General features: G+C 66.2%; 40 protein-coding genes, 12 tRNA genes, 1 other RNA gene and 1 pseudogene. 38 read left to right on the forward strand and 16 right to left on the reverse strand.

All coding sequences use genetic code 11. The features are described from left to right. The 5 genes and pseudogenes from AB839_RS14700 to AB839_RS14720 form a co-directional block, all read left to right on the forward strand. Positions 1-446, forward strand: a pseudogene (locus AB839_RS14700) (bifunctional folylpolyglutamate synthase/dihydrofolate synthase); the annotation flags it as partial. An 80-nt stretch (positions 447-526) separates the two neighbouring features. Then, positions 527-1,573, forward strand: coding sequence for an SPOR domain-containing protein (locus AB839_RS14705; protein ID WP_061479935.1), 1,047 nt, complete (start codon positions 527-529; stop codon positions 1,571-1,573). A gap of 46 nt (positions 1,574-1,619) precedes the next feature. Beyond that, on the forward strand, positions 1,620-2,399 hold the full coding sequence (locus AB839_RS14710) for a CvpA family protein (RefSeq protein ID WP_061479936.1): 780 nt from the start codon (positions 1,620-1,622) through the stop codon (positions 2,397-2,399). A gap of 30 nt (positions 2,400-2,429) precedes the next feature. Further along, positions 2,430-3,896: an amidophosphoribosyltransferase gene (gene purF / locus AB839_RS14715; RefSeq protein ID WP_049414284.1), complete on the forward strand. Its 1,467-nt coding sequence runs from the start codon at positions 2,430-2,432 to the stop codon at positions 3,894-3,896. A gap of 9 nt (positions 3,897-3,905) precedes the next feature. After that, positions 3,906-4,730, forward strand: coding sequence for a ferritin-like domain-containing protein (locus AB839_RS14720; RefSeq protein WP_061479937.1), 825 nt, complete (start codon positions 3,906-3,908; stop codon positions 4,728-4,730). Between the two features lie 64 nt (positions 4,731-4,794). On the opposite strand, the gene AB839_RS14725 is transcribed toward AB839_RS14720, so the two are convergent. Beyond that, positions 4,795-6,252, reverse strand: coding sequence for a DUF2235 domain-containing protein (locus tag AB839_RS14725; RefSeq protein WP_061479938.1), 1,458 nt, complete (start codon positions 6,250-6,252; stop codon positions 4,795-4,797). Positions 6,253-6,477: 225 nt separating this feature from the next. Between AB839_RS14725 and AB839_RS14730 the strand changes: the two genes are divergently transcribed. After that, positions 6,478-7,731: a M12 family metallo-peptidase gene (locus AB839_RS14730; protein ID WP_061479939.1), complete on the forward strand. Its 1,254-nt coding sequence runs from the start codon at positions 6,478-6,480 to the stop codon at positions 7,729-7,731. A 54-nt stretch (positions 7,732-7,785) separates the two neighbouring features. On the opposite strand, the gene lpxH is transcribed toward AB839_RS14730, so the two are convergent. From lpxH to AB839_RS14775, 9 genes are all read right to left on the reverse strand, one after another. Next, positions 7,786-8,532 (reverse strand): UDP-2,3-diacylglucosamine diphosphatase, encoded by a 747-nt coding sequence (gene lpxH / locus AB839_RS14735; protein ID WP_061479940.1) that lies wholly within the window; start codon positions 8,530-8,532, stop codon positions 7,786-7,788. Between the two features lie 92 nt (positions 8,533-8,624). Continuing rightward, a complete protein-coding gene (locus AB839_RS14740) occupies positions 8,625-9,164 on the reverse strand; it encodes a phosphatase PAP2 family protein (RefSeq protein WP_061479941.1) in 540 nt (179 codons plus the stop codon). Next, complete coding sequence (locus tag AB839_RS14745) at positions 9,145-10,290, reverse strand: glycosyltransferase family 1 protein (protein ID WP_053500127.1); 1,146 nt, start codon at positions 10,288-10,290, stop codon at positions 9,145-9,147. The genes AB839_RS14740 and AB839_RS14745 overlap by 20 nt, the downstream gene beginning before the upstream one ends. A gap of 170 nt (positions 10,291-10,460) precedes the next feature. Next, a complete protein-coding gene (locus AB839_RS14750; protein ID WP_061479942.1) occupies positions 10,461-13,385 on the reverse strand; it encodes a TonB-dependent receptor in 2,925 nt (974 codons plus the stop codon). Between the two features lie 319 nt (positions 13,386-13,704). Then, on the reverse strand, positions 13,705-15,231 hold the full coding sequence (gene ppx / locus AB839_RS14755; RefSeq protein WP_005415458.1) for an exopolyphosphatase: 1,527 nt from the start codon (positions 15,229-15,231) through the stop codon (positions 13,705-13,707). Between the two features lie 138 nt (positions 15,232-15,369). Beyond that, positions 15,370-17,457 (reverse strand): polyphosphate kinase 1, encoded by a 2,088-nt coding sequence (gene ppk1 / locus AB839_RS14760; protein WP_061479943.1) that lies wholly within the window; start codon positions 17,455-17,457, stop codon positions 15,370-15,372. Between the two features lie 4 nt (positions 17,458-17,461). Further along, complete coding sequence (gene phoR / locus AB839_RS14765; RefSeq protein WP_061479944.1) at positions 17,462-18,793, reverse strand: phosphate regulon sensor histidine kinase PhoR; 1,332 nt, start codon at positions 18,791-18,793, stop codon at positions 17,462-17,464. Positions 18,794-18,899: 106 nt separating this feature from the next. Then, the gene (phoB, locus tag AB839_RS14770; RefSeq protein WP_005408258.1) at positions 18,900-19,589 is read right to left on the reverse strand and encodes a phosphate regulon transcriptional regulator PhoB; all 690 of its coding nucleotides are present in this window, start codon (positions 19,587-19,589) and stop codon (positions 18,900-18,902) included. Positions 19,590-19,705: 116 nt separating this feature from the next. Next, on the reverse strand, positions 19,706-21,406 hold the full coding sequence (locus tag AB839_RS14775; protein ID WP_185807381.1) for a M48 family metalloprotease: 1,701 nt from the start codon (positions 21,404-21,406) through the stop codon (positions 19,706-19,708). Positions 21,407-21,494: 88 nt separating this feature from the next. Between AB839_RS14775 and grxC the strand changes: the two genes are divergently transcribed. The 5 genes from grxC to AB839_RS14800 all read left to right on the forward strand — a co-directional run bounded on the left by grxC (position 21,495) and on the right by AB839_RS14800 (position 25,409). Then, positions 21,495-21,785 carry a glutaredoxin 3 gene (gene grxC, locus AB839_RS14780; protein ID WP_004154541.1) on the forward strand — a complete coding sequence of 97 codons (291 nt, stop codon included), beginning with the start codon at positions 21,495-21,497 and terminating at the stop codon, positions 21,783-21,785. Next, on the forward strand, positions 21,782-22,174 hold the full coding sequence (locus tag AB839_RS14785; RefSeq protein ID WP_004154542.1) for a carboxymuconolactone decarboxylase family protein: 393 nt from the start codon (positions 21,782-21,784) through the stop codon (positions 22,172-22,174). Before grxC ends, AB839_RS14785 begins: the two co-directional genes overlap by 4 nt. 318 nt (positions 22,175-22,492) lie before the next feature. After that, on the forward strand, positions 22,493-23,497 hold the full coding sequence (locus AB839_RS14790; protein WP_012479261.1) for an isocitrate dehydrogenase: 1,005 nt from the start codon (positions 22,493-22,495) through the stop codon (positions 23,495-23,497). A gap of 206 nt (positions 23,498-23,703) precedes the next feature. Next, entirely contained in the window at positions 23,704-24,447 is a 744-nt protein-coding gene (locus tag AB839_RS14795) for a cysteine hydrolase (protein WP_061479946.1), read from the forward strand. 53 nt (positions 24,448-24,500) lie between these two features. Then, positions 24,501-25,409: a LysR family transcriptional regulator gene (locus AB839_RS14800; protein WP_061479947.1), complete on the forward strand. Its 909-nt coding sequence runs from the start codon at positions 24,501-24,503 to the stop codon at positions 25,407-25,409. An 81-nt stretch (positions 25,410-25,490) separates the two neighbouring features. Here AB839_RS14800 and AB839_RS14805 read toward each other — a convergent pair whose 3' ends face one another. Then, positions 25,491-26,249, reverse strand: a complete 759-nt coding sequence (locus AB839_RS14805) for a Bax inhibitor-1/YccA family protein (protein WP_061479948.1) — start codon at positions 26,247-26,249, stop codon at positions 25,491-25,493. A 180-nt stretch (positions 26,250-26,429) separates the two neighbouring features. Here AB839_RS14805 and AB839_RS14810 point away from each other — a divergent pair. The 18 genes from AB839_RS14810 to AB839_RS14895 all read left to right on the forward strand — a co-directional run bounded on the left by AB839_RS14810 (position 26,430) and on the right by AB839_RS14895 (position 37,777). After that, positions 26,430-26,506: transfer RNA gene (locus AB839_RS14810), tRNA-Pro, on the forward strand. Between the two features lie 39 nt (positions 26,507-26,545). After that, positions 26,546-26,622: transfer RNA gene (locus AB839_RS14815), tRNA-Arg, on the forward strand. A gap of 172 nt (positions 26,623-26,794) precedes the next feature. Then, positions 26,795-26,871, forward strand: a tRNA-His gene (locus AB839_RS14820). A 79-nt stretch (positions 26,872-26,950) separates the two neighbouring features. Beyond that, positions 26,951-27,026, forward strand: a tRNA-Lys gene (locus tag AB839_RS14825). Between the two features lie 198 nt (positions 27,027-27,224). After that, positions 27,225-27,300: transfer RNA gene (locus AB839_RS14830), tRNA-Lys, on the forward strand. 421 nt (positions 27,301-27,721) lie between these two features. Then, a complete protein-coding gene (locus AB839_RS14835) occupies positions 27,722-28,030 on the forward strand; it encodes a hypothetical protein (RefSeq protein WP_061479949.1) in 309 nt (102 codons plus the stop codon). Between the two features lie 140 nt (positions 28,031-28,170). Then, positions 28,171-28,255: transfer RNA gene (locus tag AB839_RS14840), tRNA-Leu, on the forward strand. 189 nt (positions 28,256-28,444) lie between these two features. Continuing rightward, a complete protein-coding gene (tig, locus tag AB839_RS14845; protein WP_061479950.1) occupies positions 28,445-29,740 on the forward strand; it encodes a trigger factor in 1,296 nt (431 codons plus the stop codon). Positions 29,741-29,816: 76 nt separating this feature from the next. Next, positions 29,817-30,443: an ATP-dependent Clp endopeptidase proteolytic subunit ClpP gene (gene clpP / locus AB839_RS14850; RefSeq protein ID WP_004146318.1), complete on the forward strand. Its 627-nt coding sequence runs from the start codon at positions 29,817-29,819 to the stop codon at positions 30,441-30,443. A 126-nt stretch (positions 30,444-30,569) separates the two neighbouring features. Further along, a complete protein-coding gene (gene clpX, locus AB839_RS14855) occupies positions 30,570-31,859 on the forward strand; it encodes an ATP-dependent Clp protease ATP-binding subunit ClpX (protein ID WP_004154600.1) in 1,290 nt (429 codons plus the stop codon). Positions 31,860-32,002: 143 nt separating this feature from the next. After that, positions 32,003-34,453: an endopeptidase La gene (gene lon, locus AB839_RS14860; RefSeq protein ID WP_061479951.1), complete on the forward strand. Its 2,451-nt coding sequence runs from the start codon at positions 32,003-32,005 to the stop codon at positions 34,451-34,453. 219 nt (positions 34,454-34,672) lie between these two features. Beyond that, complete coding sequence (locus tag AB839_RS14865) at positions 34,673-34,945, forward strand: HU family DNA-binding protein (protein ID WP_005408270.1); 273 nt, start codon at positions 34,673-34,675, stop codon at positions 34,943-34,945. Positions 34,946-34,956: 11 nt separating this feature from the next. After that, positions 34,957-35,031: transfer RNA gene (locus AB839_RS14870), tRNA-Val, on the forward strand. A gap of 26 nt (positions 35,032-35,057) precedes the next feature. Next, positions 35,058-35,134: transfer RNA gene (locus AB839_RS14875), tRNA-Asp, on the forward strand. Positions 35,135-35,216: 82 nt separating this feature from the next. Next, positions 35,217-35,293, forward strand: a tRNA-Asp gene (locus tag AB839_RS14880). An 86-nt stretch (positions 35,294-35,379) separates the two neighbouring features. Further along, positions 35,380-35,456, forward strand: a tRNA-Asp gene (locus tag AB839_RS14885). Between the two features lie 105 nt (positions 35,457-35,561). After that, positions 35,562-35,638 (forward strand) — tRNA-Asp (locus AB839_RS14890). Between the two features lie 183 nt (positions 35,639-35,821). After that, positions 35,822-37,777, forward strand: a complete 1,956-nt coding sequence (locus AB839_RS14895) for a peptidyl-prolyl cis-trans isomerase (protein ID WP_061479952.1) — start codon at positions 35,822-35,824, stop codon at positions 37,775-37,777. Positions 37,778-37,957: 180 nt separating this feature from the next. Here the strand turns inward: AB839_RS14895 and AB839_RS14900 are convergent, their stop codons facing one another. Beyond that, a complete protein-coding gene (locus AB839_RS14900; RefSeq protein ID WP_061479953.1) occupies positions 37,958-39,160 on the reverse strand; it encodes a lytic transglycosylase domain-containing protein in 1,203 nt (400 codons plus the stop codon). Beyond that, a complete protein-coding gene (gene gloB, locus AB839_RS14905) occupies positions 39,157-39,921 on the reverse strand; it encodes a hydroxyacylglutathione hydrolase (protein ID WP_061479954.1) in 765 nt (254 codons plus the stop codon). Before gloB ends, AB839_RS14900 begins: the two co-directional genes overlap by 4 nt. 11 nt (positions 39,922-39,932) lie before the next feature. Between gloB and AB839_RS14910 the strand changes: the two genes are divergently transcribed. From AB839_RS14910 to dnaQ, 3 genes are read left to right on the forward strand one after another with little or no spacing between them, the layout of a single operon-like run. Beyond that, positions 39,933-40,577, forward strand: coding sequence for a methyltransferase domain-containing protein (locus AB839_RS14910; RefSeq protein ID WP_061479955.1), 645 nt, complete (start codon positions 39,933-39,935; stop codon positions 40,575-40,577). A 12-nt stretch (positions 40,578-40,589) separates the two neighbouring features. Further along, positions 40,590-41,042, forward strand: coding sequence for a ribonuclease HI (gene rnhA, locus AB839_RS14915; protein WP_005408275.1), 453 nt, complete (start codon positions 40,590-40,592; stop codon positions 41,040-41,042). Between the two features lie 4 nt (positions 41,043-41,046). After that, positions 41,047-41,778, forward strand: a complete 732-nt coding sequence (gene dnaQ, locus AB839_RS14920; RefSeq protein WP_014036152.1) for a DNA polymerase III subunit epsilon — start codon at positions 41,047-41,049, stop codon at positions 41,776-41,778. A gap of 62 nt (positions 41,779-41,840) precedes the next feature. Here dnaQ and AB839_RS14925 read toward each other — a convergent pair whose 3' ends face one another. Next, a complete protein-coding gene (locus AB839_RS14925) occupies positions 41,841-42,545 on the reverse strand; it encodes a PP2C family serine/threonine-protein phosphatase (protein WP_061479956.1) in 705 nt (234 codons plus the stop codon). 165 nt (positions 42,546-42,710) lie between these two features. Here AB839_RS14925 and AB839_RS14930 point away from each other — a divergent pair. Next, positions 42,711-42,801: transfer RNA gene (locus AB839_RS14930), tRNA-Ser, on the forward strand. A 313-nt stretch (positions 42,802-43,114) separates the two neighbouring features. Next, positions 43,115-43,519 carry a DUF6165 family protein gene (locus tag AB839_RS14935; RefSeq protein ID WP_061479957.1) on the forward strand — a complete coding sequence of 135 codons (405 nt, stop codon included), beginning with the start codon at positions 43,115-43,117 and terminating at the stop codon, positions 43,517-43,519. Between the two features lie 18 nt (positions 43,520-43,537). Here AB839_RS14935 and AB839_RS14940 read toward each other — a convergent pair whose 3' ends face one another. Beyond that, positions 43,538-44,584: a glycosyltransferase family 9 protein gene (locus AB839_RS14940; RefSeq protein ID WP_061479958.1), complete on the reverse strand. Its 1,047-nt coding sequence runs from the start codon at positions 44,582-44,584 to the stop codon at positions 43,538-43,540. A gap of 20 nt (positions 44,585-44,604) precedes the next feature. Here AB839_RS14940 and AB839_RS14945 point away from each other — a divergent pair, with 20 nt between their 5' ends. Both AB839_RS14945 and AB839_RS14950 read left to right on the forward strand, forming a co-directional pair. After that, on the forward strand, positions 44,605-45,354 hold the full coding sequence (locus tag AB839_RS14945; protein ID WP_061479959.1) for a 3-deoxy-D-manno-octulosonic acid kinase: 750 nt from the start codon (positions 44,605-44,607) through the stop codon (positions 45,352-45,354). Beyond that, on the forward strand, positions 45,354-46,121 hold the full coding sequence (locus AB839_RS14950) for an MBL fold metallo-hydrolase (RefSeq protein ID WP_061479960.1): 768 nt from the start codon (positions 45,354-45,356) through the stop codon (positions 46,119-46,121). Before AB839_RS14945 ends, AB839_RS14950 begins: the two co-directional genes overlap by 1 nt. Positions 46,122-46,277: 156 nt before the next feature. On the opposite strand, the gene ffs is transcribed toward AB839_RS14950, so the two are convergent. Further along, an RNA gene (gene ffs, locus AB839_RS14955) (signal recognition particle sRNA small type) lies at positions 46,278-46,368 on the reverse strand. 300 nt (positions 46,369-46,668) lie between these two features. On the opposite strand from ffs, the gene sugE reads away from it, so the two are divergent. Together sugE and AB839_RS14965 are read left to right on the forward strand one after the other, a co-directional pair. Then, positions 46,669-46,986, forward strand: a complete 318-nt coding sequence (gene sugE / locus AB839_RS14960; protein WP_005415486.1) for a quaternary ammonium compound efflux SMR transporter SugE — start codon at positions 46,669-46,671, stop codon at positions 46,984-46,986. Between the two features lie 359 nt (positions 46,987-47,345). Next, positions 47,346-51,986, forward strand: a 4,641-nt coding sequence (locus AB839_RS14965) for an autotransporter-associated beta strand repeat-containing protein (protein WP_197467687.1), incomplete at its 3' end; no start/stop codon positions are given.

Here is a 51,986-nt window from a genome sequence, read left to right on the forward strand (position 1 = left end):
GGGCCGCCGGTATCGCGGCGGCGCGCATTCCGGGCCGCCTGCAGGCGTTCGAGCGTGGCGGTGTGCAGATCCGCGTCGACGTCGGGCATAACCCGCAGGCGGCGGGCCAGCTGGCGCGCGCGCTGAAGGCCGAGGCGTCGGCCGGGCGCACCTTGGCGGTGTATGCCGCATTGCAGGACAAGGACGCGGTGGGTGTGGTGCAGGCATTGCAGGGCGTGGTTGCCGAGTGGACCCTTGCCGGCGTGGACGGCCCGCGTGGCCAGAGTGCCGACCAGTTGCAGGCGCGCCTGGCCGAGACCGCTGCTGGCAGCGCGCAGCTGGCCGCTTCGGTCGAACAGGCGCTGGCGCAGGTACTGGCCCGGGCCGAGCGCGGTGACCGCGTACTGGTGTTTGGCTCCTTCCATACCGCTGCCGCCGCATTGCAGTGGTTGCAGGGCAGCGCCTGAGCCACGTTCAGCCAATCCCGACGCCGTCCGGTCCGGCACCCGTATAATCGACCGCAACCTCCGGACAGTTGCCGCCTCACGTGGATACGCCTCTGAAACAGCGTCTGATTGGTGCCATCGTGCTGGTTGCACTGGCCGTGATTTTCCTGCCGATGCTGGTCAAGGGGCCTGCACCGGACAGCGGCGTGGCCTCGGTGCCGATCGCCGCGCCGGATGCACCGGCCGAGGGCCAGTTCGAAACCCGTGAACTGCCGCTGGTGGCCCCGGCCGGTGGGGCTACCGGCCTGCAGACCGGGCAGGCCAAGCCGCTGCAGGAAGCCGCCACGCCGGCCACGCCACCGACCGTGGACACGTCCCCGGCGGTTGCCGCCGGCAACTACGCCGTCACTTTCGGCGCATACGGCAGCAAGGCCGACGCCGATGCCGTGATCGCCTACCTGCAGCGCTCGCAGCTGCCGGGCTTCGCAGAAGCGACTACCATCAACGGCCGTCAGGCATGGCGTGTGCGCGTGGGGCCGTATGCCGACCGTGCACAGGCCGAGGCGGCCCGGCTGCAGGCGGTGAAGATCCGCGCCGATGTGAAGGCCGAAGTGATCACCCTGGATGCCGCAACGGGCAGCAGCGCCCCTGTGGCAGCTACCCCGGCACCGGCACCGGCACCGGCTACGCCAAGTGCCAGTACCCCGTCCGCAGCCACCTCGCCGTCCGCCAGCAGCAACCCGGTGCGCAGCGAAAGCCTGCCGCCGACTGCGACGGCCACTCCGGCGGCCAAGCCCGAGCCGCCGAAGCCGGCGCCGAAGCCCGAAGCCCCGAAGCCCGAGCCTAAGCCGGAGGCCACCGCCAGCAAGCCGGCGACGGCACCGACCACGCCGGCTGCACCGGCGGCCAGCGGCGTCGGCTTCGCCGTGCAGCTGGGCGCGTTCGGTCAGGCCAGCGATGCCAATGCGCTGCGTGACAAGGTCCGTGCTGCCGGCTTCAGCGCCTTCGTCGAGCAGGTGCGTACCGAAAAGGGCACCCTGCATCGCGTCCGTGTCGGACCGGTGGCCAACCGGGCTGACGCCGAACAGCTGAAGGCGCAGGTCGCCGCCAAGGTTGGCGTCGCCGGCATGGTCCGACCGCACCCATGACCGACGCGCAGGCCCGTTGCCAGCGCCGCCGAAGGAGCGGGGCGCCATGATCGACGTGGTGCTGCTGATCGTGATCGCCGCCTCGACCCTGCTCGGGATGCTGCGTGGCTTCGTGGGAATCGTCATCGGCACGTTGTCGTGGCTGCTGGCCGCGTGGGCGGCCTTCGCCTTCGGCAACGATGCCGCGCGCTGGTGGGCGGCGCCCGCCGCACCTGGCGGCGAACATTTCGTCGGCGGCTACCTGGGCGTGGGCATCGGCGTGATGATCGTGGTCGCGGTGATCGGCATGGTCATCAAGGCGATGATCCACCGCAGCATGCTGACCAGCCTGGACCGGTTGCTGGGCGGTGTACTGGGGGCCGTGCGAGGTGGCCTGATCGCGGCGATCCTGGTGCTGCTGGCCGGCTTCACCCCGCTGACCGCCGAGCCCTCCTGGAAGCGCTCGGCGGTTCGCCCGGTGCTGAATCCGGCCGTGACCTGGATGAACGGGAAGCTGCCGCGCTGGCAGGTACCGGGCGCCGATATGCTGCCCAAGGCCTTGCCGACCGACATGCTGTCCCCATCTGCATTGATGGAATTGGGGAAGAACGCAGGCGCCGGGTTGGGAAAGCCGGGCGCGGCAGGCGATAATGGCATCCTCAACCAGGTAGTGGCAGGCAGCGGATGGCTGCGGCCTGCGAAAGCGGAACAGGGCGATGCATACGATCCGGCCGAAGTGCGCCCGGACGCCCCAGCACTGCCGGACAGTATCGAGCCGGACGATCCGGCCAATGTCGACCGCAGGCGCGGCGACCACCGCGGCCAGGTACGGCCACCTTCCTTGTAACTGGGCACAGCCCAGCGGAGACCTCGCACCATGTGTGGCATCGTCGGAATCGTCGGCAACCAGAACGTCGCCGGGCAGTTGTATGACGGCTTGACCGTTCTCCAGCACCGCGGCCAGGACGCGGCAGGTATCGCCACCGCCAATGGCAGCCGCCTGCGGGTGCAGAAGGCCACCGGCCTGGTCCGCGATGTGTTCGACGCCCGTACCATGTCCACGCTGGAAGGCAGCGTCGGCATCGCGCACGTGCGCTATCCGACGGCAGGTTCGGAAGGCATGGACGAGGCACAGCCGTTCTACGTGAATTCGCCTTACGGCATCGCGCTGGCCCACAACGGCAACCTGATCAACACCGAGGCGCTGCGCCAGCAGGTGTTCGAACAGGACCGGCGCAACGTCAACACCGATTCGGACAGCGAAGTGCTGTTGAACGTGTTCGCCTACGAACTGGAGCAGCAGCGCCAGCTCAGCCCGGAAGCCGCGATCCGCGCGGTGGCCGGCGTGCATCGCCGCTGCAAGGGCGGCTATGCAGTGGTCAGCGTGGTGCTGGGCCTGGGCCTGGTGGCCTTCCGCGACCCGCATGGCATCCGCCCGCTGGTGCTGGGCAAGCGCAGCCACGCAGAAGGCGACGAGTACATCGTGGCGTCCGAATCGGCCGCACTGGACGTGCTGGGTTTCCAGCGCGTGCGTGACGTGCAGCCGGGCGAAGCGCTGGTGATCACCGCGCGCGGCGAGCTGTTCTCGGAAATCTGCGCCGAGCCGGCCGAGCACACACCATGCATCTTCGAATACGTGTACTTCGCACGCCCGGATTCGATGATCGACAACGTCTCGGTGCACAAGGCACGCATGCGCATGGGCATCAAGCTGGGCGAGAAGATCCTGCGCCTGCGCCCGGACCATGACATCGACACCATCATCCCGATCCCGGATACCTCGCGCGATGCCGCGCTGGAGATCTCCAATGTGCTCGGGGTGAAGTACCGCGAAGGCTTCATCAAGAACCGCTACATCGGCCGCACCTTCATCATGCCGGGGCAGGGTGAACGCGTGAAGTCGGTGCGCCGCAAGCTCAACCCGATCCACCTGGAGTTCCGCAACCGCGTGGTGCTGCTGGTGGACGATTCGATCGTGCGTGGCACCACCAGCCAGCAGATCGTGCAGATGGCCCGTGATGCCGGCGCGCGCAAGGTCTACCTGGCCAGCGCCGCGCCGCCGGTGCGTTACCCGAACATCTACGGCATCGACATGCCGGCGGCCGAAGAGCTGGTCGCGCACAACCGCACGGTGGAAGAGATCGAGGCCCACCTGGGCTGCGACTGGCTGATCTACCAGGACCTGGAAGACATGGAAGCGGCGGTGAGCGAAGGCAACCCGGCGCTGCGCAGCTTCGATTCGTCCTGCTTCAACGGCCACTACCCGACCGGTATCGAGCCGGGCTACTTCGAGCGCATCCAGCAGTTGCGTTCGGACGATGCCAAGCACAAGCGTCGCGCCTGAGGATCAGGCGTGGTGGATGTGCCCGACGTTGGTGGCGACCTGCTGCGCGCTGCGCAGCAGTGCCTGGCTGAAGCCGATCCGCTGCGCAAGGTCGCATTGACCCGGGCGTATGCGGCCGCGTTCCGTGCCGGTCGCCTGAAGGTGGCCGCGGATGCGCCGCCGCCGGATCCGATCTGCATGCCGGGTCGTCCGGGACGACTGGTGCTGGTGCATCCGCGCGAGGTGCCACGGCGTGGACTGGGCGGCGTGGAAGGGCGGGCTGCCTTCATCCACGCGATTGCCCATATCGAGCTCAACGCGATCGACCTGGCCTGGGACGCGGTGTACCGGTTCCGGGGCCTGCCGTCGGCGTTCCATGCTGATTGGGTCAGCTGTGCCGATGACGAATCGCGGCATTTCATGCTGCTGCGCGAGCGCCTGCAGGTGCATGGCCACGACTATGCGGATTTCCCCGCACACAACGGTCTGTGGGAAATGTGCGAAAAGACCGCGCATGACGGCCTGGCGCGCATGGCGCTGGTGCCGCGCGTGCTGGAAGCGCGTGGCCTTGACGTCACCCCGGGCATGATCGAGAAGCTGCGCAATGTCGGCGATGGCGAAACCGCCGATGTGCTGGAGGTGATCCTGCGTGAGGAAGTAGCGCATGTTGCCGCCGGTTCGCGCTGGTATCGCTGGTACTGCGACCGCGCCGGTGTCGAGCCGCGCGCGCGTTTCAAGGAGCTGCTGGTGGAGTACGCCGGCGGCTACCTGCATGGGCCGTTCAACATGGAAGCGCGCCTGCTGGCCGGCTTCGACGCCGATGAGCTGGCCAACCTGGTCGAACAGGCCGGTTGAAGAAAAGGGGACGGAGGGATCAAGTCGTTTGTGCCAAAACGACTTGATCCCTCCGTCCCCTCTTTCATGCGTTCGGCAGCACCACGCGCTTGCCATCCACGGTGGGCCGGTTGATGTAGAACAGGCCGGGGCCGGGCCGATACGGCAGCTCGCTGACGCCGGCGTCGGCAGCGTAGGTCAGTGCGGTGTCGCCCAGCGCGTCGAAGTTCCAGTGCGCCGACTGCATCAGGTAACGCCGCCGCAACAGCGCCTCCTGGGTTTGCGTCAGTGGCTGTCCGGCCACCAGTCGTCGTGCGATGGGCTGCAGGGCGGACGGCAGCTCCCAGCCGGGGACTGCGTTGGCATTGGCCGTCCATTGCACGCCGGCATCGATGGCATGCTGCTGCATCACCTGAAGCGCGATCAGCTGGTAGCGCCAGTCGATGCGCCGGCGCAACACCACGGCGGCCGTCACGTACAGCACCGGTGACAGCAGTACGCTGCGGCTGCCGGCGCGACGCTGTTGCTGCCACTGGTGCCAGACATCCACCCAGACTTCCTTTTCGTCCAGGCCCAACTGCTGCCGCCAGCGCTCGGCGTCGGCCTGTGCCTCGGCGTAGGCCGTGGTCGCCTGCAGGATCGCCAGCGGTGGCGTCTGGTACTCGGCCACGCTCGCGCGGCGCAGCAGCTGCCGGCGCGGGCGACTGAGCAGCTTGGGCCCTTCTTCGAGCTGGTTGTAGCCGCCGCCGATGTTGGCGTGTACGCCGGGCAGGGCGATCTCGGTGAACGCTGGCGCCACGCTGGTCAATGGATAGTGCTGGCGATGCTCGTCACGCGCGCTCAGTTGCAGCACCTGCCTGGCAACGCCTGCATGCAGCGCGAGATGAGGTTGTTCGTCGGCACGGCCACCGCTGACCGCAACCACCGTGTCGAACAGGCCGATGAAGCGCAGCGGCGGATCGGCCGGGGCGAAGTCCGTTGTGCAGGACAGGCCAGCGGCCTGCAACAGCTGCCGCCAGCGGGTGCGATCCCAGGCCTGCAACTGGTTGGCCACATCGCGCGCGGCGGCCGCACCCCGTGAAAAGCCGAACAGATCCAGCTGCACGCCACGCAGTGGTCGCTGCCAGCGCGTAGCGAGTGCACTCAGTGCCGCCGGCAGCAGCACCTGCAGCGCCCGCTGCACTTTGGCGCGCACACCGCTGGCGCCAATGCCGAACGCCAGTCCGATCAGGTCGTCGTCGGCGTCATCGCGGGTACCGACACCTTCCACGTAGATCGACAGGGAGGGGCGCGCCGATGTCCCGCTGCGGCTGTCCGGGTACAGCTGCTGCAGGCGGGCGATGTTGGTCAGGCCATTGTCGTAGCTGCTGGTCAACCGGCTCTGGTAGGTCGAATCGTCATCCGCACGCAGCTGCGCCGGGCGCGGCTGCGGCGGCTGGGGCCTGCCACGGGCCAGGTTGTGTGCGTTGTTGCGGGTGCCATCGAAGAACAGCCCGATCCGCAGCAAGCCGACATCTTCGTCCGTGTCCAGCGATGGTGCCATGTGCATTCCCCGTCGTGGCTGCGTCACGGTAGCGCGAAAGCGGTGTATTGGCGACGTGTAGTGACGCTTTTGACCTTACTTAACCCAGATGCGGTCGATCACAAATCCTGATTTTCACTTCTCTCGCCTATTGAATTCACACGCCCCGCGCAGGCCATATGGCCAGACCCGGCAAACCGGGTCGTGCTGCATCAACGCTGTTCACATCATTCAAGGAGCGACGCAATGTTGTCCAGATCGATTGGCAAAGCGGCAGGTGGCCTGGTGTTGGGTTTGTCGGTGGCAGCGGCCGCGCATGCGGCACCGTTGTTCGAGCCGGTGACGGTCATCAGCCGCGCATCGGCAAACAGCGAGCCCGCACTGGGCAAGCTGCTGGCCACCCCGTCCACGGCGACGGTACAGGAAGTGCGTGTCGATGCAGCCGCCACTGCACAACCGCAGCTGGAATTCGAACTGCTCGGCCAGCGGGTGCAGGCGGTGCGCAGCAGGGTCGAAGCACTGCCCGATGGGGGCAGCATCTGGTACGGCCAGTTCCGTTCGCCCTCGGACAAGCTGACCGCGGCCACCTCCAACGGCCAGGACGACCCCGGCAATTCGCTGATCCTGGTGCGCTCGGGCGACACCATCACCGGCTCGATCCGCAAGGAGGGAAAGCTGTATCGCCTGCGCCCGTTGGGCAACCGCCACGTGCTGGTGGAAGTGGATGAATCGCGGATGCCGGCCGACCATCCGGCCGACTACAACCAGCTGCCGAAGATCCCGATGGGCAACAACGATCGCATCGGCATCGCGCAGGCTTCGTCCGGTACGCCGGCGACCATCCGTGTGCTGGTGGTGGCGACCAATGCCGCCGTCGCCGCCTATGGTGGCAACATGCAGTCGCTGGTGCAGCTGGCGGTAGCCGAGTCCAACCAGGGCTACGGCAACAGCAATGTCGGCCTGACGCTGCAACTGGCCGGTTACGAGACCACCAACTACAGCGAGTCCGGCAACTTCACCACCGACCTGTCGCGTTTCCGTGGCACCAGCGACGGCTACATGGACAGCATCCACACCAGCCGCAACACCACCGCGGCCGATGTCGGCGTGCTGCTGATCAACAACAGTGCCTACTGCGGCCTGGCCTCGGGGATCGGCTCGACCGCGTCGACGGCGTTCGCGGCGGTGTACTGGGATTGCGCGACCGGCTACTACTCATTCGCGCATGAGATCGGCCACCTGCAGAGCGCGCGGCATGACATCGCCACCGACCCGAGCACATCGCCCTACGCCTATGGCCACGGCTACCGCTATGAGCCGTCCAGCGGCACCGGCTGGCGCACGATCATGGCCTACAACTGCACCCGCAGCTGCCCGCGCCTGAACTATTGGTCCAACCCGAACATCAGCTACAACGGCATCCCGATGGGCAACGCCAGTACCGCCGACAACCAGCGCGTGCTGGTCAACACCAAGGCCACCATCGCGGCCTTCCGCTGAGTCTGTACTGTCCGCGGCCGCCTTGTGCGGCCGCGGATTTCCTGCCGGCGGGAATTACCCGCGGGGCAGGGTATCCAGCGACCAGCCACTGGCATCCACGCGCAGCACCGAGCCCTGTTCGTACCAGTCGCCCAGCACGATGCGGGTGCAGGCGCGCCCGCCGGCCTGCAGCGTGTGGATCGCCGGGCGGTGCGTGTGACCGTGGATCATGGTGTCCACGCCGTGGCGGACGAAGGTTGCATCGACTTCGGACGGGGCCACGTCGGTGACGGTCTCGAACTGCGCGCGATCGCCCTGCTTCATTTCCGACTGGCGGGCCTGGCTGGCCTCGCGCGCCTTCTGCGCGAAGGCGATGCGTGCGGCCAGCGGCTGCGACAGGAACTGCGCCTGGAACACCGGGTCGCGGGTCTGCGCACGGAACTGCTGGTAGGGGATGTCATCGGTGCACAGCAGGTCACCATGCTGCAGCAGCACCGGGCGGCCGTACAGCTCGATCACGCACGGGTCGGGCAGGATGCGCAGGCCGGCACGGCGCGCGTAATCCTCGCCAAGCAGGAAATCGCGGTTGCCGCGGATGAAGTACACGGGCACGCCGCTGTCGGACAGCACCTTCAACGCATCGGCCACCGCATCGGCGGCCGGAGAGGGCGTGTCGTCGCCGATCCAGGCCTCGAACAGGTCGCCGAGAATGTACAGCGCATCGGCGCCGGGCGCCTGCTCGCGCAGGAAGCGCAGGAACAGGTCGGTGATCTCCGGACGGCTGGGGTCCAGGTGCAGGTCGGAAATGAACAACGTGGTCATGCCTGCATTCTAGGCCATCAATGATGATGGTAGCGCCGCGGGAGCGGCGGGGTCGGATCCCTTTCCGGCGGAAAAGCGATCTGATCCCTGGGCTACACCGGCAGCGGCAGCCAGGTCAGGCTGGCCGAAGCCAGCAGGACGGCGATGCCCGTGGCAGCGAGCACATCGGAAGGATAGTGCAGGCCCAGGACCACCCGCGACAGCGCAACGCCACAGGTGAACGGCACCAGCAGCGGTGCCAGCCACGGGTAGTAGGCCAGTGCCACGATGGTGAACGACACCGCGTGCAGGGTGTGCCCGGAGGGGAAACTGAACTCGTCCAGCGGCGCCACCCAGGCGCGGATGCGCAGGTCGGCCGCGTAAGGCCGCGGGCGCCGCGTCCAGCGCTTGAGGCCCTTGTACAGCAGCAATGCGGCCAGGCCGGTGGCGGCCATGTGCACCGAGGCGCGCAGGCCATCGAAGCCATCCAGCACCACCAGCGCGGCCATCAGCACATACCAGAACACGCCATCGCCGAGACGGCTGATGACCGAGAACAGGCGGCGCACGCGGCGGCGCCGGCAGTAATGGTTCGCCCGCCGGCACAAGCGCGCCTCGCGCCCTGCCAGCAGTTCAAGCGGCGTGGTGCGCATGGCCGCTCCTCCGCGACTGCGCAAGCTCGGCCAGCAACGCATCGAACTCGGCCACCACCTGCTGTGGATGCAATCGCTTCATCGCGCGTGCAGCATTGCCGCCCAGTTCGTGGCGTTTCGCGTCATCGGCGGCCAGTTGCACGGCGGCCTCGATGAACTGCTCGTCGCTGTCCACCGCTGCGCCGTTCTCGCCGTTGCGCAGGTACTCACGCGCGGCGCCGTAGTCGAAGGCCACGGTGGCCACACCGCTGGCCATGCTTTCCAGAGTCACGTTGCCGAATGTCTCGCTGCGGCTGGGGAACAGGAACAGATCGCCGCTGGCGAAGTGGCGGGCCAGCGCATCGCCGCGCTGGATGCCACAGAAGATGAAATCGGGATTTTCATGTGCCAGCTTCTCGCGGGCCGGGCCGTCACCCACCCATACAAAGCGTGCCTTGGGCCGGATCTGCTGCAGGCGGCGGAATGCCTTCACCGCCAGGCCGAGGTTCTTCTCGGCAGCAATGCGGCCGACATAGATCGCCACCAGGCCGTTGCCATCCACGCCCCATTCCTCGCGTAGTGCAGGGTCGCGCCGGCCCGGATCGAACTGCTGGCTGTCCACCGCACGGGCCAGCAGGCGCACGCGTTCGAAGCCCTGTTCGCCGAGGAACTGCTGTAGTTCGCGGGTCGGCACCAGGGTAGCGTCCGCCTGGTTGTGGAAGCGGCGCATCCAGCGCATGGCCGCGGCCTGCAGCCATGCCACGCCATAGTCGGGCAGGTACTCGTCGAAGCGGGTGTGGAAGCCGCTGGCGACCGGAATGCCGAGGCGGCGTGCGGTACGCAGTGCCGACCAGCCGAGTGGACCTTCTGTGGCGATGTAGACCGCATCAGGGCGCTGATTCTGCCAATGGCGGCCCAGCCGGATCGGGGCTGGCAGGCCGAAGCGCAGGCCGGGGTAGCGGGGCAGGGCAGCGCCGGGAACCAGCAAGGTGCCGGGTGCCGAATCCAGCGCTTCGGTGGACTGGCGGGGGCGGACGAGGTCGATCTCGTGTCCGGCTGCACGCAGACCCTGCTCCAGGCCCTGTACGGTGAGGGCGACGCCGTTGACTTCCGGCGGATAGGTCTCGGTGACGATGGCATAGCGCATGGCGGGCCTCCCGGTTTCCGGCATGCTCGGGCCTGGCGATGTAGCCGACATGACCGCTTTGCGACCGTCAGATGACGGGGGCGCCGGCCACCGCAGGGGCGCTGCGGCCAACAAAAAACCACGGCCCCGAAGGGCCGTGGTCCTGGTGCTTCATGTCACAGCGCGATGGATCAGAAGCGCTGCTGGTACTTCATGTAGACGAAGCGGCCGATGTCGTAGCCACCGTAGTACGAGAAGGCCGAGTTCGGCTTGCTGTACATGATCGGGCCGGTCTTTTCGAACACGTTGTTGGCACCGACCGACACGGTGGCATCCCACGGCAGCGAGTAACGCACCTGCACGTCGTGGAAGGTGACCGCACCACGCTCGTTGTAGTTGCGGGCGCCCTTGTACCACGGTGCATACACACCCGGATCCGAGCATTCGTCCGGGTACAGCGCGATGTTCGAGCAGGTTTCCTTCACGCCCGAGTAGTAACGCGCGGTCCAGCTCGCGCCGAAGTTGCCCCGCTCGTAGCCCAGCACCAGGTTGGAACGGACGCGGAAGGCGCTGCCGATGCCGTTGGTGACGATCGGAACGATCGAGTTGTCGTTGGAGGTGCGGTAGGTCGCACTGGACACGTAGGTGGTGGCCGAGTTCACGTTGAACTTGCCGAACCGGGTGTCCAGACGGTAGCTCACGTCCAGGTCGTAGCCTTCGGTTTCCATGAAGCCCGCGTTGCGGTTGCCGAACTTCAGGTTGGTCACGATGCCGGTCACCGGGTCACGCTGGAAGCGCGAGCAGCGCGCTTCGATGCCCGACTCGTAGCAGTCCTGCAGGATCTGGGTCGGCGTGTCGGCGATGATCGTGTTGTCGATGCGGATCTTCCACCAGTCCAGCGAGGCGTTGAAGCCCTGGATGAAGCTCGGGCTCCAGACCAGGCCCAGGGTCTTGCTGGTCGAGGTTTCCGGCGTCAGCAGCGGGTTGGACCCGGAGGTGAACGGCACCGGCGTCGCGTCCGTCGACGTGTTCACCGGGGTGCCGCCCTGGCGCAGCTGGCGGAAGGTATTCGCATTGGCGATGTCGCGTGCGCAACGTGCACGGACTTCGGCGCTGGAGGCCGAGGAACCGAAACGGGTGTCGCACGGATCGCTGAACTGCGCGAAGGTCTCCGAGCCACCACCGAACAGGTCGCTGATGGTCGGTGCACGGAAGCCCTCGGCCCAGGTGCCACGCACCATCAGCGAGTCGATCGGCTTCCACTTGAAGCCGAACTTGCTGTTGAGCGTGTTGCCGAAGGTGTTGTAGTCCGAGAAGCGGGTTGCGCCATTGAAGGTCAGTTCCTTCGCGCCCGGCAGGTCGGCCAGCACCGGAACGTTCACTTCCAGGTAGGCCTCGTTGACGGTGTAGTCACCGCCGGTCGGGCCTGCGGCCAGGTTGGTGGTAGCGCCGGTCTGGGCCAGGGCATCCGGGGTGTACTTGCCTTCTTCCTTGCGGCTTTCCACGCCGAAGGCGAAGCCGAGATCGCCAGCCGGCAGGGTCACGATGCTGCCAGCGATGTTGGCAAAGAAGTTCTTGGAGGTGGTGCGGCCCTTGGTGATCTCTTCCGGGAACAGCCACGCCTGCAGCTCTTCGTTGCCGTACAGGCCATCGGCAGCCGTCGTGCCGTACGGAACCAACGGGTTCCACGGCTTGCACACGTCATAGGAGATCGGTGCAGCGGCGGTACCGCACTGCACCTTGCCGGTAGCGGCGTTGTAGAACGACGGGCCGACGCCGCCGGCGACGCGACCCTTGTGCAGGTTGCCGGTGGCCACCGATTCCAGTTCATTGCGGTTGTACTGGTAGCCCACTTCCCAGTCGAAGTAGCGGCTGCCGATCTCGAACGAACCGTCGAACGACGCCACCGCGCGGTAGGTCTTCAGCTCGCTGGTGGTCACGCGCGGCACTTCCCAGGTGCGGCGGTTCCAGGCCACGGCGGTCGGGTTGGCGTAACCGTGCTGGCGGCCGAACGGGTTGAAGTAGCTGTTGATCGACATCGAGCCGACACCGGCGGTGCTCGACTGCAGCGGATAGCCCGCGATCTGGCGGGTGGACTCACGCTTGTTGTAGCCCAGCTCGGTGCGGAAGTTGACGTTGTCGGTGATCTTGAAGCGGCCGTCGAAATAGACCGAGTCGCGCTTGACCGGATACATCACATGCATCTGGTCGTTGGCGTTGCTCACGTCACCGGTGAAAGGCGTGGTATCGGTGAGGTGGTAATTGGCCGGGTTGGTGGGATCCGCGCCGCGGTTGAGGGAATAGCCGCAACCCGCAGTGGCGGTACAGCCCGGGCCTCGCAGACCGGTGAACTGGCCGTACTGGCTGATCGTGGTCCAGTTGCTGCTGTCGTACGGATGGCGATCGGTCATGCCGTACTTGCTGAAGCCGCGATCGCGCGCCCACACGCCCTTCTCTTCGGCATGCTCGGCGGACAGGGTCAACGACACGCGATCGTTGCTCCAGCCGGCGACCACGTCGAAGCGGTCACGCGCGCCGTCGCCCTGGCTGTACTGGCCGTGGTAGACGTTGGCAGTCACACCGGTGACATTGGAACGGGTGATGATGTTCACCACACCGGCCATGGCGTCGGAGCCATAGATCGCAGAGGCGCCGTCCTTCAGCACCTCGATGCGTTCCACGGCGGACACCGGCAGCGTGGAGATGTCCTGGTAGCCGGACGTGCTGATGCCCAGGCGCTTGCCGTTGACCAGCACCAGGGTGCGCTGGGTGCCCAGGTTGCGCATGTCGATGTAGGTGCCGCCCGCGTTCTCGCCTGCGGTCAGCGCATTGGCGCGGCTGATGGTCGGGCTGCCCATCGCGGTGACGTTCTGCAGGATGTCGGCAACCGAGCTGAACCCCTGCTTTTCGATGTCGTTGCGGCTGATCGCGAACACCGGCTGTGCGGTTTCCACGTCCACCTGGCGGATGCGCGAGCCGGTGATCTCGATGCGGTCGAGGTTGGTCGGGTTGGCGTTGCTGCCTTCCTGGGCAAACGCGGGCAGCGCCGCCAGCGCTGCAGTGGTAGCCAGGGCGTAGCGGATGGCCTGCCCCAGTGCGGTGGTGCGTGAAGTCATGGCGAGCTCTCTCTCTCTCAGGTCGTGCACAGGACGCCAAAGGGGGCGTCGAAGGAGCCAGCAGGGTCGATGACCGAGCCGGTGACCCGATAGTAGTCTCGTTAGTTAATGCTCTGTAAAGAGTTCGTATCCATTTATGTCACGCGGCCGCGCCAGTCTTCACAAAACGTGAACAAAAGCAGGTGCTTACGTGATGGCAGCGATTGCCCACAGCCCGCCGTTGTGTTGCGGAGCAGCACAAAAAACCGCCAGACTGCGCAAAGTGGGAGTGGGAAATGCGTCACCCCAATTGTCCTGTGGACAACAGCGGACAGCGTATTCAGGCCACGAACGGACGGAACTGGATGCCCAGCCCGGCGATGCCATCGGTCTCGCCGATCAGGTCCGCGCGCAGCAGCGGGCGGGCATCGATGAAGGCCTGCGGCACGATCAGCGACAGCCGGTTGTCGTCGGCGGTCAATTCCAGTGCCGGCAGCGGATCGTCTTCGTGGGCGCGGTTGAGCAGCACCGCCAGCCGCAGCAGGGCCGCCAGCCGGCGTGCGGTCAGCAGCAGTCGCTCGGGCAGGGCGTCGAAGGCGGTCTTGGTCACGCTGCGGCGGTGGCTGCGCACCAGAGCCGCCAGCATCTGCTGCTCCTGGCGCGAGAAGCCGGCGATATCCGAGTGTTCCAGCACATAGCTGCCATGCACGTGGTAGCCGCTGTGCGCGATCATCAGGCCCAGCTCGTGCAGGCGCGCGGCCCAGCCGAGCATGCGCGCATCGTCGGCATCGAGCCTCCAGCGCTCCTGCACCTGTTCCAGCAGGGACAGTGCGGTGTCCTGCACGCGCTCGGCCTGGACGGTATCGATACCGTAGCGCTGGCTGAGCGCAGCCACCGATTCGTCACGCAGGTCGTTTTCGCCGGCGCGGCCGACGATGTCATACAGGATGCCTTCGCGCATCGCCGCCTTGCTGACCAGCAGCTTCTGCAGGCCCAGCGCCTGGAAGGCCGCTTCCAGCACCAGGATGCCGCCGGCGATGATCGGGCGGCGGTCGCTTGACAGGCCCGGCAGCTGGATGTCGTCGATCTTCTTGGCCTTCAGCAGTTCATCGCGCAGCTGCGGCAGGGCCTCGGCGGTGATGGCGCCCTTGCTCAGCTTCATCGTCGCGCAGATCTCGCTGATCGCCTTGTGCGTGCCCGAAGAGCCCAACGCTTCCTGCCAGCCCAGCGCGCGGTACTTGCTGGCGAAAGGCTGGAACTCGCGGCCAATCTCGGCCAGCGCGTCCTTCCAGCGCTTCTTGCTCAGCTTGCCGCCGGGGAAAAAGCGCCGGGTGCTGGCGATGCAGCCGGCCTGCAGGCTTTCGCGCTCCAGGGTCTGCATGCCCATGCCGATGATGAACTCGGTGGAGCCACCGCCGATGTCGATCACCAGCCGGCGCTGGCCGGGCTTGGGCGGTTGCGCGTGGGCCACGCCCAGGTAGATCAGGCGCGCTTCTTCGCGCCCGCTGACCACTTCGATGGCATGCCCCAGTGCGGTTTCGGCCGGTACCAGGAACGACTGCGGCGAGCGCAGCTGGCGCACAGTGTTGGTGGCCAGCGCGCGCACCCGGTGCGGCGGCACATTGCGGATGCGCTGACCGAAGCGGGCCAGGCATTCCAGTGCACGTTGGCGTGCAGCGGAAGAGAGACCACCCTTGCCATCCAGGCCATCGGCCATGCGCACCGTCTCGCGCAGGCGGTCGATCACCCGCAGCTGGCCGAGCGTATAGCGCGCGATGACCATGTGGAAACTGTTGGAGCCAAGGTCGATGGCGGCCAGCAGGTCGCCATCCTGCAATGCGGGCGGAGTCGTGGTGGTGTGCGGCATGGACGAATGTTAGCCGAAGGGGCGGTGTGCTCGTCACCGCGCGGCCTTCACATTTTGGAAGAGGGGAGCGCGGCGGGACTGCAAGGGGGGCGGCACCTCCCGCTCCTGGTAGGTGTCGACCCTGGTCGACACACCGGGTCAGAGCCCCTGCATCAACGCCATCTGTGCCGAATGCGGCGCTTCGTCGTGGGCCGGGGCACGCTTGTGGTAGATGCCGTCGGCATCCAGCTCCCAGGCGTTGAGGTTGTCGTCAAGGTAGTTCTGCAGGACTTCGCGGTAGACCCGCTTGGCCAGTTCCGGATCGAGGATCGGGAAGCAGGTCTCGACCCGGCGCAGCAGGTTGCGTTCCAGCCAATCCGCGCTGGCGCAGTACATTTCCGGTGCGCCGTCGTTGCCGAACCAGTAGACGCGGCTGTGTTCCAGGAAGCGGCCGACGATCGAGCGCACGCGGATGTTGTCCGAGATGCCCGGCACGCCCGGTCGCAGCGTGCAGGCGCCGCGGATGATCAGGTCGATCTGCACGCCGGCCTGCGACGCGGCGTACAGCGCGCGCACCACCTGCGGTTCGTTCAGTGCGTTCATCTTGGCGATGATCCGCGCCGGGCGGCCGGCGGCGGCGATGCGCGTCTCGCGCTCGATGCGGCCGAGGATGCCGGTGTGCAGGGTGAAGGGCGACTGCAGCAGGCGCTTGAGCTTCATCTTCGACGCCAGCCCGGACAGCTGCTGGAACAGCAGGTGCACGTCATTGCCGATGTCCGCATCGGCGGTGATCAGGCTGATGTCGGTATACGCGCGGGCGGTGCCGCTGTGGTAGTTGCCGGTACCCAGGTGCACGTAGCGGCGCAGCTTGCGGCCCTCGCGGCGCACGATCAGCAGCATCTTGGCGTGGGTCTTGTAGCCGACCACGCCGTACACCACCTGCACGCCGGCTTCCTGCAGGCGATCGGCCAGGCCGAGGTTGGCTTCTTCGTCGAAGCGGGCGCGCAGTTCGACCACCACGGTCACGTCCTTGCCGTTGCGTGCGGCCTGGATCAGCGCGTCGACGATCAGCGAATCCTTGCCGGTGCGGTACAGGGTCTGCTTGATCGCCAGTACGTTCGGATCTATCGCCGCCTGCCGGATCAGGTCCAGCACCGCGGTGAAGGCATCGAACGGGTGGTGCAGCAGCAGGTCCTGGCGCGCCGTGGTCTCGAAGATGCCGTCGCTGTCGCGCAGCGTGCGCGGTGTCATCGGCGGGTACTTCAGGTCCGGCTGCGCGATCAGGTCGTACAGCTGGATGATGCGGTTGAGGTTGACCGGGCCGTCGATGCGGTACACCGCGTTCTCGGTCAGGCCGAAGTTCTGCAGCAGGGTGCGCACGATGTCGCGTGGCATGTCCTGAGCGATCTCCAGGCGCACCGCCGGCCGGTAGCCGCGGTCGACCAGTTCGTCGCGCAGTGCCAGCGCCAGGTTCTCCACTTCCTCCTCGTCCACCACCAGCTCGGAATTGCGGGTGACGCGGAACTGGTAGGCGCCCTGGACTTCCATGCCCGGGAACAGCTCATCGACGAAGGTCGACAGCACCGACGAGAGGAACACGAAGTTCTGGGGCCCGCCGAGCTTTTCCGGCAGCTGGATGATGCGCGGCAGCGAGCGCGGCGCACGCACGATGGCCAGGTGGCCGGCGCGGCCGAACGCATCGGTGCCCTTGAGCACCACCACGATGTTCAGCGACTTGTTGAGGATCTTCGGGAACGGGTGCACCGGGTCCAGGCCCAGTGGCGACAGCACCGGCATGATCTCGTTGCGGAAGTAGGCGCGCAGCCAGCGCTTCTGGCGGTCGGTCCAGGAGTGGCGGCCGAGCACGCCGATGCCGGCCTCCATCAGCGCCGGCCGCAGCGTCTCGTTCCAGCAACGGTACTGCTGGTCCACCAGTTCGGCGGCGCGGTCATGGATGGCGCTCAGGATGGCCTGCGGGCTCATCCCGTCCGGTGCGGGTGGCAGGCCGTACTCCTGCGCGTGGCGCACGGCGGCGGCACGGATCTCGAAGAACTCGTCGAGGTTGGTGCAGGAGATGCACATGAAGCGCAGGCGCTCCAGCAGCGGCACCTGCGGGTCCATCGCCTGGGCCAGCACGCGGAAGTTGAAATCCAGCTGTGACAGTTCGCGATTGATGTACAGCGCCGGGTCGCGCAACGGATCGTTGTCCGGGCTCACGGGGAGGGGGAGGGATCCGAGGCTGCTCATGGCGTCATTCTTCGATGGAGGTCAGGGGGGCGGACTCGCGCGGGCGCACGTGGTCGGCATCGAAATGGCAGGAGAACACCGAGCCCTTGCCGACTTCGCTTTCAATTTCCAGCCGCGCGTGGTGCAGGCCGAGGATGTGCTTGACGATGGACAGGCCCAGGCCGGTGCCACCGCTTTCGCGCGAGCGGCTGCTGGAAACACGGTAGAAGCGTTCGGTCAGGCGCGGCAGGTGGGTGGCCGGGATGCCGTAGCCGGAGTCACGCACCGCCAGCACCGCACCGTCGCCCTCGCGGCGGAACTCCACCGCGATGCGGCCACCGGCCGGCGTATAGCGCACCGCATTGGTGACCAGGTTGGAGAAGGCGCTGTGCAGCTCCTTGGTCGAGCCCTGAAGGTCAACGCCGGCCAGGTCGTCGATGCTGATCTGGTGGCGGCCCTGGCTGTGCGCTTCGGCTTCGCGGCGCAGGGTGGCCAGCATCGGCTGCATGGCCACGGTCTCGTCCTCGCTGTGTTCCTGCGATTCGAGGCGCGACAGGGTCAGCAGGTCTTCCACCAGCTGGGCCATGCGCTGGCTCTGCTTGCGCATTTCTTCCAGCATCGGTCCGGTTCCCGGGAAATCCTCCGGGTCCATCATGTCCAGGTAGCCGTGGACTACGGTGAGCGGCGTGCGCAGCTCGTGTGAAACGTTGGCGACGAAATCCCGCCGCACCTGCTCCAGGCGCAGCAGCTTGCTGACGTCACGCGCGATCAGCAGCCAGTAGTCCGACGAATAGGGAATCAGGCGCAGGTTCAGGCGGATCGCCGGATCGACCGGCGAGGGTACGTCCAGGATGGGCTCGGCATTGCGGCCACCGGCCAGCCAGTGCGCCAGCGGCATCGGCTGCAGGCGCTCGACCAGGGCCTCGCCAAGGTCGCCGGGATGGTGCAGGCCGAGCAGGGCGGTGGCCGCTTCGTTGAACCACTGCACGCGCTGGCTGTTGCGATCCAGCACGACGACAGCATCGGGCAGCGCGGCGGCGGCGGCGCGGTAGCTGCGCAGCATGTCCAGCAGGCGGCGCTTGCGCACGCGCATTTCCACCTGGTTGCGGTACAGCAGGCGGTCCAGTTCGTTCCAGACGCCGGTGCCTTCTTCGGCGGTGTCCCAGCGCTGGCGAGCGGTCAGCCGGCGCAGAACGCTGCGCAGGCGCCAGTAATGCCAGGCCAGGGTCGCCAGCGCGCCCAGTGCGATGCACAACCACAGATGGCCCGTGAACCACCCCACCAGTCCGGCGAACAGCAGCACCGCGGCAACGGTGGCCAGGGTCTTCAACCAGGCAGAGCGGATGTGGCGGGGCATTGCGATCTCGTCGTTGAGGTGCGGCGGTTCACTGGGGTGAACCGAGGGTTATAGCAGAGTTGCCCGCACCGGCACCTGTAAGTGCGCGGTGCCGGCACGACGAGACTCAGGTGGCAGTGGAGAAGCGGTATCCGGCGCCGCGCACGGTCTGCACCATGTTCTCGGCGTTGAACGGCTCCAGCGTCTTGCGCAGGCGCCGGATATGCACGTCGATGGTGCGTTCCTCCACGTAAACGCTGCCGCCCCACACATGGTCCAGCAGCTGCGCGCGGGTGTAGACGCGCTCCGGGTGGGTCATGAAGAAATGCAGCAGGCGGTATTCGGTCGGGCCGATCGGCACCGGCTGGTCGTTGGCGAACACGCGATGGGCGGCGCCGTCGATACGGATCGGGCCGACGGCTACGCTGCCGTCCTCGTCATCTTCGCGGGCGCGGCGCATGACTGCGCGGATGCGGGCCAGCAGTTCGCGTGCCGAGAACGGCTTGACCACATAGTCATCGACACCGGCCTCGAGGCCCCCGACGCGATCGTTCTCCTCGCCGCGGGCGGTCAGCATGATGATCGGCACTTCGCGGGTCAGCGTTTCCTTGCGCCAGCGACGGGCCAGGTCCAGGCCGCTGGTGCCGGGCAGCATCCAGTCCAGCAGGATCAGGTCGGGAACGCGATCGGCGATCGCGGTCTGGGCCTCCCGGGCATCGCCGGCGTGGACCGGTTCGTAATCGCCCTTGCGAAGGGCGAAGGCGACCATTTCACGGATCGCGGGCTCGTCATCGACGATCAGGATGCGTTTCTGCACGAGGACACCGTAGGGCTCGGTTACTGGACTGGTGCCAGTAGACTACGGTTTGATGACATGTTTGTGACTACCCGGCCGGAACCGGCCCGGATTGCCATCGGCCGGTCATGCGGTGCTCAGCGGCGGTCCAGATCCGGGTCCTGCACGCCCTGCCGGCGCAGCTCCAGCACCGTCGGGGTGATCGATTCGATGCGTGCGTCAACCCGCGCGCGGCCGATGTAATCCAGCGCCGGGTTGCGCTTGAGCGCCTGCAGCTGCATCAGCGCCTGTTCTGGCCGCCCGCTGAGGAAGGCGGCCTCGGCATAGGCCTCGCTGGCGCGCACGCTGTCGCCAGCCAACTCGCTGGCGCGGGCGAAACGCTGCTGGAAGACCGGATCGTTACCACTTTGCGACAGCAGGGGGCGCAGCATCGCCTGCGCACGCTGGCCGGCTTCGCGGCTGCCTTGTTCGTTCAGGATCTCGGCATAGGTCAGTGCCACCGGGCGGCTGTTGGGGTGTTCGCGCAACAATTGCTCGAAGCGGCTGTTGGCCTGGGCCGTCTGGCCTGCGCGCGACTCCGCCTCGCCCAGGCCCAGCGCCAGCCACAGGTTGCCGGGGTGGGTCTGCAGCAGGCCGGCCAGGGTCTGCCGGGCCTGGCCGGCACCGGCACGGCCACCGCGCATCACCGCCAGCGCCTGGCCGTAGCGCTGCGCATCGTTGAGGCCGTCCTTCTGCCGCTTGGCCAGGTCGGCGTACTCGCGCTCCAGCTCGGGGGTGGAGTCCGCGCTGAGCACGCGCAGGCGCTCACGCGCCCACTCGAAGTCACCGCTGGCGCCACGGTTGAGCTGGCCGATCGGCAGGCGCAGCACACTGCCGGGCAGCAGCGGGTTGTTGCCGCGCAGCAGCGGCTCGCCCAGGCTGGGATCGGCCGGGTCCACCCGCTCCTTGCGCTCGCCGGTGGGGGTGCTGGTGGTGAGAAGCACCGTATCCTTCTTCATCTGCTGGGCGCGGGACTTGGCCTCGCTGATGCGGGTGATGTTGACCGGGTGGGTGCGCAGGAACTCGGGCACGCTGTAGCCGCCTTCGTTGCCGCGCATGGCTGCCGACATCCGCTCGAAGAAGCCGGCCATGGCATCCACGTCGTAGCCGCTGCGCGACAGGGTGCGGATGCCGAGGCGGTCGGCCTCGGACTCGTTGGAGCGGGTGTAGTTGATCTGCCGCTGCTGCATCAGGCCCATGCCCGAGCTGATCGCCGCCATCGTCGCGTTGCCGGACGACGTGCTGTTGCTGGCCTGGGCGGCCACTACCGCCGCCAGCATGCCCAGCAGGATCGGGATCTGGTCGCGCTGGGCGCGCTCGACACCGCGCAGCACGTGCTGCTGGGTGACGTGGGCGATTTCGTGGGACAGCACCGCAGCAACCTCGTCCTCGCGCTCGGCGGTCAGCACCAGTCCGGCATTGACCCCGATGTAGCCGCCCAGCGTGGCGAACGCGTTGATCTGGCGGTCGTTCATCACGAAGAAGGTGTACGGCTGCCGCGGCTGGTCACTGTTGGAGCCGAGCCGGGTACCCATGGTCTGCAGCCAGTCGTTGACCAGCGGATCTTCCAGCAGGTAGCCGTAGTTGCGCAGCTCGCGCAGCATCATCGCGCCGTACTCGGCCTGGCGGGCCGGGGTCAGCAGCTCGCCGGCCGAAGAGCCGATGTCGGGCAGCTTCTCCTGGGCCTGGGCCAGCGGCATGGCCAGGGCCAGGGTGACGGCGGTAGTCAGCAGCAGGGCTCGCAAGCAGAAGGTCCTCGGGCGGGGCGCGCCAAGCGTGGCAGGGCGGGGGGCAACCATTCGTTAATCCACAGTGTTGCGGCCGTGGCGTGGAAATTCCAGCGCACCGGTACCATATGTAGACCGTCGATCCATCGTGGAGTTTCCCGTGACAGCCCAGACCGCCGGCGGTGCCCCCGCCATCACCATCTATTCCACTGCCGTCTGCCCGTACTGCGTGGCCGCCAAGAACTTCCTGAAGAGCAAGGGCCAGCAGTGGACCGAGGTCCGCATCGACCTGGACCCGGCCGAGCGCGAGAAGATGATGGCGCTGACCCGCCGCACCAGCGTGCCGCAGATCTTCGTCGGCGACGTCCATGTCGGCGGCTACGACGACATGATGGCCCTGCACCGTGAAGGCAAGCTCGAGCCGCTGCTGGCCGGGCAGGGCCAGGCATGAGCGCGGCCGACGACGGCAGCAAGGACCGCATCGCCGAGTTCACCGAGTTCCGCAAGCGCATGAACGAGCGCATCCTGGGCGAACCGAACCAGGTGGTGCGCCGCTTCTTCGCGCTGGATACGCAGACCTACCAGGCCGGCGCGCTGGACGTGAAGACCAAGGAGCTGCTGGGCCTGGTGGCCTCGATGGTGCTGCGCTGCGACGACTGCATCAGCTACCACGTGGCCCAGTGCAAGGACGCCGGGGTGACCCGTGAGGAGTTCTTCGAGACCTTCTCGGTCGGCCTGGTGGTGGGCGGCTCCATCGTGATCCCGCACCTGCGCCGCGCGGTCGACTTCCTCGACCAGCTCGAAGGCGGCGCCGCCGCGCCAGCCGCGCACGAGCACTGAGGTAGCACCGGGCCATGCCCGGCGGAGACGTGAACGAAAAGCCGCCGGGCATGGCCCGGCGCTACCGGATCACGGCCGCGCGCCGGGGCATTTCCCGCGATCCAACCGCCCAGGAGCCCCTTCTTGTTGAAGGGGCGCGCCGACAGGCGGGGGAAGAGGAGGAATGCGCGGGAAATTATGCCTTTGCCGGGGTCAGGACCATGGTCTACTTGGGTAGCCGGGCCCGGCTAAGGCATAATTGCCGGTGAAACTTCCTTTGCGCCGGCGTTTCCGGGCACGTCCGGACGGCGTTTTTCCCCCTGTTCGGAACATCGATCAATGACGCAGAAAATTACGGTCATCCGCGGCGACGGCATTGGCCCGGAAATCATGGACGCCACCCTGTTCGTGCTCGACCAGCTCAAGACTGGCCTGGAGTACGAAGACGCCGACGCCGGCCTGGTGGCCCTGGAAAAGCACGGCGACCTGATGCCGGCGGTGACCCTGGAATCGATCGCGCGCAACAAGGTCGCGCTGAAGAGCCCGCTGACCACCCCGGTCGGTGGTGGCTTCACCTCGATCAACGTCAGCCTGCGACGTCATTTCGACCTGTACGCCAACGTGCGTCCGGCCCACACCTTCCCGAACACCAAGTCGCGTTTCGACAACGTCGACCTGATCACCGTCCGTGAGAACACCGAAGGTGCCTACCTGGCCGAAGGCCAGGAAGTGTCGGCCGACGGCGAGACCGCCTTCTCCGGCACCCGCATCACCCGCAAGGGCTCCGAGCGCATCGTGCGCTACGCCTTCGAGCTGGCCAAGAGCACCGGCCGCAAGAAGGTCACCGCCGTGCACAAGGCCAACATCATCAAGTCGACCTCGGGCCTGTTCCTGAATGTCGCCCGTGAAGTCGCCGCGCAGTACCCGGACATCGAGTTCCAGGAAATGATCGTCGACAACTGCTGCATGCAGCTGGTGATGCGCCCGGAACAGTTCGATGTGATCGTCACCACGAACCTGTTCGGCGACATCATCTCCGACCTGTGCGCCGGCCTGGTCGGCGGCCTGGGCCTGGCTCCGGGCGCCAACATCGGTAAGGATGCGGCGATCTTCGAAGCCGTGCACGGCACCGCGCCGGACATCGCCGGCCAGGGCAAGGCCAATCCGTGCGCGCTGCTGCTGGCGGCCGCGCAGATGCTGGACCACATCGGCCAGCCGGAAAACGCCGAGCGCCTGCGCAAGGCCATCGTGGCGACCATGGAAGCGAAGGATTCGCTGACCGGCGACCTGGGTGGCACCGGCACCACCATGAGCTTTGCCAAGGCAATTGCCAGCCGCCTGTAAGCGGCCGGCCGACCTCGGTCGGATCCACAGCGGGGCGCCTTTGGGCGCCCCGTTGCGTTTTTCCGCCTCTGTAGAGTCGAGCATGGCTCGACTCTACAGAGGCGGTCTGTGCTGATATCGCACAGATCATGTGCTGTTACACGGCTGGTTCGTGCGCCATCCGCTCCGCATCCTGTGCCCACTTCCCAATGCACCGGAGCTTGAACATGAACCTCACCGCCTTCGGCCTGGCCAGCCTGATCGGAATGACCGCCACCCTCCCGGTTGCTGCTGCCGAGCCGGCCCATCCCACCATCCGCCATATGGCGGGTGCGCCGGTCGCGACCTCGCTGGATGCGGCGAAGACTGCCGTGCTGGTGATCGACTTCCAGAACGAGTACTTCGATGCCAAGGCCGCACCGGGCTTTGCGGGTGGCCGCATGGTCATTCCCGATGGCGTGGCCGCACTGCGCCAGGCCAGGCGGGTAGTCGAATTCGCCGATGCCCACGGCATCCGCGTGATCCATGTCCAGCACGTGCTGCCGGCCGGCGCACCCCTGTTCGCGCAGGGCAGCGTCAATGCCGCCTTCCATCGCGACCTGCAGCCGCGCCAGGGCGAGACCGTGGTGCAGAAGGACAATGTCAGCGTGTTCGCCGGCGCGTCCGCAGCCGTGCTCGACCAGGTACTGAAGAGCGCCGGCATCGACACCCTGATCATCACCGGCCTGCAGACCCATGCCTGTGTAGTGGGGGCTGCGCGCGATGCCGCCGCGGCGCCACGCGGCTACCGGGTGATCGTGGCCGGCGATGCCAGCGCCAGCCGCGACCTGGACCTGGCCGGCGGCCAGCGCATCGGCCATCGCGCGCTGCATGAAGCCTCTCTGGCCCAGATCGAGGACACCTTCGGCGATGTCATGACGACTGGCGCGATCCTGGCACTGCCGGTGCGCAAGGCCGGCGACGGCGCTTGATAAGCTGGCGGGGCCCGCATGCCGCGGGCCCCGCCACGTGGAGCTGCCCGCCGATGGATCACTTCGCTGCCCTGCGTGCGCTGCGCGCCATCGTCGACGCGGGCAGTTTCACTGCGGCCGCCGAGCGCCTGGGGACCACCCACTCGGCGATGTCGCGGCAGCTGCGGCAGCTGGAAGAACACCTGCAGGTACGCCTGCTCGATCGCAACAGCCGTCGGCTGTCATTGACCGAGGCCGGGCGCGATTACTACCGCGAGGCGGCAACGCTGCTGGACCGCCTGCAGGAGGCGGACGATCGTGCCCGCGCCGGGCAGGCGCAACCCAGTGGCAGGGTGCGGATCAGCGTGCCGCAGGTAGTGGCCAGCCAGGAACTGCCGCATTGGCTGCCCTCGTTCCTGCAGCGTTACCCGCAGGTGACGCTGGACCTGTCGGCGGATGATCAGCTGGTCGATGTGGTGGGCGGTGGTTTCGACCTGGCGCTGCGCATTGCAGCTTCATTGCCGGACAGCCAGCTGGTCGCGCGCGAGCTGGCCAGCTGCCCGCGCATCCTGGTCGCCGCACCGGCCTACCTGGCCCGGCATGGCCTGCCGCGGCAGGCTGCGGATCTGGAGCAGCACACGCTGCTGGGTTTCAGTCCCACCCCATCAATGCCGCCCTGGCAGTTACAGGGGCCGCGCGGCGCCTGCGTGAGCGTTGAAGCCGGGCAGCGCCTGCGTGTGGATGCCACGCCTGCGCTGTACGCCGCCGCGCTGGCCGGAATGGGCATCAGCCTGTTCACCGCGCTGACCGTGCAGGAGGACCTGCGCGCCGGTCGTCTGATCCGCGTGCTGCCGGCCTGGCATGCCGGCCAGCGGCGCTACTTCGCGTTGTACCCGCATGCACGTGCGCTCGCGCCCAAGGTGCGCGCGCTGGTCGAGCACCTTGCGGCGCACTACGCTGCACAGGCTGGCGTGGCTGGCTAGCCGGGAAATGCAGCAGCCACGCGTTACAAAGAGAAAAGGGCGCCCCGAAGGCGCCCTTTGTCGTTTATGGCTCTGCCCGGTTCAGCGCTGCTGGATCTTCGACAGCAGGCGCAGGAACTCCACATACAGCCAGACCAGGGTCACCATCAGGCCGAATGCGCCATACCACTCCATGTACTTCGGCGCGCGCTGGGCCACGCCGGTCTCGATGAAATCGAAGTCCAGCACCAGGTTCAGCGCGGCCACGACCACCACGAACAGGCTGAAGGCAATGCCCAGCCAGCTGGAGTCGTGGATCACCGGCACATTGATGTTGAAGAAGCCCAGTACGAACGAGGCCAAGTAGAGCAGGGCGATGCCGCCGGTGGCGGCGACCACGCCCATCTTGAAGTTCTCGGTGGCCTTGATCAGGCCGCTGCGGTATGCGAACAGCAGGGCGGCCAGGGTGCCGAAGGTCAGCAGCACCGCCTGGAACACGATGCCCGGATACTTCATGTTGAACAGGGCCGACACGGCGCCCAGGAACAGGCCTTCGACCAGCGCGTACATCGGCGCGGTGACCGGTGACCATTCCTTCTTGAAGATGGTGATCAGCGCCAGCACCAGGCCGCCGATCGCGCCACCGATGGCGTACAGGCTCGCGCTGCCGGAAATCTGGCCGTACTCGTCGACCGACTGGCTCCAGGCAAACGCCGCGGTCAGCACGGTCAACAGCAGCAGGATGCCGGTCTTGTTGGCGGTGCCGTTGAGGGTCATCACCTGGTCGGGGCTGGTCACCACCGAACCGCTGGCGAGGTCGAGGAAGGTCGACTCGGAAAGAGCCGGGTTGCCGCTGCGCATGCGTGTTCTCCGTGCGAATGAAGGTCGGGACGGCCATCTGGCCGATGGGCGTGAGCATAGCCGATGACTGCTTTCGGCGTTGTGGCAGGCCCGGGATCTGTGCATCCTTCGTTGACAGTTCCCAACGCGCTTGGCGACAATGACCAACTCCCCGGGCCCAACCCGAGGGGATTGCAAGACCGGGGTATAGCGCAGTCTGGTAGCGCGCCTGCTTTGGGAGCAGGATGTCGGGGGTTCGAATCCCTCTACCCCGACCAATCCCACGCCACGTCGGATTGGACACCGTTCCGGTTCGGGCGCCCGTAGCTCAACTGGATAGAGCACCGGCCTTCTAAGCCGGCGGTTACAGGTTCGATTCCTGTCGGGCGCGCCATTGGCGAGCGCCGGGATCGCATCGACGGATGTGAAGAAGTGCTTGCAAAAGCGCAAGGACTCCACCAGAATATCGGACTCGCTTCGGCGGACCGCAACTTCGGTGACAGTCCCCAGGCAATGTTCAAGGCTCCGGCGTCAGTGGTATCGGCGATGGAGCGAAAGTTTCAGTGGTGGCTGTAGCTCAGTTGGTTAGAGTACCGGATTGTGATTCCGGTGGTCGGGGGTTCGAATCCCCTCAGCCACCCCACTGATTCAACCGCATCGGCGCAGCCGAAACGGTATTGCAATAAACAGAAAGCACGCTACAATGTGCGTCTGAGTTTCACGGGCCGTTAGCTCAGTTGGTAGAGCAGTTGACTCTTAATCAATAGGTCCAAGGTTCGAATCCTTGACGGCCCACCAAGACAGAAGCCACCTGGTACCCCAGGTGGCTTTTTTCTTATAGGTGTGACTCCCATCGTTCCGATGAATCACGCGTTGCAGAACCCGCCCGGCGTGGATCTGCAGCAGGAGCGGGCCCCGCAGTGCTGGTTTCAACCACGCTGAAAAAAGTGCTTGCACCCACCGAGCGGATCGGGTCATAATTCGCGCCCCGATTTCGGGCTGTTAGCTCAGTTGGTAGAGCAGTTGACTCTTAATCAATAGGTCCAAGGTTCGAATCCTTGACAGCCCACCAGACGAAAGCCACTTGGTTCGCCAAGTGGCTTTTTTCTTGCCTGTTCGCTGAGGGGCATCTGCAGATGCCAGCGGTGCTGGCTGGAGTGGAGCCCCCTTGAGTCAAGGGGGCGCGGCGAAGCCGCGGGGATGTGGCGGCTGATGAAGTGGGGCCCGCGCTTTGCCGCGCAAAGCGTGGGGCTGCGGCGCGAATGCGCGGCAGCTTCCCACTTGGTTCGCCAAGTGGCTTTTTTCTTGCCTGTTCGCCGGGTGGCGTTTCATGCACGCATGGCGTGGATCTACTGAAGCGATGCTGAAATCAGGGGCATACGCGTCATCAGTGTTTTCAATGCTGTGCGCTGCTTCTCACCGCGCTGCGCCCTTCATCGCACCCAATGGATCTTCCGCGCCGAGGGCGCATGCATGTACGAAGGAAGATCCAGATGGCCGATATGAAACGACTGCACCGGAGGTTGTGGGTTTCATTTGCGTTGCTGGCGCTGGCGGCCTGCGCGCCGGAACGTGATCCGGCGCAGACCGTGGAGCGCGATGCAGGTACGGAGGCGGTTCCAGCGCGCCCGGTCGGTGACGCCATGCAGATGCAGCCGGCGCAGCCGGTGGAGGGTGAGGCTGCGCCGGAGGCGATGGGGTTGCGTCGCACCGACAAGGGTGGCGTGGACATCCGCAAGGTGGATGTGGCGGCCGGGCAGGGCGCTGACGCACCGGCGTCCCCTGCCGAGGCGAAGCACTGAGTCGCTGCCGTCCCGAACGGTCGCACGCCTTCGGGACGGCCTTTGGTGCGGGCAATGAGCACATGGCTGTCATGTTCAGTTTTGTGCAGGCCTTCCGATTCCCGCCGTCGCCTGCGACAATGAATGCCTGAGCCGGCCACGCGAAAGTGGCGGAATTGGTAGACGCCCTGGATTTAGGTTCCAGTGCCGCAAGGCGTGGGGGTTCGAGTCCCCCCTTTCGCACCAGTGCCGGCCTGTCCCCGCCCTGATCGGGCCATCTGCGCCCCCTTGACCGGCACGCGCTGGCAGTGCAAGCCGAATTGGGCGAAACTAAAGGGCTGCGGCAAGCAGGCGCGTCCCAGACGTCGCGTCCTTACAACCGTTTCATCCCAATCATCGAGCCGGGGGCCTGGGCCACCGGTGGCAGGAGTCAACATGCAAGCTTCGATCGAATCCACCGGCAACCTGGAACGCCGCCTGAGCTTCTCGCTGCCGGAAGAGCGTCTGCAGAGCCACATCGCCGGCCGCCTCGGCGAAATCGCCCGTACCACCCGCATCAAGGGCTTCCGCCCGGGCAAGGTGCCGGCCAAGGTGATCGAGCAGCGCTTCGGCGCGCAGGTCCGTGGCGAGGCGCTGGACGGCCTGCTGCGCGAAACCTTCGATGCGGCCGTGCGCGAGCACGACCTGCGCATCGTCGGCAGCCCGCGCATCGACAAGGGCGACGAGGGTGAGTTCTCCTTCGTGGCCACCGTGGAAGTGGTGCCGGACTTCGGCGACATCGACGTCAGCAAGCTGACCGTCGTGCGCCATACCGCCGAGATCACCGACGCCGACATCGACCAGATGATCGAGAACCTGCAGAACCAGCGTCGTACCTGGGCCCCGGTCAGCCGTGGCGCGCAGGACGGTGACCTGGTCGCGGTGGAAACCTGGTCGCAGGCCGGCGAAGAGCGCCTGCCGGCCGAGGGCACCGAAAAGGGTTCGATCGTGCTCGGCCAGGGCATGATGTTCGAGACCATCGAGAAGGGCCTGGTCGGCCTGGCCAAGGGCGAAGAGAAGACCCTGGACGTCGAGTTCCCGGCTGACTGGCGCGTGCCGGTGCTGGCCGGCAAGACCGTGCAGGTCACCGTCAAGGTCACCGAGGTCTCCGAGCCGGTCGTGCCGGCGGTCGACGAAGCGTTCATCAAGAGCTTCGGCGTGAAGGGCGGCGATGTGGAGCAGTTCCGCAGCGACATCCGCGCCAACCTGGAGCGCGAGCTGAAGGGTGCGTTGATGAACCGCCTGCGCCGCGAAGTGGGCGAGCAGCTGATCGCGGCCTACTCGTCGGTGGAAATGCCGCCGCGCCTGGTCGAGAACGAAGCCCGCGCCATGCTGGCCCAGCAGGTTGAGCAGCTGCGTCGCAACGGCCAGAACGTCGGCGAGATCCCGGCCGATGCCCACGAAGGCTTCAATGACGCTGCCGCCAAGCGCGTGCTGGTCGGCCTGCTGGTCGGTGAAGTGGCCCGCATCAACGACCTGCGCCTGGAAGCCAAGCGCCTGAATGAAACGATGCGTCTGATCGCTTCGACCTACGAAGAGCCGGAGCAGGTCATTGAGATGTACCGCAACGACCCCCAGTTGATGTCTGGCCTGCAGAACCGTGTGATGGAAGAGCAGGTGATCGACTGGATCGCTGAGCGTGCCCAGCACACCGAAGAGAAGCTGTCGTTCCAGGACGCGATCCGCCAGTAAGCCCGGGCGGATCACCGGATGCCCCGCGCCTTTGCCGGCGCGGGGTTGTTGCCCCCCAAGATAGGTACCTCACGTAATGGACAACCGAACCAAAGCCCTGAACCTGGTTCCGATGGTGGTCGAGCAGACCAGCCGCGGCGAGCGTGCCTACGACATCTATTCGCGCCTGTTGAAGGAGCGCCTGATCTTCCTCGTGGGCCCGATCGACGATCACATGGCCAACGTGGTGGTGGCGCAGTTGCTGTTCCTGGAATCGGAAAACCCGGAAAAGGACATCAACATCTACATCAACTCGCCGGGTGGCGTGGTCACCGCCGGCATGGCGATCTACGACACCATGCAGTACATCAAGCCGAATGTGAGCACCACCTGTATCGGCCAGGCCGCCTCGATGGGCGCCCTGCTGCTGGCCGCGGGCGAAGCCGGCAAGCGCTATGCGCTGCCGAACTCGCGCGTGATGATCCATCAGCCGCTGGGTGGCTACCAGGGCCAGGCCACCGACATCGACATCCACGCGCGCGAGATCCTGACCCTGCGTTCGCGCCTGAACGAGGTGCTGGCCAAGCACACCGGCCAGTCGCTGGAGACGATCGCCCGTGACACCGAGCGCGACAACTTCAAGAGCGCCTTCGAGGCGCAGGCCTACGGTCTGGTCGACCAGGTCCTGGAGCGTCGTCCGGATGAGTCGATCCAGGCCGGCTGACCGGCCTTCACGGGGCCAGGGAGGCCTCGTTCCTGCAGGGTCGGGTGGGACTGGTGTCCCCTCGGCCCTGTGCTATTCTCGAATCGAACCCCCGTTCAGCGGGTGGGGTAACTGGGTAAGCGAAGCATGAGCGAAGACCGCCAAGGTCGTTCCACGGACACCGGCAAGATCCTCTACTGCTCTTTCTGCGGCAAGAGCCAGCATGAAGTGCGCAAGCTGATTGCGGGTCCGAGCGTGTTCATCTGCGATGAGTGCGTGGAGCTGTGCAACGACATCATCCGTGAGGAACTTGAGGAAAAGGCGCAGTCGGCGCGCAGTTCGCTGCCCAAGCCGCGCGAGATCCTCGAGGTCCTCGACCAGTACGTGATCGGCCAGAACCGTGCCAAGCGCACGCTGGCAGTGGCCGTGTACAACCACTACAAGCGCATCGAGAGCCGGCAGAAGAACGACGACGTCGAACTGGCGAAGTCGAACATCCTGCTGGTCGGCCCGACCGGTTCGGGCAAGACGCTGCTGGCCGAGACCCTGGCCCGCCTGCTCAACGTGCCGTTCACCATGGCCGACGCCACCACGCTGACCGAAGCCGGTTACGTGGGCGAGGACGTGGAGAACATCATCCAGAAGCTGCTGCAGAAGTGCGACTACGACGTCGAGAAGGCGCAGCAGGGCATCGTCTACATCGATGAAATCGACAAGATCTCGCGCAAGAGCGAGAACCCGTCGATTACCCGCGATGTGTCCGGCGAAGGCGTGCAGCAGGCCCTGCTGAAGCTGATCGAAGGTACCGTGGCCAGCGTTCCGCCGCAGGGCGGCCGCAAGCACCCGCAGCAGGAATTCCTGCAGGTGGACACCAAGAACATCCTGTTCATCTGCGGCGGCGCGTTCGCCGGGCTGGACAAGGTGATCCAGGCGCGTTCCACCGACGTCGGCAGCATCGGCTTCGGCGCCAAGGTGAAGAGCAGCGAGCGCAAGCAGGAAGTGGGCAAGGTGCTGGCGGAAGTCGAGCCGGAAGACCTGATCAAGTTCGGCCTGATTCCCGAGTTCGTCGGCCGCCTGCCGGTGGTCGCGACCCTGGAGGAGCTGGACGAGCCGGCCCTGATCAAGATCCTGACCGAGCCGAAGAACGCCATCACCAAGCAGTTCAAGAAGCTGTTCGAGATGGAAAACGTGGAGCTGGAGTTCCGTCCGGACGCGTTGTCGGCCATCGCCAGGAAGGCGCTCAAGCGCAAGACTGGCGCCCGTGGCCTGCGCACCATCGTCGAATCGGTCCTGCTGGACACCATGTATGACCTGCCGTCGCAGGAGAACGTCAGCAAGGTGGTCGTGGACGAATCGGTGATCGAGCACAAGTCCGAGCCGTACCTGATCTACCAGACCCCGGCCGCCCCTGAACAGAAGGCCGCAGGCGCCGAGTGATCCTTCCAGGTTGTTGATTGGAAAGGATTTTAAAGGAATGCCTTGCATCTGAAAGCCGATGGCCCCATAACGGGGCCATCGGCTTTTTTTGTCTCCGGAAGATGCCCTCCCGGAGGCGGTTTTCCCCCTTCCCTGGAGCCCCCATGGCCCGTTCCCCAAGTGAAACCCTCGACCTGCCGGTCCTGCCGCTGCGCGACGTAGTGGTGTTCCCGCACATGGTCATCCCGCTGTTCGTCGGCCGTGACAAGTCCATGCACGCGCTCGAACAGGCAATGGAGGCGGACAAGCGCATCCTGCTGCTGGCGCAGAAGTCGGCCGAGACCGACGACCCGCATGCGGCCGACCTCTACCAGGTCGGTACGCTGGCGCAGGTGCTGCAGCTGCTGAAGCTGCCCGACGGCACCATCAAGGTGCTGGTCGAAGGCCTGTCGCGCGTGCAGGTCACCCACGTCGACGAGCGCAACGGCTCGCTGCATGGGCAGGCGGTGGAAATCGACGCCACCGACGAGCGCGAAGCGCGCGAGGTCGAGGCGATTGCCCGCTCGCTGATGTCGCTGTTCGAGCAGTACGTGAAGACCAACCGCAAGCTGCCGCCGGAACTGCTGCAGACGCTGTCGGGCATCGATGAGCCGGCGCGCCTGGCCGACACCATCGCCGCGCACATCAGCGTGCGCCTGGCCGACAAGCAGCGCCTGCTGGAAACGCTGGCCGTCGGCGATCGCCTGGAGATGCTGGTGGGCCTGGTCGATGGCGAGATCGACGTGCAGCAGATGGAAAAGCGCATCCGCGGCCGCGTGAAGTCGCAGATGGAGAAGAGCCAGCGCGAGTACTACCTCAACGAACAGATGAAGGCCATCCAGAAGGAACTGGGTGACCTGGACGACGCGCCGGGCGAGCTGGAAGAGCTGGCCCGCAAGATCGCCGAAGCCGGCATGCCGAAGGCCGTTGAAGCCAAGGCACGCAACGAACTGAACAAGCTCAAGCAGATGTCGCCGATGTCGGCCGAAGCCGCGGTCGTGCGCAACTACCTGGAGTGGCTGCTGGGCGTGCCGTGGAAGAAGCGCAGCAAGGTGCGCAAGGACCTGAAGGTCGCGCAGGATACGCTCGATGCCGACCACTACGGCCTGGAGAAGGTCAAGGAGCGCATTCTTGAATACCTGGCGGTGCAGTCGCGCGTGAAGCAGATGAAGGGCCCGATCCTGTGCCTGGTCGGGCCGCCGGGCGTGGGCAAGACCTCGCTGGGCCAGTCGATTGCCAAGGCCACCAACCGCAAGTTCGTGCGCATGTCGCTGGGCGGCGTGCGCGACGAGGCCGAAATCCGTGGCCACCGCCGTACCTACGTCGGTTCCATGCCGGGCCGCATCGTGCAGAACCTCAACAAGGTCGGCAGCAAGAACCCGCTGTTCGTGCTCGACGAGATCGACAAGATGTCGATGGACTTCCGTGGCGATCCGTCTTCGGCGCTGCTGGAAGTGCTCGATCCGGAGCAGAACAACGCATTCAACGACCACTACCTGGAAGTGGACCTGGACCTGTCCGAAGTGATGTTCGTGGCCACCTCGAACTCGCTCAACATTCCCGGCCCGCTGCTGGACCGCATGGAAGTGATCCGCATCCCCGGCTACACCGAGGACGAGAAGCTCAACATCGCGACCCGCTACCTGGTGCCGAAGCAGGTCAAGGCCAACGGCCTGCAGCCGGAAGAACTGGAAATCGGCAGTGACGCCATCCAGGACATCGTGCGCTACTACACGCGCGAATCGGGCGTGCGCAACCTGGAACGCGAGATCGCCAAGATCTGCCGCAAGGTGGTGAAGGAGATCGCGCTGGCCGGCCCGCAGCCGGTGAAGGCGAAGAAGGGTGCGAAGAAGCCCAAGGCGCTGGTCAATGTGTCCAGCAAGAACCTGGACAAGTACCTGGGCGTGCGTCGCTTCGACTTCGGCCGTGCCGAGGAAGAGAATGAAATCGGCCTGGTCACCGGCCTGGCCTGGACCGAAGTCGGTGGCGACCTGCTGCAGATCGAATCGACCCTGGTGCCGGGCAAGGGCCAGCTGATCCTGACCGGCCAGCTCGGCAACGTGATGAAGGAATCGGCGTCGGCCGCGCTGTCGGTGGTGCGTTCGCGCGCCGTGGGCTTTGGCATCGACAGCGACTTCCTGCAGAAGCACGACGTGCACCTGCACGTGCCCGATGGCGCCACGCCGAAGGATGGCCCGAGTGCCGGCGCGGCGATGGTCACCTCGCTGGTGTCGATGCTGACCAGGGTGCCGGTGCGCGCCGACGTGGCGATGACCGGCGAGATCACCCTGCGTGGTCGCGTCACTGCCATCGGTGGCCTGAAGGAGAAGCTGCTGGCCGCACTGCGTGGCGGCATCCGCACGGTCATCATCCCGGAAGAGAACCGCAAGGACCTGGCCGACATCCCGGCCAACGTCACCCGCGATCTGAAGATCGTGCCGGTGAAGTACATCGAAGAAGTCCTGGACCTGGCGCTGGAGCGTCCGTTGGCACCGAAGAAGGCGCGCAAGAGTGCGCAGCGTGTCACGGTGCGCAGCAAGGCCAAACCGAGTGGAAACGCGCGCGTCAAGCATTGACGCGCGCTGTCCAATGGCCCGAAACCCGCGTCGTTGCTGGCTTTCCAGCTTGCGTGGGGGTAGGGCCACTGGTATAAAAGCAGCACTCGCGAATGAGTGGTCGCAGTCTGGTGATCGCTGGATTCGGCGAACCGTTTCCACATGGCGGCCGCATGCAGATGGCGTGCGGTTGCTTCCCTGTCGAATAAGCGGAACCCACCGCCAAAGGAGTTGTAGAGAATGAACAAGACCGAATTGATCGATGCCGTTGCTGAAGCTGCCGACCTGACCAAGGCAGAGTCCAGCCGCGCTGTCGATGCCGTCGTTGCTGCCATCACCAAGGCGCTGAAGGACGGCGATGCGGTCACCCTGGTTGGCTTCGGTACCTTCCAGGTCCGCGACCGTGCTGCCCGCACCGGCCGCAACCCGAAGACCGGCGACACCATCAAGATCGCTGCTTCGAAGAATCCGTCGTTCAAGGCTGGCAAGGCCCTGAAGGATGCTGTAAACTAAGCGGCTCGCTGGGGTGCTTAGCTCAGCGGTAGAGCGTCTCCTTTACACGGAGAGGGTCGGGGGTTCGAAACCCTCAGCACCCACCACAGCACCGCGGTAAAAGTTTGAGTGTGGAGCGGTAGTTCAGCTGGTTAGAATGCTGGCCTGTCACGCCGGAGGTCGCGGGTTCGAGTCCCGTCCGCTCCGCCATTCAACGAGGCCTCCGGCCAAAAGCTGGAGGCTTTGTTTTCTCCCCGGTCCAGGCCGGCTGAAAGCAAAAAGGTAACAACGCGGAGCGGTAGTTCAGCTGGTTAGAATGCTGGCCTGTCACGCCGGAGGTCGCGGGTTCGAGTCCCGTCCGCTCCGCCATTACATCCAGGCCCCCGGTTCAAGGCTGGGGGCCTTGTCTTCTCACCGAGAGGTTCGGAGGAAGGCGAAAAAGTCTTTGCAAGAACGGAGCGGTAGTTCAGCTGGTTAGAATGCTGGCCTGTCACGCCGGAGGTCGCGGGTTCGAGTCCCGTCCGCTCCGCCATTGCAGACTTCTTAAGTCCCTGTGAAAAAACTTTGAAAAAGTGTTCATCGGGCTGGGTTTCCAGAGAGTCTTCGGATATACTGGGCGCCTGCAAAGTTCAAGCGCGGAGCGGTAGTTCAGCTGGTTAGAATGCTGGCCTGTCACGCCGGAGGTCGCGGGTTCGAGTCCCGTCCGCTCCGCCAACTCTAAAAGCCCTCGGCGCAAGCCGGGGGCTTTTTCTTTGCGCCAGGATGTGGAGTTGGCCGATGCACTGATGGTGCCTGCCTGCGCAAGTGGGCGCAGGCCGCGTCGGTGCTGCTTTTGGTCCCTGCGGCGAAGCGGGTTACACTGCCGGGCTCGCCAATCAGGCCTTGTGATTCCTCACCATGCTGCAGAAACTCCGCGACAAGACCTCAGGCTGGATCGTCACCGTGATCCTGGGGCTGCTGATGATTCCGTTCCTGTTCGTGATCGACAACAGCTACCTCGGTGGCGTTGGCGCACAGAACGTGGCCAAGGTTTCCGCGCCACCAACCTGGTGGCGTTCGGCGCCGTCGTGGTGGCCGGTGCGCATGCTGTGGCAGCACCATGAGATCAGCTCGCAGGATTTCCGCACGCGTTTCGAGCAGGAGCGCATGCGTGAGCGCCAGCAGCAGGGCGACAACTTCGACCCGCGCGCGTTCGAGAGCACCGAGAACAAGATGGCCGTGCTCGATCAGCTGATCGACGAACAGGTCGTGCGCCTGGTCGGTGAACAGGCGGGCGTGGTGATCGGCGACGGCGCGGTGCGCGAGTACATCGCGACCATGCCGGCGTTCCTCGATTCGAACGGCAAGTTCAACGAGAACAACTACCGCCTGGCATTGGCCGGTGGCAATCCGCCGCGTACCCCGACCCAGTTCCAGGAACTGGTGCGTGAGAGCCTGCAGCAGTCGGTGATCCCATCGGGCCTGCAGAGCTCCGGCTTCGTCACCCAGGCCGAGACCGAGCGCCTGTTGAAGCTGCTGGGCGAAACCCGCGACGTCGAGCTGGCCGCGTTGCCGCCCGTACCGGCCGATACCGCGCCGGTCACCGATGATCAGATCAAGAAGTGGTACGACAGCCACGGCAAGGATTTCCGCCAAGCCGAGAGCGTGTCACTGGAGTACGTCGAGATCAACGGTGCGAACCTGCCGGCACCGACCCCGGCCGACGAAGCGACCCTGCGCAAGCGCTATGAAGAGGAAAAGGCAAAGTTCACCTCGCCGGAGCAGCGCCAGGCCTCGCACATCCTGATCACCGGTGACGGCGCCGAAGCCAAGGCGAACAAGATCGCTGCCGAAGCCAAGGCGGCCGGTGCCGACTTCGCTGCGCTGGCCAAGGCCAATTCGGAAGATCCGGGCTCCAAGGACCAGGGCGGTGACCTGGGTTGGGTCGAGCGCGGTGCGATGGTCAAGCCGTTCGAGGACGCGCTGTTTGCGGCCAAGGCCGGTGACGTGATCGGCCCGGTGAAGACCGAGTTCGGTTACCACATCATCAAGGTGGCCGCTGTGCGCGGTGGCCAGGGCAAGTCGTTCGAGGAAGTGCGTGACACGCTGGCTGCCGAGCAGCTGAAGGCCGACGGCGAGCGCGGCTTCAACGAACTGGCCGGTCGCCTGGTCGATGCCATCAACAAGAGCCCGAGCGACCTGGCGGCCGCCGCCAAGGAAGTGAACCTGCCGCTGCAGACCCTGGGCCCGATCACCCGCGCGACCGCCAGCGGCATCGCCGCTGACCCGGCCGTGCTGCGTGCCGCCTTCTCCGACGTGCTGGTGCAGGACGGTACCGCCAGTGACCCGATCGCCCTGGGCGGCGCGACCAACCACAGCGTGGTCATCCGTGTGGCTGCACACACGCCGGAACAGGCCCTGCCGCTGGACAAGGCCCGCGAACAGGTGATCGCTGCGATCCGTGCTGATCGCCAGCGCCAGGCCAGCGACAAGGCGGCCGATGCCATCCTGGCCAAGCTGAAGGCGGGCGCCACCCTGCAGTCGCTGGCTGCCAGCGAGAAGCTGCAGCTGAGCCCGATGCCGGGCCTGCCGCGCAGCCAGCCGGTACCGACCCCGGAAATCAACCGCGCGATCTTCAGCGCGCCGGTGCCGGCCGAAGGCAAGCCGAGCTATGGCAAGGTCGACGTCAACGGCCACGCGCTGCTGTTCGCGGTGAACAAGGTCAATCCGGGCGACATCAAGGAAGTGACTGCAGAGCAGCAGAAGCAGCTGAAGGAACAGCTGAGCCAGATCGACGGCATGGCCGCGGCCAAGGCCTACATCGAGGCGATGCGCAAGAAGTTCATGATCCAGACCACTGAAGCGAACCTGTAAGCCTCGCGGCGAGCAGATCGAAGAAGGCCCGGCATTGCCGGGCCTTTTTTTGTGCGGGCGCTGCTGGAAATTGAATTGTAGAGCCGAGCCCGTGCTCGCCTGGTCATGAACCCCGACAAGTCGCAGGCAAGAAAAAAGCCGAGCAGGGGCTCGGCTCTACAGGAGGGCCTGGCCTGCGCGTCAGTCTTCGACGCGCAGCACCGCACCCGGCTTCAGCACGCTGCTGCCGCTCAGGCCGTTCAGCGAAAGAAGCGCCTTGACCGGCATGCCATAGCGGCGGGCGATGGTCCAGGCCGATTCACCATCACGCACGGTGTGGCGACGGCTGCGCGGACGATCGGCGATCGCGGCCACGGTCTTGGCGACCTGCGGCGCTGGCGAGGCGGCGGCAACAGGTACGCTACTGGCCACCAGTGCGGTGGCGGTGTCCGCCACGGTCGCGTTGGCGGCCGAGACCGGCGCCAGCACGCGGGTGGTGCCGGACGAGACGCGTCCACCGCCCGCCAGGGCGGGGTTGAGACGGACGATCCTGGCCGGGTCCAGGGCGCGCTGTGCGGCCCACTGCTGGACGCTGGTGCCGGCGGGCAGGGTGTGGTCCTTCAGTACGGGCACGGTGCGGTCCAGCGAGGCCATGACCCCTGGCTGGTCTTCCACGTCTTCCAGTACGCAGGCCAGGGCATGCAGCTTCTCGACGTAGGCATGGGTGACCGGCGACAGGCCGGGCAGCGCCGAGGGCTTGGCGTTCTGCGCGTTCATGCCGGCCTTTCGCATGGATTGCAGCACGCGGTACTCGCCGGCGTTGTAGGCCATGGTGGCCAGGCGCCAGTCACCGCCGAACATGCCGTGCAGGGTCTTCAGGTAGCGCACTGCGGCCTGGGTGGAATCGACCGCCGACAGGCGGCCGTCGTAGCCGTTGGCCATGGGCACGCGGTGATTGCGCGCTGTGGTGGCGATGAACTGCCACAGGCCGGTTGGGCCGCTGCCGTTGCGGGCATTGGGCCGGTAGCCGCTTTCCACGAAGGGAATCAGTGCGAACTCGGTGGGCAGGTTGGCCTTGCGCAGCTCTTCGACCACATAGCCGAACAGCACCAGTGCATCGTCATCCTGGTTGGCCAGGCGCGACGGGGCGTGGGCGAACTGCTTCTGCCAGCGCGGGCTGGTGGCCTCGGCATTGCAGGTGGGCTCGGCCAGGCCATCGCGGAAGCTGGAGAAGATTTCCTGGCCGTTGCGGACCGACGCGGCCGGCAACGTGGCCGGATCCAGCGGCAGGGCGGCGGCGGCGGTCAGGTTCTGGCCGATGCCAGCGCCCAGCGACTGGGCGCCGGCGGTTCCGGCCAGCCCCAGGACCAGGCCCAGGGCCAGCGGCAGACTTCGGCGCATCATGCGCGGAAGCCGTCTTTCCAGTGCCGGAGACCGGCCATCACGTCGACGTCGTCAACGACGTCACGGCCCAGGTGTGCCGACACCGACGCGCGGATCGGCGCCGTGTGCACACGCAGGAACGGATTGCAGTCGAATTCGTTGGCCAGGGTTACCGGCAGGGTGGAACGGTCATCGCGGCGCATGGCCAAAGCCTCCTCTTGGCGCTGCCACAAGGCAGCGTTGGCGGGGTCGACATGCCGCGCGAAGACGGCATTTGACACGGTGTACTCATGAGCGCAACAAAGCAGCAGTTGCGCGGGCAAGGTACCCAGCTTGCGCATCGATGCCAGCAGCTGGGACGGCGTACCTTCGAACAGGCGTCCACAGCCCAGGCTGAACAACGAATCTCCGCTGAAAAGATGTTCAGCAGTGTGAAACGCGATGTGGCTGCGGGTATGCCCGGGCACGGATAGTACGTGGAACGCCCGGCCCAGTGCCTGAACGCGTTCACCTTCGCCGACCCGTTCGGTTGCCGTGGGGATGCGCTCCTCGACGGGTGCGATCACACGGACTCCGGGAAAGCGTGCCTGCAGCACGGGCACGCCACCGATGTGGTCATCGTGATGATGGGTGAGCAGGATCGTGTCCACGCGCAGGCCCTGATCGGCGAGCGCAAGCACCGGCGCGGCATCGCCGGGATCGACGACCACGGCGTTACCGTCGTCGTCGATCAAGGTCCAGATGTAGTTGTCCGCAAATGCGGGCAGGGCAGTCAGTCGCATAGAATTGGACCATGCCCGCGCTGCAGAGCACCCGTCAAGCGAGCCAGACCCCGTGGTTCGACAGCGAACCGGCGGAAGCCCTGCGCGTTCTGGAGCGGCAACTGCTGCTGCCGCAGCTGTCGTTGCTGCCGGTGCAGCCCTGGCTGTGGATCGCGCCGAGTGCCGCATGGCTGGACGATGCGCAGCTTGGCGGGCGCGGCCTGCGCCTGTACCGGCAGGGGCACGGCTATGCCGGCGACACCCGCTGTGCGTTGCCGCTGCCGCTGGCCAATGAAAGCGTCAATGCGGTCGTGCTGCAGCATGTCACCGCAGCCGACGCTGATCGGTTGCTCGATGAGTGCGAGCGCGTGCTGATGCCGGGCGGCCACCTGTGGCTGAGCAGCCTCAACCCGTTCAGCCCTTACCGCACGCACTGGCGCCAGCACGGGCTGGTGGTGCGCACGCCGCAGCGGATCCGCCTGCTGCTCGGCCGCCACGGGCTGGAGTGCGACGATATGCGTTTCCTCGGCCCGCTCTGGCGCGGCGCCGGCAGCCGTCGCGCGGGCGGTTGGTCGCCACTGCGCGCAGCCTGCCTGTTCCATGCTGAAAAACGAACGCTGGCCCTGCCCGGGCCGAAACCGTTGCCGGTGCGTTGGCACGGCACCGTTGCTACCTGATCTGGAGTTGTATTGAAAACCATTGAAATCCACACCGACGGTTCCTGCCTTGGCAATCCCGGCCCCGGCGGCTGGGCTGCACTGCTGCGCTACAAGGGCCACGAGCGTGAACTGAGCGGCGGCGAAGCGCACACCACCAACAACCGGATGGAGCTGATGGCGGCCATTTCCGGCCTGGAAACGCTGACCGAGCCGTGCAACATCGTGCTCTATACCGATTCGCAGTATGTGCGGCAGGGCCTGACCCAATGGATGCCCGGCTGGATCCGCAAGAACTGGAAGACCGCCGGCGGTGACCCGGTGAAGAACCGCGAGCTGTGGGAGCGCCTGCATGCGGCCACGCTGCGGCACCAGATCGACTGGCGCTGGGTGAAGGGCCACTCCGGCGATCCGGACAATGAGCGGGTGGATACCCTGGCGCGCAACGCGGCCATCCAGATCCGCGACGCCAGCCCGGTAAACTGAGCCCATGCGTCAGATCATCCTCGATACCGAAACCACCGGCCTGGAATGGAAGAAGGGCAACCGCATCGTCGAAATCGGCTGCGTGGAGCTGTTCAAGCGCCGCCCGACTGGCAACAACTACCACCAGTACATCAAGCCGGACTGCGAGTTCGAACAGGGCGCGCAGGAAGTCACCGGCCTGACCCTGGAGTTCCTGGCTGACAAGCCGGATTTCGCGCAGATCGCCGATGAATTCCTGGCCTTCATCGATGGCGCCGAGCTGATCATCCACAACGCGGCGTTCGACCTGGGCTTCCTCGACAACGAGCTGTCGTTGCTGGGCCCGCAGTATGGAAAGATCACCGATCGCTGTACGGTGATCGATACCCTGGTGATGGCGCGCGAGCGCTTCCCGGGCCAGCGCAATTCGCTGGATGCGCTGTGCAAGCGCCTGGGCGTGGACAATTCGCACCGTGCGCTGCATGGCGGCCTGCTCGACGCGCAGATCCTGGGTGACGTCTATATCGCGCTGACCTCGGGCCAGGAAGAGATCGGCTTCGGCCTGGGCGACGATGACGGCGGTGGCGCCGGTGCCGCGCTGCAGGCCTTCGACACCAGCAAGCTGCTGCCGCGCCCGCGCGTGGTGGCCACGCCGTCGGAGCTGGAAGCGCATGCCGCGCGACTGGAGCGGCTGCGCAAGAAGGCTGGCCACGCGCTGTGGGATGGCCCGAAGGTGGAAGAGCCCGCCAGCGCATAAACATCCACGCATGGCGTGGGTCTACTGTAGAGCCGAGCCCATGCTCGGCTCATGCACCAGGTTCAGTGGCAGCGCACCAGGATGACGCTGATGTTGTCGCGGCCACCGCCGTCGAGCGCGGCCGCGACCAGCGTATCCACGCATTCCTGCGCGCTGGCATCGTCGAAGGCGAGGGTGCGGGCGATGCTGCGGTCGTCCACTTCCTCGGTCAGGCCGTCACTGCACAGCAGCAGTTGCATGCCTGGGCGCAGCTCACCGCTGGTGGTGGCCACGTTCAGATGTGCAGGATCGGTCACGCCCAGCGCCTGGGTGACCACGTTGCGATGCGGATGCGCGCGTGCCTGCTCGGCCGTCAGGTTGCCCTGCGCGACCAGCTCCTGCACCACGCTGTGGTCCTGGCTGAGCTGCGCCAGCTGGCCGTCGCGCCACAGATACGCACGGCTGTCGCCGACCCATGCCACTTCGTAGCGATTGCCCTGCACGCGTGCTGCGACCACGGTGGTGCCCATCGGCAGGGTGTCGTTGCGCCGGCGCGAGGCGCGGATGATCTCTTCGTCGGCGGTGCGGATGGCGTGGACCAGCGGCGCGCCACGGCGGATCTCGCGCACGATGGTTTCGCGGGCCAGCGCGCTGGCCACCTCGCCGCAGGCGTGGCCGCCCATGCCATCGGCCACCAGCCACAGGGCCAGCTCGCTGTCACCGTAGTAGGTGTCTTCGTTGAGCTCGCGGCGCAGGCCGGGATGGGTGAGGTGTCCGAATTCGATCATGGTGTGCGGGGGCGGGGTATTGCTGGGGAGACAGGCATCATCGGGGGGCTGCAGGCATCCGGCAAGGCATGCACTCAGGAAATTTTCACTTCGTTGACCGGAATGACTTGTCGCCGGCCTCGCTTCCTCGTATGATGCGCGTCCCCGGTCCGCCGGGGACCACCCGGAGAGGTGGCAGAGTGGTTGAATGTACCTGACTCGAAATCAGGCAGGCGTTTATAGCGCCTCGGGGGTTCGAATCCCCCCCTCTCCGCCAGATAAAGAAAAAGGGCTGCCGAAAGGCAGCCCTTTTTCTTTATCTGGCGCGGGACGCGACGCGCTCTGCGCGTCGCCCCACACGTTGCTGCGCAACGCGTGGGCCCCTCCCTTTGCCGGCCTCTCCCCGCCCCTGTCGGGGCAGCCCCTCAACAGAGGGGCTTGGTCCTCCAGATGCATCACGGGAGATCCGCGCGGTGCGTGGATGCTGTTCCTGCTGGCAGGCTCATCCACGCATGGCGTGGATCTGCCCGGGATATCCGTGCGGACGCTGCGGGTTACCATGTACGCATCACCTGCTGGAGCTTTTCCCGATGACCGCTGAAATCCTCGTCCCCGTGTCCTTCGGCGAGCTGCTGGACAAGATCTCGATCCTGCAGATCAAGTCCGAGCGCATCAGCGACGAGGGCAAGCTGGCCAATGTGCGCAGGGAGCTGTCGGCGCTGGAGCAGACCTGGATGGCGCACCCGGCTGCGGTGAAGGACATCGCCAGGCTGCGTGCCGAGCTGAAGGCGGTCAACGAGCAGCTGTGGGACATCGAGGACGACATCCGCCTGAAGGAGAAGGCGCAGGCGTTCGACCAGGGCTTCATCGACCTGGCGCGCAGTGTCTACCTGCGCAACGACGAGCGCGCGCGCATCAAGAAGGCGATCAACCTGGCGCTGGGTTCGGCGTACGTGGAAGAGAAGTCCTATCAGGATTACGCGCAGCGCACGTGATCCCGCGCAGGCCGCCGCTCACCCCAGGTGGTCGGCGACGTAGCGTTCGAAGGCGGCGATACCGTCTTCGACGGTAATCAGTTCCATTACATCGTCGAACTCGATCTTGGTGCCCCACTTCAGATCGGTGGCCTGCTTGGCCAGGTACTTGCGCGCTGCGTCGTCGTAGCGGTCCACGCAGTAGCGGCGGTCCGAGTACGGGCCACTGCGGTTCGGGTTGCTGGCCGCATGCAGTCCCAGCACCTTGGTGCCCATTGCGTTGGCGATGTGCATCGGGCCCGAGTCCGGGGTCATCACCAGGTTGGCGCGGGCCAGCAGGGCGGGCAGCTGCTTGAGCGTGTCCTTGCCGACCAGGTCCAGTGCCGGCGTCTGCAGCTGCGCCTGGATCGCATCGGCCATGTGGCGCTCCAGTTCGCTGCGGCCACCGCACAGCACCACCCGCCAACCGCGCTGGACGGCATGGTTGGCCACCGCGGCGTAGCGGTCGGCGTACCAGTTGCGGCGCACGTGGCTGGAACAGGGTGAGATCATCAGCACCGGGCGGCCATCGTCCTGCCACTGCGCGGCGGCCCACTCGAAGGCGGAGGGCGGCACGGCCAGATCCCAGCTGACTTCGGTCTGGCGCAGGCCCAGCGGCTCGCAGAAGCTGCCGATGGCATCCAGCACGTGGATGCCGGGGCGATCGGGAATACGCTCGTTGATGAAGAGCCCGTGCAGGTCCTTGGAGCGGCTGCGGTCGTATCCGATGCGGCGCTCGGCCGGAATGAAGGCCGACAGCAGGTTGGCGCGGAACGCGACCTGCATCTGCAACAGCGCTTCAAAGCGCCCCGGTGGCAGTTGCCTGCGCAGTTCCTTGACCCCGGCCATGCCGCTCTTCTTGTCGTAGGCATGGAAGGTGACGCCGGGCAGGCCGTCAAGCAGCTTGTGGCCAACCTTGTCGATGATCCAGTGGATCGGCGTGTCCGGGCGCGCAGCCTGCAGGGTGCGCACCAGGGGCACCACGTGGGTGACGTCGCCGAGTGCGGACAGGCGCAGGAGGCACAAGGAGGAGGACGCTGATGCCATGTGTTGTTAGACTCAATGAAATGGTCGCATTCGACGCCAATGAAGCGCTGACGCCATGCCGCGAGGGTCGCGGCATCGGGGCCATTCTGTTCGACCGCGAGCGGCTGCGGCAAGCCGATATTGGCCTGTTCTCGCCCCAGCACTGGGGCAGCAAGGCCCGCCCGGTGGGCGAGGGCGGCCGCGGCAGCGCCTGGTTCGTCGATGCGCCGTTCGGTGCCAGCGTGCTGCGCCACTACCTGCGCGGCGGCATGGCGGCCCGGATCAGCCTCGACCAATACCTCTGGCGCGGCTCGGACCGGACCCGCAGCTTCGCCGAATTCCGCTTGATGCGCGCGCTGCGCGAGAAGAAGTTGCCGGTGCCACGGCCGATCGCCGCGTTCTACATGCGCGAGGGCCTGCGCTACCGGGCCGCGATCCTGATGGAACGGATCGAGGGCGTGCGCTCGCTGGCCGACCGCGCACTGGTTGCGGGCCGGGGCGCGCCCTGGGAGGAGACCGGGCGGCTGATCGCCCGTTTCCACCGTGCCGGCCTGGACCATGCCGACCTCAACGCGCACAACATCCTGTTCGATGGCAGTGGCCATGGCTGGCTGATCGATTTCGACCGTGGGGTGATCCGCATCCCGGCCACCGGCTGGCGCGAACGCAACCTCAAGCGGTTGCTGCGCTCGCTGATCAAGCTGCGCGGCGAGCGCAGCGTGGAAGATGTGCAGAAGGACTACGCACGGCTGCGCCGTGCCTATGACATGGCCTGGAACCGGGGCACCTGATGGACTGGTCGTTGCGTTTCCTCGGCGTCGGCAACGCGTCGGCGGTCGAGCTGGGATCGCCGATGTCGGTGATCGAGCGCGGTGGTCGCCCGTGGCTGACCATCGATTGCGGCGGTGAAGGCCTCACCGCGTTCAAGGCGCACTACGGGCACATGCCGCAGGCGCTGTTCGTCACCCATGTGCACCTGGACCATGTGGCCGGCTTCGAGCGCCTGTTCGTGGACACTTTCTTCAATGCGAACCGGCGCGGCAAGGTGCGCCTGTACGTGCCTGCCACGGTGGTGCCGCTGCTGCACAAGCGCATTGCTGACTATCCGAACGTGCTGGCTGAGGGCGGTGCGAATTTCTGGGATGCCTTCCACCTGATCGTGGTGGGCGAGGCGTTCTGGCATGAGGGGGTGCGCCTGGAGGTGTTTCCGGTGCGCCATCACTGGCCGGAGACGGCCTATGGCCTGCGCCTGCAGGGCGCGCTGACCTGGAGCGGCGATACCCGGCCGATTCCGGAGATGCTGGCGCGCTACGCCGACGACAACGAACTGATCGCCCACGACTGCGGCCTGCACGGCAACCCGTCACACACGGGCGTGGACGACCTGGAGCGTGAGTACAGCATCGAACTGCAGGCGCGGATGATGCTCTACCACTACGCCAGCGTGGCCGATGGCCAGGCGCTGGCCGCGCGCGGGCACCGCGTGGCGCAGCCGGGGCAGTGCGTGCCGCTGGCCGACCCGACCGCGCCGCACGTGCTGGTGCAGGATCCGCCGTGAGCAGGACCGGCCAGCCCGCCGATGCGGCGCTGGCCGCCGAACTGGAGGCGCTGGAGCGCGCGCTGTAGTAGCGCGGGGCCATGCCCGGCGAGGGGCGCCAACCAAGGGTGGCATCTACCAGAGGCGAGGGCGTCGCCGAAAAAGGCGGTGGCCCCGCCGGCTGGCCTCGGCGCCCGCGTCGATCGATACCGTTGCTGCCTTCCGGCCCTGGCGGGGTTTTCGACCTAGCGTCGCGAGGGGCCGACGGGGCCACCATAGAGACGTTGGCCGCCCGGTGGGCGGCCAGTTCACGGATCAGGGGAAGCAGCGCGCGATGCGCCGGAGACCACAGCCGGACCGCACATCGGCTGACCGATGGCAGACCCTCATTCTAGCGCAGGCCGGGCCATCGACGCCAGCGTCACGCACTGAACCGGCTGTAACCCGTTCCTGGCCACGGCGGCCGGGCGTGGCCCCCGTTGCTAGAATGCCGGCCAGGAGGAACGACCTCCCCCACATCGGGAATCAAAGACCAGGACGGCCTGGCCCTACCAAGAGGAGGGCCGTCATGGCCTGGATCTATCTATTGTTTGCCGGCCTGCTGGAAATCGTCTGGGCCGTATCCATGAAGCAGTCCGAAGGCTTCACCCGGCTCACCCCCACCGTGGTCACCATCATCGGCATGATCGCCAGCTTCTGGCTGCTGGCGGTGGCCATGCGCAGCCTGCCGCTGGGCACCGCCTATACGATCTGGACCGGCATCGGCGCGGTCGGCGCGTTCGTGGTCGGCATCGTGTTCCTGGGTGAGCAGGTCAGCCCGATGCGGATCGGTGCAGCGGTGCTGATTGTTTCCGGCCTGGTGCTGATGAAACTCTCCAGTAGCTGAATTTATTTACTCATGGCGGGCACGGATTCCCCGCTACATACAACGATATGCATTTTCGGCAAAACCATTCTGCCGGCCCCTTTTATTTGACGTGCGTCATGAAAATGGCGCGCGTGATTCACATGCCGCTGGCACCGCCGGTCGCACAGTGCCGCCATTCGTCGGGCGAAATCGGGGAGTTTTCGTCTTGAGGGACACGCTGACGTACCTGTCCCTGGGTGCGATCAGGTGAAGATGTGAAGATTTTAAGGAGTTAATGCCTTCAGGCCTTGTTCCCGTATCGGGAGCAGGGGTGGCCCGCATTTTCTCCAAAAAAACCTGCCAGCTGTGCCATCCGGTCTTTTCATGGAGATTTACCGATGAACCGCATTTACCGTCTGGTTTTCAATCGTGCCCTTGGGGTAATGCAGGTTGCTTCGGAGGTCGCCCAGAATCCCTGGGGAAGCGCGGTCAGCGCAGGGCGGGTACCGCGATTGCGGACGCAGCAGCTGGCGGCGGCATTGGCCGCCACACTGGCCAGTGGATCGGCATTCGCAGCGTGCACGGGTACCACGACCGTAAACTGCGACAGCACCACCACCATCAACAACTACTCCAACGCGACCAACGGCCTCACGCTGAACATCGCCGCGGGTGCATTGCTGCGTACGCCGCCGATCGTAGGTGGAGGCAACGCGGCAACGCTGACCGGCGACAACGTGACGGTCAACAACAATGGCACGATCGATCCGAGCTCGATCGTCCTCGCCTCGCCCGGCCTGGTCATCGGCAATGGTTCCGCCAACAACAGCGCGATCGTCGTCAACAACAACGCCAGTGGACAGATCAAGGGTGTCGTCAACATCGCAACGCTGCTGGGCTTCGGTGGACAGGCGCTGGTGGCACAGAACGTCAACGGCACCACCACCATCAACAATGCCGGCCTGATCAGCACGTCCTTGATCGGTGTGGGCAGCGTTTCCGACGCGACCACGGTGGTGACCTATGGTGGCGCGGCAGCGAATGTGACCAACACGGGTACCATCGACGGACGCGTCGGCCTGGGCGCTTCTGGCGGTAATACGTTCCTCAATGCGGGGGCGGTCAACGGTAGCGTTCATCTGGGTGATTCAACCGGCGGCAATACCTTCACCGCAGTGTCGGGTTCCAGCGTTGTGGCCGGCGGTGGCACCGCCCTTGCCGGTGTGATTACGGGTGTTACCGGGGTGAAGGTTGCGGCAGCGGGAACGGTCGACGCGGGTACCGGCAGCGGCGCGGGCAACAACGCGCTGGTGCTGCAGAACAGTTCCGCCGGTCCCGGGTCAGGCACCGGCGGAGCGGTGACCACACTGGGCTGGAACCAGTACCTCAACTTCCAGAAGCTCACCGTCAACAGCGGTACCTGGAACCTGCAGGGCGCATGGGGCGCATCCGGCCCGACGACGCTCAATGATGGCCTGGTCAATTTCAACAATGCCGGTTCATTCGGCACAGGGCTGTTCACGGCCAACGGCGGTGCCATCGCATCCTCCACGGCCGGTCTGAATCTGGCCAATGCGTTCAACCTCGGCGGCAATCTATCCCTGGCCGGGACCAATGCGTTCGGCTTGAATGGCGTGCTTTCAGGCGCTGGTGGGCTGACGGTCAACAACACCGGCATTGTTACTCTCGGCGGTGCAAACCTGTTCTCCGGGGGCGTCAACCTCAATGCCGGCGGCCTGCTGCTGGGCAATGCCGGTGCACTCGGCAGCGGCAACCTGACCGTCGGTGGCAGCGCCTCGCTGGATACGACGGCGGGCTTCACCCTGGGCAACAACCTGGTGGTCAATGGCGGGGGCTCGCTGAACCTGCTGGGCAGCAATGCGCTGACATTGAGTGGCTCGATATCCGGTGCCGGCAACGTGACCAAGAACGGTGCCGGCACGCTGACCTTGAACGGTGCCAATTCGCTGAGCGGCAGCTTCAACCTGGCCGGGGGCGCGTTGGCGCTGGGCGCGGGCGGCAGCCTGTCGCCCACCGGTGCGATCACGCTGGGCGTCGGCACCAGCCTGGATCTTTCGGCGGCGGCCGACCAGACCATCGGCTCGCTGGCCGGGCTTGGTGGTTCGGTCAACCTCGGCAGCCACACCCTGACCCTGGGCGGGCTGGGCAATACCAGCTACAGCGGCACGTTCGCCGCAGGCACCGGCGGCCTGATCAAGCTCGGCACCGGTGTGCAGACCCTGTCGGGCGTCAACAGCCTCACGGGCGGTGTTGCGCTCAACGCCGGTGGCTTGTTGCTGGGCAATGCCGCCGCGCTGGGCAGCGGTACGCTCTCTGTCGGCGGCAACACCACCTTCGACGGCACCACGGCGCTGGCGCTGACCAATGCTGTCAGCCTCGGATCGGGTGCCAGCCTGAATCTGCTTGGCGGGCAGGCGCTCACTTTCAACGGGGTGATCAGCGGCGCTGGCGGCCTGATCAAGGATGGTGCATCGTCGCTGACCCTCAACGGCGCCAATACGTTCGGCGGTGGTCTGGCACTCAACGCGGGCAGTCTGGTGCTGGGCAACGGCGGTGCACTGGGAACCGGGGCACTGAACGTCGGCGGTGCGGTATCACTCGACGCCAGCGCCGGGCTCGCCGTGGGCAATGGCATCACGCTTGGCGCCGGTGGTTCGCTCAATGTGCTGGGCTCGAATGCGCTGACGCTGGGGGGTGTCATTGGTGGGGGCGGCAGCCTGGTCAAGAACGGTGCTGCCACGCTGACGCTGGGCGGCGCGAACACGTTCACTGGTGGGCTGGCGGTAAATGCCGGAACGGTGGCATTGGCCAGTGGTGGCAGCCTGGCGGCGACCGGCGCGGTCAGCCTGGCCGGCGCTGGCAGCGCACTGGATATCTCGCTGGGTGGCAACCAGACCATCGGTGCATTGTCCGGTGTGGCGGGCAGCACCCTGGCGCTGGGCAGCAGCACGCTCACCTTCGGTGATGCCACCAACCAGACCTTCGCCGGCGTGATCGGCGGCACCGGTGGGCTGATCAAGCAGGGTACCGGCGTGCAGACGCTGACCGGTGCCAATACCTTCAGCGGTGGGGTGAATCTTGCGGCCGGTGGCCTGGTGCTGGGCAACGCCGGTGCGCTGGGAAGCGGTGCGCTGACGGTCAGTGGCAACGGCTCGCTGGACGCCACTGCGGCGCTGAACCTGGGCAATGCGATCAACCTCGGCGCGGCCCTGACCCTGCCGGGCAGCCAGGACCTGACCCTGGGCGGCAACATCACGGGCACCGGCAGCCTGGTCAAGAATGGCGCGTCGACACTGACCTTGAACGGCACCAACACCTTCAGCGGTGGACTGAACGCAAACGCCGGCAGCCTGCTGCTGGGCAACAGCGGCGCGCTCGGTACTGGAGTACTGGGCATCGGCGGCAACGTCACGCTCGATGGCAGCGCCCCGTTGAGCCTGACCAACAATGTTGACCTGGGCGCGGGTGCGGCGCTGTCGTTGCCGGGCTCGCAGGCGATCACGCTGGGTGGCGTGGTGTCCGGTACCGGCAGGCTGGTGAAGAACGGTGCCAGCACGTTGACCCTCAACGGCGCCAACAGCTTCGGTGGTGGGCTCACCGTCAACGGCGGCGGCGTGTTCCTGGGGAACGCCGGCGCACTGGGCACCGGTGCACTGTCGGTGGGCGCCACTGCCACGCTGGACAGTTCAGCAGCGCTGAACCTCGCCAACAACGTCAACCTCGGGGCAGGCGCGGCGCTGGATCTGCTGGGCAGCCAGGACGTGTCACTGGGCGGTCTCATCAGTGGCACTGGCAGCCTGGTCAAGAATGGTACGGCCACGCTGGCGTTGAATGGACCCAACACCTTCAGCGGGGGTGTCGGCCTCAACGCGGGCCTGCTGCAGCTGGGCAATGCGCAGGCACTGGGTACCGGCCAGCTGGACGTGGGCGGCAACGCTTCGCTGGATGCAACGTCTGCACTCACCATAGGCAACCTCATCGGCCTGGCCGCCGGTGCGAATCTCTCCGTGCTGGGCGGCAATGACCTGACGCTCACCGGTCCGGTATTCGGTGCCGGTGGGTTGATCAAGGACGGCGCGGCCCGCCTCACTCTGTCCGGCGCCAACCTCTACACCGGTGGCACCACCATCAACGCCGGCACGCTGGCGCTGGGGGCGGGCGGCAGTCTTGCCGCGGCCGGCGCGGTGGATCTTGCCGGTGCCGGTGCGACGCTGGACATCTCCGCAGCCGGTGCGGCGCAGACCATCGGCGCGCTGAACGGCGTGGCAGGCAGCCAGCTGGTGCTGGGCGCGCAGTCGTTGACCTTTGGCGGCGCCAGCAGTGGCAGCTTTGCCGGCGTGATCGATGGTACCGGCGGTCTGATCAAGGCAGGCGCGGGCGTACAGACGCTGTCCGGTGCCAATACTTTCAGCGGTGGCCTTGCACTCAACGACGGTGGCCTGATTCTCGGCAGCGCCAGCGCACTCGGTACCGGTGCACTGGGCATTGGTGGCACGACCACGCTGGACAGCACCGTGGCGCTGAACCTGGCCAACGCAGTGAACTTCGGTGCCGGTACGCAGCTGACCCTGGGCGGCAGCAACGATCTCACCCTCGGTGGCGTGGTGGCCGGCAATGGCAGCCTGATCAAGAACGGTGCGGGCCTGCTGACCCTCAACAACACCAATACCTTCGATGGCGGCCTGACCTTGAACGGCGGTGGCCTGGTGGTCGGTGCGAATGATGCGCTCGGTACCGGCGCGCTGGCGGTGAATGCCAGCACCACGCTGGACGCGGGCGCGGCAGTGACACTCGGCAATGCGGTCACGCTGGGCTCGGGCGTCGTACTGACGTTGCCGGGCAGCACTGCGCTGACGCTGTCGGGCGTGGTCGGTGGCAATGGCAGCCTGGTCAAGAATGGTGCCACCACGCTGACGCTGTCCGGTGCCAACACTTACAGCGGCGGTACCACCATCAATGCCGGCACGCTGGCGCTGGGCACGGGCGGCAGCCTTGCTGCAGCAGGTGATGTCACGTTG

The organism is Stenotrophomonas sp. DDT-1 (assembly GCF_001580555.1).
Taxonomy (GTDB): domain Bacteria; phylum Pseudomonadota; class Gammaproteobacteria; order Xanthomonadales; family Xanthomonadaceae; genus Stenotrophomonas; species Stenotrophomonas sepilia.

Coding starts and splice junctions, on each gene's coding strand:
- AB839_RS14750 (WP_061479942.1), bottom strand. CDS start 13,385: ATGACTTCACGCACCACCGCACTGGGGCAGGCCATCCGCTACGCCCTG.
- AB839_RS14925 (WP_061479956.1), bottom strand. CDS start 42,545: ATGATCGAATTCGGACACCTCACCCATCCCGGCCTGCGCCGCGAGCTC.
- AB839_RS14935 (WP_061479957.1), top strand. CDS start 43,115: ATGACCGCTGAAATCCTCGTCCCCGTGTCCTTCGGCGAGCTGCTGGAC.
- lpxH (WP_061479940.1), bottom strand. CDS start 8,532: ATGACCACGTTGTTCATTTCCGACCTGCACCTGGACCCCAGCCGTCCG.
- AB839_RS14790 (WP_012479261.1), top strand. CDS start 22,493: ATGACGCAGAAAATTACGGTCATCCGCGGCGACGGCATTGGCCCGGAA.
- AB839_RS14710 (WP_061479936.1), top strand. CDS start 1,620: ATGATCGACGTGGTGCTGCTGATCGTGATCGCCGCCTCGACCCTGCTC.
- AB839_RS14725 (WP_061479938.1), bottom strand. CDS start 6,252: ATGGCACCATCGCTGGACACGGACGAAGATGTCGGCTTGCTGCGGATC.
- phoR (WP_061479944.1), bottom strand. CDS start 18,793: ATGCCCCGCCACATCCGCTCTGCCTGGTTGAAGACCCTGGCCACCGTT.
- AB839_RS14950 (WP_061479960.1), top strand. CDS start 45,354: ATGGACTGGTCGTTGCGTTTCCTCGGCGTCGGCAACGCGTCGGCGGTC.
- ppx (WP_005415458.1), bottom strand. CDS start 15,231: ATGCCGCACACCACCACGACTCCGCCCGCATTGCAGGATGGCGACCTG.
- AB839_RS14800 (WP_061479947.1), top strand. CDS start 24,501: ATGGATCACTTCGCTGCCCTGCGTGCGCTGCGCGCCATCGTCGACGCG.
- AB839_RS14865 (WP_005408270.1), top strand. CDS start 34,673: ATGAACAAGACCGAATTGATCGATGCCGTTGCTGAAGCTGCCGACCTG.
- AB839_RS14785 (WP_004154542.1), top strand. CDS start 21,782: ATGAGCGCGGCCGACGACGGCAGCAAGGACCGCATCGCCGAGTTCACC.
- AB839_RS14775 (WP_185807381.1), bottom strand. CDS start 21,406: ATGGTTGCCCCCCGCCCTGCCACGCTTGGCGCGCCCCGCCCGAGGACC.
- sugE (WP_005415486.1), top strand. CDS start 46,669: ATGGCCTGGATCTATCTATTGTTTGCCGGCCTGCTGGAAATCGTCTGG.
- clpX (WP_004154600.1), top strand. CDS start 30,570: ATGAGCGAAGACCGCCAAGGTCGTTCCACGGACACCGGCAAGATCCTC.
- tig (WP_061479950.1), top strand. CDS start 28,445: ATGCAAGCTTCGATCGAATCCACCGGCAACCTGGAACGCCGCCTGAGC.
- AB839_RS14795 (WP_061479946.1), top strand. CDS start 23,704: ATGAACCTCACCGCCTTCGGCCTGGCCAGCCTGATCGGAATGACCGCC.
- gloB (WP_061479954.1), bottom strand. CDS start 39,921: ATGCGACTGACTGCCCTGCCCGCATTTGCGGACAACTACATCTGGACC.
- AB839_RS14835 (WP_061479949.1), top strand. CDS start 27,722: ATGGCCGATATGAAACGACTGCACCGGAGGTTGTGGGTTTCATTTGCG.
- AB839_RS14745 (WP_053500127.1), bottom strand. CDS start 10,290: ATGCGCTATGCCATCGTCACCGAGACCTATCCGCCGGAAGTCAACGGC.
- lon (WP_061479951.1), top strand. CDS start 32,003: ATGGCCCGTTCCCCAAGTGAAACCCTCGACCTGCCGGTCCTGCCGCTG.
- ppk1 (WP_061479943.1), bottom strand. CDS start 17,457: ATGAGCAGCCTCGGATCCCTCCCCCTCCCCGTGAGCCCGGACAACGAT.
- purF (WP_049414284.1), top strand. CDS start 2,430: ATGTGTGGCATCGTCGGAATCGTCGGCAACCAGAACGTCGCCGGGCAG.
- AB839_RS14900 (WP_061479953.1), bottom strand. CDS start 39,160: ATGATGCGCCGAAGTCTGCCGCTGGCCCTGGGCCTGGTCCTGGGGCTG.
- clpP (WP_004146318.1), top strand. CDS start 29,817: ATGGACAACCGAACCAAAGCCCTGAACCTGGTTCCGATGGTGGTCGAG.
- AB839_RS14945 (WP_061479959.1), top strand. CDS start 44,605: ATGGTCGCATTCGACGCCAATGAAGCGCTGACGCCATGCCGCGAGGGT.
- AB839_RS14895 (WP_061479952.1), top strand. CDS start 35,822: ATGCTGCAGAAACTCCGCGACAAGACCTCAGGCTGGATCGTCACCGTG.
- AB839_RS14940 (WP_061479958.1), bottom strand. CDS start 44,584: ATGGCATCAGCGTCCTCCTCCTTGTGCCTCCTGCGCCTGTCCGCACTC.
- dnaQ (WP_014036152.1), top strand. CDS start 41,047: ATGCGTCAGATCATCCTCGATACCGAAACCACCGGCCTGGAATGGAAG.
- AB839_RS14910 (WP_061479955.1), top strand. CDS start 39,933: ATGCCCGCGCTGCAGAGCACCCGTCAAGCGAGCCAGACCCCGTGGTTC.
- AB839_RS14730 (WP_061479939.1), top strand. CDS start 6,478: ATGTTGTCCAGATCGATTGGCAAAGCGGCAGGTGGCCTGGTGTTGGGT.
- AB839_RS14805 (WP_061479948.1), bottom strand. CDS start 26,249: ATGCGCAGCGGCAACCCGGCTCTTTCCGAGTCGACCTTCCTCGACCTC.
- AB839_RS14740 (WP_061479941.1), bottom strand. CDS start 9,164: ATGCGCACCACGCCGCTTGAACTGCTGGCAGGGCGCGAGGCGCGCTTG.